The organism is Streptomyces cinereospinus (genome assembly GCF_042430725.1).
Classification (GTDB): Bacteria; Actinomycetota; Actinomycetes; order Streptomycetales; family Streptomycetaceae; genus Streptomyces; species Streptomyces cinereospinus.
Window position 1 is genome coordinate 1 of the sequence record NZ_JBHMCY010000050.1, and the last position, 55825, is coordinate 55825.

The following is a 55825-nucleotide window of genomic DNA, read 5'->3' on the forward strand; positions in this document are numbered from 1 at the left end:
GACCGACGAGCTCAGCAACAAGATCAAGACGACGTGTTAATGATCTGCAAGCCCTAAGGTAGGAAGACGCTGCGTCACCTGCGTCACCAACACCCCGAAACCGGCCCTTGACCTGCCGAAACAGCGGTGACGCAGACAGCCACATCCTGCGTCACCTTGCGTCACCTGCGTCACCCCATGACGCAGGTCTACGTCACCAGTGACACACCCCCACAGTCCTGCGTCACCGAGAAACCACAGGTCAGGCGGCCGAATGACGCAGATGACGCAGGTGACGCAGAAGTCCGCACCTCGGACAGGCACAGCCACCTGAACGCCCTCAACCCATCCCGTTTGCAGGCTCACCTCCAAGAGGAGTTGTGGCATGAACTCCCCCCTGCCCACGAGTCACCAAGCCCTGACCGTCCCGAAGGTTATGAGCGCCCTCCGGATGAGCCGCTTCAAGGTCTACGACCTGATCCGGAGTAAGCGACTTCCGAGTTTCACAGAGGGTTGTTTGCGTCGCGTCCCGGCGGACGCGGTGGCCACGTACATGAAGAACCGTCTTGAGGAGGCCGCCTGATGGCGCGCTAGCGAAACCCAAACGGTGCCGGAAGCATTTGGCAGCGAAAGGACGGCCTTACGAGGGCCGCGTGTACGTTCCTCAGCCGGACGGCACCCGTGCTCGCAAAACGGTCTACGGCAACACTTGGGAGGAGTGCGACGAGAAGCGTCAGGAACTGGTGTGCCGCGCCCGCCAGGGCATCCCGACGCCGACCCGTTCCGCCAAGCTCTCCGAGTGGCTCCCGTACTGGCTGGCGCAATAGATCGAACCGCGCCGCAAGCTGAGCACGTACGACAAGTACGAGATGCATGTGCGCCGCTACTTGGTCCCTCTGCTGGGCACCAAGCGGTTGGAGTCGCTCAGCGTCGCCGACGTGCGCCGCTTCACCACGCGTATGCAGAGCGCCAGCACGGCTGCGACCGCGAAGGAAGCGCACCGCGTGCTCCGCACCGCGCTCACGGCGGCCATGCGCGAAGAACTCATCACGCGGAACGTCGCATCGCTCGTGGAACCGCCCCGAGTGAAGCAACGCGAGATCAGTCCGTGGTCCCTGGAGGAGACGCTGACGTTCCTGGAGGCGGCCCGGCGAGACCCTCTCTACGCCGCGTTCGTCCTGGCTATCGCAATGGGCCTGCGGCGCGGCGAACTGGTGGGCCTGCGCTGGTCGGACGTGGATCTGGACAACCGCGTTTTGCACGTACGCCAGCAGACGCAACGTCGGCGCGGCACGCTGTACGACGACGACCCCAAGAGCCGCCGCCGCCGCGTGGTCCCGATGCCCGCGTTGTGTATCGCCCCACTTCGCTGGCACCGACTGCGGCAACGAGAGGCGTTTGCGCGTACCGGAGTTGAGTAGTCGGAGAAGGGCTACGTGTTCGCCACGCGCAACGGCCGGCCGGTGGAACCTCGGAACGTCTACCGGTCGTTCACGCGTGTGGCCGCTGATGCAGGGTTGCGGGTGGTTCGGCTTCACGATGCTCGGCACGGTTGCGCCACGCTGTTGACGGCAGCCGGGGTTGCGCCCCGCGTCATCATGGAAACCCTTGGGCATAGCCAGATCAGCATCACGATGGACGTCTGCACGCATGTCGTGCATGACACTCAGCGAGAGGCGATTAGCCACATGGATCGGCTTCTTAAGCGGCGTCTGCCTACTTAATTGTCCAGGGTGCGGCTGTTTGTGCCTATGCAGGCACAAACAGCCGCAAATCTCACCGCTACATGTATCCGTCCCTGCCCTGACGCCGACGCTCAAGCAGTGACTCGCGCCTAGCCCGCAGCAAAGTTAGGATAGGGGCACGGAACGTCAAAATAGCCACCAGAGCTACTGCAACACCACCCCATGCCACAAGCTCGCCGCGCAACCAACTCACGCGGTGAGAGACGGTGGTAGTGACATGAATCTGGATCGTCACGGGCCGCGATGTTGCCAGGGCTCGGTTCGACTCTCCTTGGTACGTGGTGATGCGTAGCTTCAACTTGTACTTGCCTGGCTTGCTTGCGCTGACGGCCCACTCCCATTCCGCCCGGTCTGCCGGCTGTGTGACGATCTGCTTAACGCTGGAGTCAAAGAGCGGCCGGATCGCCACCTCATTGCTGGGTGAAGTCAGAGATGCTCCCTCGACACCGCCTACCGGGACGTGGCCGATCTTGCTGTCTTCCGGTGGGGCGGTCGGCGGGCCAGTGGGCCCCTGCCCCTCTTCGTCCATCCACAGCTCCACCCGAATGCTTGTGGACTCTCCCACAGTCATGCTGGCTGAGCCGGGGAAACGAAAGCCCCCTGGCACCAGAGTTTTCCTGTCCTGGCTGACGTCCTCCAGGAAGCTTGTCTGATTCGGAGTCGCAGCCGGTGAACTCTCGGTGGGCTCGGTTGGCTCGTAGGTGGGTGAAGGACTCGGGTGGGGGATAGGAGCGTCATTGCTGTGAAGCGTTCTCACGAGCACCCCCGCTACAACGCACGCGAGGGTCAGTACCCCTAGCAGGCCAGCCGCGAAGCGGCGTCGGCGGTCTCGCCGCTGAGTATCGTCATCGAGGACACGCCAAGCACCTAACTTGCTGTCCCACACCCTCTTCACTGATACCCCCAAGCCACACAGAGACCAGGCACGCTGCTGGCCCGCCCCGGCACTCTCCCCGCGGTTGCCCCTGCCCATTGCCCTTGTAGGCAATCGGAAGCAGGACCGCCTCACAGCCGCAGACCGTGTTGTGAGCGGTGCCGCCCGGACTCCTGGCACCGGTGTGAGGGCGACGGTGCGGGAATGAGTCACCATTGCCGTCAAACGGTGCCGTCAAAAGGCCCCGGACCATGATCGGTCCGGGGCCTTTTGGCTGGTGCCCCCGGCAGGATTCGAACCTGCGACACCCGCTTTAGGAGAGCGGTGCTCTATCCCCTGAGCTACGAAGGCGGGGCTGCCCTGACGTGGGTCAGGGTGTTCGGTCCACAGGGTACCGGATGGTGGGCGGGTGGGGGTGCCGTCCCGGGGTGCGCGGGGATGTTGGAAAGTGGGGGCGGGTGGGCGGCCGGGGGGTTCCGCCTCAGCGGAGTCGGTCCGGGAGCAGGTCGGTCTACCGCGAGGGGGCCCAGTGGACGGTGGGGCTCGGCCGTTACGGTTCCACCTGCTGGCGGGGGTCTCGGGAGCTGCCTCAGCCTCATCGCCCTGGAGCCTGTTCTCCTACCGCGTCACCGGGACCGCCCTCGGGGTCGGCGCGGTGATGGCGCTGCGGCTGCTGGCCGGGTTCCTCGCCGGGGGCGGGACGGTGATCGGCAGGGGGACGCGCCGTGCCCTGATGGTCGGCACCGATCTCGCGCGGGCTGCGCCACGGCGTGGACAACCTCACCGTCTTCGGCGAGGCGCGGCTCGCCGCCGCCGGACTGGCGCCGGAGGAGCGCCGCGCGCCGGACCTCGTACCGGTCGCCGGGATCCTCGACGGCGTGGAGGAGTTCGACGCCGCCTTCTTCGGCATGAGCCCCGAGGAGGCGCGGCTCACCCGCCCCGCGCACCGGCTCTTCCCGATGTGCTGCCACCAGGCCCTGGAGGACGGCGGCTGCGCGGCCACCGAACTCGGCACGCGCGTGGGAGTCGTCGCCGGTTCGGGACGCACCTGCACGACCGTCAGCGGCCGCCCGTGGCCGACGCCGCGCCCGCCGACGCCGCGCCCGCCGACGCCGCGACCGGCATGCAGAGCGCCATCGGACAGCAGCCCGACTCCCTCGCCACCCGCGTCGCCCACCGCCTCGGCCTGACCGGACCCGCCATCGGCATGCGGAAGGCCTGCTCCACCTCGCTCGCCGCCCCGCACCTGGCGGTCCAGTCGCTGCTGACGGCGAGGCCGACCTGGCGCCGGCCGGGGCCGTGGCCGTGCACCTGCCGCAGGAGACCGGCTACCGCAGCCACCCCGGTTCGATCCTGTCGCCCACCGGACGCTGCCGGGCCTTCGACGCGGACGCCGACGGCACGGTCGGCGGCGACGGCGTCGCCGCCGACCTGATCAAGCGGCTCGGCCGGGCGCTGGCCGACGGCGACACGGTCCACGCCGTGATCCTGGGGTCGGCGGTCAACGACGACGGCGCGGGCGGGGCCGCCGGGATCCGCCCCGCGCCGCTGCTCGGCCACAGCGTCGGCGAGTACGCCGTCCTGTACGCGGCCGGCGCCCTGCCCCTGGAGGACGGGCTGCGGCCGACGGCCTGGCGCGGGTACCTGATGCTGACCGCCTGCCCGCCCGGTGGCCTGCTCGCCGTCCGTACCGACCCGGCCACCGCTCGGCGCCTCGCGCGGGCGGCCGGCGCCGAACCGGCCACCGTCAACGGCGGTGGCCGCCCGCCCGGTCAGTGCCGGGTCACCCGGACCGTGTGGTTGCCCTCCAGATCCGCCCCCGCGATCACGATCCGCAGGCCCCGCGTGCGGTCCTCGAAGGACTCCCCGGGGGCGAACGTGGCGTCGGAGAGTTCGGCGTGCACGTTGGGGCTGCGGGTGCAGCCGCCGCTGTCGCGGCGGGCGTCGTACACCCGCACCGGGCCGTGGCCGGTGTCCACGTCCGCGTCGACCTTGTAGATCAGTACCCCCGGCCGGCACACCGCCTCGTCGTTGCCGTCGCGGGTGCGCAGTTCGACGGCGTATCCGGTGCGTCCGTCGAGGGGTATGAAGACGAGCTTGTCACCGCCCGCGCGGGCCAGCGGGGTCAGGGTGTACTCGGTGGTGCCCGGGCCGGCAGCGCAGTGCACCTGGTCCGCGTCCAGCCAGCCCAGCTTCCACTTGTGCCAGCCGAGCAGGTCGTTGTTGGCGCCCCAGTCCTCGCTCATGATGTCCCAGTGCCCGACCGCACCGCCGCCTTCCTGGGTGTAGAGGTCGGGCAGGCCGAAGACGTGGCCGTTCTCGTGCGGCAGGACGCGGTAGCCGGTGCGCGCGTAGGAGCCGGAGCCGTCGTCCTGGCGGGAGTAGACGAAGGAGGCGTTGGCGACGGGCACGCCGTCCGCGGTGGGCGCCTCGTCGTTGCCGGCGAACGTCACCGACAGGACCGTGTCCAGCGCCGACGGGCCCGCGTTCGGCGTCACCAGCACGTTCAGCAGGTCGTACGCGCGGAAGTCGACCTCGGGGTCGGCCGCGGCGACGATGTCCTGCACCAGCCGCCGGTAGCCGGGGTCGAAGGGGGCGCCGCGCTCTATGCCGTACTCCCGGAAGGACTTCGGCATCCGCAGCCAGTCGGTGACCGGGGTCTCCGGGCGGTAGTCCAGGCGGCCGTAGGAGCTGGTGCGGAACCACTCCTGGGTCTGCGGGAAGAACTCGCCGAACCGGTCCAGGGCGTTGCCCCTGCCGGGCGCGTCCGAGAAGTCGACCATCAGGGTGAGGGCGTGGACGGTGCCGGTGGAGCGTGAGTAGCCGAGCGGGGTCGGCAGGCCCTCGGACATCTGCACCTCGGCCCGCCCGTTGATCAGGCAGGGGCTGTGGGTGGAGGAACGGGCCAGGGCGGTGATCGGCCGGGCCCCCGCCGCCGAGCCCACCGTGTGGAGGCCCGTGCCGGCCGAGGTGCTCACCGCGAGGGTCACTGCGGTCACGGCGCCGAGCGCGGCCGCGCGGCGCGGGCGTATCCGACGGCGGGACGGCTGCATGCATGGACCTTTCGCTCCAGGCAGCCGCCGGTCTCCGGCTGCACCCTTTGCATCACCCTGATGCGGGTGCGGCGCGGGCGCGCGCTGGAGCGGACCGATCGTGGGTTCGCGGTGAGTTAGCGCAGGTCAGCAGGGGTGCAACCGAGACGGGGCCACCTTGTGGCGTAGGTCACGTGCATTCTTTCGGCGGACGGGAAATAACCGGGGATCGATTCCCCGTTTGATCCGGCGTAGGAGCGAAACGGGGGATCACTCCCCGGATCGTCCCCCTGTCTCCGCCACGACCCTGGAGTACGCCGTGCAGACCGCCGCCCCCGAAAAACGCAGGGCGACCCGGCCGCGTGCCGACGCCCTGCGCAACCGGGAGCGGATCGTCGCCGCCGCCCGGGAGATGTTCGTCGAGCACGGCCCCGACGTGCCGCTCGACGAGATCGCCCGCCGGGCCGGCGTCGGCAACGCCACGGTGTACCGCAACTTCCCCGACCGCGGCGCGCTGATCCGTGAGGTCGTCTGCTCGGTCATGGACCGCACGGCCCAGGCCGCCGAGCAGGCCCTCGCGGAGAGCGGCGACGCCTTCGCCGCGCTGGAGCGCTTCGTGCACGCCTCCGCCGACGAGCGGGTCAGCGCGCTGTGCCCGATGATCTCCAGCTCCTTCGACGAGCACCACCCCGACCTGCTGGCCGCGCGCCACCGGGCCGAGCGGCTCGTCGAGGAGGTCATGGGGCGTGCCAAGGCGGCCGGACAGCTCCGCACCGACGTGGGGGTCGGCGACCTGATGCTCGTCGTCGCCCAGCTCAGCCGGCCTCCGGCGGGTGCCGCGTGCCTCAGCGCCGACCGCTTCGTGCACCGGCATCTGCAGCTGTTCCTGGACGGCCTGCGGGCACCGGCCCGCTCCGGCCTGCCGGGCACGGCGATGACCTGGGAGGACCTTCGCCCGGCCTGACCTGACCGCCGACCGATCTTCACCGTCGACTGATCTTCACCTTCTCGCCCCTCGTCCGTTCCGTGCAGACATCTCGACGTATTTCCGTTCTGTCCTGAGCTCCACGTACTTACCGTCCCGAAGTACCGAAGTCCCGAAGTGGGTACCTCCATGTCTGAAACAGCCGTCAAGGCTCTCGGCGTCCCCGACGCCAACCGCTGGAAAGCGCTGGTCTTCATCGCGCTCGCCCAGCTGATGGTCGTCCTGGACGGCACCATCGTGAACATCGCGCTGCCCTCCGCCCAGCAGGACCTGGGCATCTCGGACGGCAACCGCCAGTGGGTGGTCACCGCCTACGCCCTCGCCTTCGGCGGCCTGCTGCTGTTCGGCGGCCGGATAGCCGACCTGTGGGGCCGCAAGCGCACGTTCGTCCTCGGCCTGGCCGGCTTCGCCCTCGCCTCCGCGCTGGGCGGCGCGGCCACCAACGAGGCGATGATGTTCGGCTCCCGCGCCCTGCAGGGTGTCTTCGGCGCCCTCCTCGCGCCCGCCGCGCTCTCCCTGCTCGCCGTGATGTTCACCGACGCCAAGGAGCGCGCCAAGGCGTTCGGCATCTACGGCGCCATCGCCGGCGGCGGCGGCGCCATCGGCCTGATCCTCGGCGGTTTCCTCACCGAGTACCTGGACTGGCGCTGGACGTTCTTCGTCAACATCCCGTTCGCGGTGGTCGCCGCGGCCGGTGCCTGGTTCGTCATCCGTGAGCCCGGGGGCGGCCGCAACCGCTCCCCGCTCGACGTCCCCGGCGTCGTCCTGTCCACCCTCGGCCTGGTCGCGCTGGTGTACGGCTTCACCCGGGCCGAGTCCGCGGGCTGGAGCGACTCGGTGACCGTCACCATGTTCGTCGCGTCGGCCGTGCTGCTCGGCACGTTCGTGTTCGTCGAGTCGCGGGTCAAGGCCCCGCTGCTGCCGCTGCGCGTGCTGACCGAGCGCAACCGCGGCGGCGTCTACCTCTCGCTCGGCCTCGCGGTCATCGCGATGTTCGGCCTGTTCCTCTTCCTGACCTACTACCTCCAGGTCGTGAAGGGCTACTCGCCGGTCAAGACGGGCTTCGCCTTCCTGCCGATGATCGCGGGCATGGTCACCGGCTCCACCCAGATCGGCACCCGCCTGATGACCCGGGTCGCCCCGCGCCTGCTGATGGGCCCGGGCTTCCTGGTGGCGGCGCTCGGCATGCTGCTGCTGACCCAGCTGGAGACCGGCTCCTCGTACGCCGCGCTGCTGCTGCCGTCGATGCTGCTGCTCGGCCTCGGCATGGGCACGGCGTTCATGCCGGCGATGTCCCTGTCCACGCAGGGCGTCGAGCCGCGCGACGCCGGTGTCGCCTCCGCGATGGTCAACACCTCGCAGCAGGTGGGCGGCGCGATCGGCACGGCCCTGCTGAACACCGTGGCCGCCTCGGCGACCACCGCGTACATCACCGACCACATCGGCTCGGCGACCTCGCCCGCCCAGGCGCAGCTCGTCCAGCTGGAGGCCATGGTGGAGGGCTACACCAGCGCCATCTGGTTCGCCGTCGGCATCCTGGTGCTCGCCGCGGTGATCGCCGTGACCTTCGTCAACGCCGGCCGCCCGAACATGGGCGTGATCGCCGGCTCGGGCGCGGGCGCCGAGGACGAGGTGCCGGTGCCGGTGGTCGCGCACTGACCTCCTGACGGCGCCCGTCCGGTCCCCCGCTTCGGGCACTTCGTACGGGCACTTCGCAGGGTCTCAGCGAAGCCAGGGCAGGTCCGCCCCGGCCTCGCCGGGCTGGAGTCCCTCGGCGACGATCCGCATGATCTCGCCGAGGGACTTCTGCTGTTCCGGGGTGAGCCGGTCGAACAGCGCCTGCCGTACGGCGGCCACATGACCCGGCGCCGACCGCTCCAGTACCTCCAGCCCCTCCTCCGTGACCACCGCGAACTGGCCGCGTTTGTCCGAGGGGCAGTCCTCGCGGCGCACCCAGCCGTTGCCCTCCAGCCGGGCGACGGCGTGCGAGAGCCGGGAGCGGGTGATCTTGGCGTGCCGCGCCAGCTCGGTCATCCGCAGCCGGCGGCCCGGGGACTCGGCGAGCGCGACGAGCAGGCCGTAGTAGACGTGCGGCATGCCCGCGTCGCGCTGCAACTGGCGGTCCAGATGGTCCTCCAGGAGCGTGGCGGCCTCGATGTACGAGCGCCAGACGCGCTGCTGTTCGTCGGTCAGCCAGGTGTTCATGGGCTCCACTGTAGGGACCGCTTATTGAAGTTTGAACAAAGGGCGCGTAGGGTCGGCCGGAGAAAGATTTAGAGTTCAAGCAACCGGGCCCGCGCCCGGGTCCGGCCGGAGGGAGCCGCGTCATGTCCGCCGCCGCTCAGCAGCGCATGCCCGCCCTGTACCTCAGCCACGGCGCCCCGCCGCTGGCGGACGACCCGGTCTGGACCCGCCAGCTCGCCGCCTGGTCCGCCGCCCTGCCCCGCCCGCGGGCCGTCCTCGTCGTCTCCGCCCACTGGGAGGAGGCCCCGCTCGCCCTCGGCGCCACCCGCACCGTCCCCCTGGTGTACGACTTCTGGGGCTTCCCCGAGCGCTACTACCGCGTCCGCTACGAGGCCCCGGGCGCCCCCGCGCTCGCCGACTCCGTGCGCAAGCTGCTGCGCGCGCCCGGCACACCGGTGCAGGACGTCCCGGAGAGGGGCCTGGACCACGGCGCGTACGTCCCGCTGGTCGAGATGTTCCCCGAGGCGGACGTCCCCGTCCTGCAGATCTCCCTGCCCACCCTCGACCCGGCGGGGCTGATGGAGATCGGCCGCAGGCTGGCCCCGCTGCGTGACGAGGGCGTGCTCATCGTCGGCTCCGGTTTCTTCACCCACAACCTCGCCGCGCTGCGCCACCCCGGCGGGGGAGTGCCGGCCTGGTCGGCCGAGTTCGACGACTGGGGCCGGCGGGCCCTCGCGGCCGGGGACGTGGACGCGCTGCTCGACTTCACCCGCACCTCGCCGGCCGGCCGGCTCGCCCACCCGCGCACCGAGCACTTCGCCCCGCTCTTCGTGACCCTGGGCGCGGCGGACGCGACGGGAGACCTGGCGACGCAGCGGTCGGTGATCGACGGGTTCTGGCTGGGCATGGCGAAGCGCTCGGTGCAGTTCGGCTGAGCGACCGCCGGGCACCCGGTCCCTATTTCAGTTCCTTCTCGTACCAGGCCACGTCCCAGTAGCGGCCGAACTTGCGGCCGACCTCGCGGTACGTGCCGACATACCGGAAGCCGAAGCGCTCGTGCAGTCGCGTGGACGCCTCGTTCGGCTGCGCGATGCCCGCGTAGGCGCGGTGCACGTCCTCCTTGGACAGGGCCGCGAAGAGGGCCTCGTACAGCAGGGTGCCGACACCGCGCCGGCCGGCGTGCGGGGCGACGTAGACCGTCACCTCGACGGAGGTGGAGTACGCGGGCTTGGGGCGGTAGGGGCCGGAGGTGGCGTACCCCAGGATCTGCTGTGTCTCCCCGTCCGTGGCAACCATCAGCCGGTGCGGGCCGTCTTGTGGATGGGAGAGCAGCCACGGGCGGCGCTCCAGTGGAGTGAAGGCGGCCGTGTCGAAGGTGAGGGGCGTCTCGCGGACGTAGTGGTTGTAGAGATCGGTGAGAGCGACGAGATCGCTCTCCAACCCCGGCCTGACCTGCACCTCTGTGGGCCCCGACGGCATGGCGCCTCCTCTGTGGGCTGACAGGGTACTGCATGATCAGAAAAATAGAGGGTTGGGTTGGGAATTCTGTCCTGTTTCCAGTCGTTGTTTCCCACGGATGCAGGGCACCCGAAGCAGGACCGGAGAGGGTGCTGAGTGTCCCAAGGACCACCCGCTGACCTCACCATCGCAAGGGAGCACGCATGGCAACCCGAGCCGTCGCCCGTCGTACGGCCGTCGCCGGGGGTACCGCCCAGGCGTTCGGCACTGGGGGAGAGAACGTCGACGCGACCAGGAGTGTCCGCGCCCATGGCGGCGAGATCGCGGACCGCGATCTGGTCGGCATGTACCTCGACGAGATCGCGCGGACGCCGCTGCTCGACGCCGCCAAGGAGGTCGAGCTGTCCCAGACCATCGAGGCGGGTGTGTTCGCGCGGCAGGTCCTCGACGGGTACGAGGAGTCCCAGGCGGACGCCACCCGTGAGGAGCTCCAGGCCCTGGTCGCCGAGGGGGAGCGGGCCAAGGACGTCTTCATCCGCTCCAACCTCCGCCTGGTCGTCGCGGTGGCCCGCCGCTACCCGCGCAGCGGCCTGCCCCTGCTGGACCTCATCCAGGAGGGCAACGCGGGCCTGGTGCGCGCCGTCGAGAAGTTCGACTACCGCAAGGGCTTCAAGTTCTCGACGTACGCCACCTGGTGGATCCGCCAGGCGATCACCCGCTCCATAGCCGACCAGTCGCGCACCATCCGTCTCCCCGTCCACCTGGTGGAGGAACTGGGCCGGATCCGCCGGGTGCAGCGCGAGTTCAACCGCGACCACGGCCGGGACCCGGAGCCCGCGGAGATCGCCCAGGAGCTCGGCTCCACCCCGGAGCGCGTCAGCGACGTCCTGGACTGGGCGCGCGACCCCGTCTCGCTGAACATGTCGGTGGACGACGAGGGCGAGACCCAGTTCGGCGACCTGCTGGAGGACACCTCGGCGGTCTCCCCCGAGCAGTCCGTGATGACCCTGCTGCGCAGCGAGGAGCTGGACGACCTGATCGGCCGCCTCGACCAGCGCACGGCGTCCATCATCAAGATGCGCTACGGCATCGAGGACGGCCGGGAGCGGACCCTCACCGAGGTCGGCAAGGAGCACGGCCTGACCCGTGAGCGGATCCGCCAGATCGAGAAGCACGCCCTGCTGGAACTGAAGAAGCTGGCACGTCAGACCGGCTTCGACGCCGCGGCGTGAGGGCCGCCGGCCGTGCCGTACGGCGCTCGTTCCGGGGGCGCACGCCGGGGGGCGAAGGCCCGCGCGAACATGGCTGTGTAACGCCGCTTCAAACGGCGTGTCCCGGGAACAAGACTTCCGGGCACGGTAGTTCGGGCCCGAGGGCAAGACCCCCGGGCACCGGCGGCCCCTGCGGCCGCGCAGGTGACCGGCTGCCGCCGCACCACCCACCGAGAGCCACGTCCCGACGCACTCCCCCCGGCGCCGGGACCTCCCCGAGCCGGGCTTCGGCGCCTTCCCCCGGGCGCCGGGGCCCGGCTCTTCCCCGTCGCGGGCTGGTCGTGCGCTGCTGCTCAGGGGGTGCGCTGCCGTGCTCGGGGGCTTCGCCGGCCGGCTCCTCTCGTGGCAGCGGCCGGCTCCTCTCGTGGCCTCGGCCGGCCGGGCACGGCTGAGCGGCGGGGCACCCCGTACCTGAACACCGGGGTGGCCCGCCGGATGGCAGATTGTGCCACATCGGCATAGCCTGCCGACGTGAGCAGCACCACCCCGGCACAGCACCCCCGCCCCTCCTCGGCGTCCTCCCCGTCCCCCTCCCTCACCGAACGGCGCAAGGCGGAGACCCGCATGGAGATCGCCCGCGCGGCGGCGGACCTCTTCGTACGGCACGGACTGCGCGGCACCCGCGCCGAGGACATCGCCCAGGCCGCGGGCATCGCACCGCGCACCTTCTACCGCTACTTCGCCGGCAAGGAGGAGGCCGTCGCCCCCCTCTGCGCGGCCGGCGCCCAGCGCTGGGTGGAGGCGGTCCGCGCGGCCCCGGCCGGCCTGTCCCTCCCCGCGGCGCTGGAGCACGCCGTACGGCACATGCTGACGCCGGGAGCGGGGGTGCCGGCGGCGTCGTGGGAGTGGGTGCGGACGCTGATCCGGCTGTGCGAGTCCAGCCCGGCGCTGCGGAAGGTGTGGGCGGAGGTGTGCCGGGCGTCCGAGGACACGCTGGCGGAGGTACTGGCGGAGCGGGAATCCGCCAGGGGCAGCGGCAGTCACGACAACGTTGCGGGAAGCCCGCCCCCGGGGTCCCGGGCGTCCCGGGCGTCCCGGGAGTCTTGGGAGTTCTCGGAGCCCTCAGAGCCCTCGGAGTTCCGCTTCACCGCCGCCGTCGCGAGCGCGGTCGTGCGGGTGGCCGTCGAGTCCTGGGCGGCGGGCACCGCCCCGGCGACGGGACCGGAGGGACCGGCGGAGCTGGCGCTGCGCAATCTGGAGGCGTTGCGGGCGCTGCGGTGGGGATGAGGCGGCCGGTGACCGCCAGGGGAGTCCGTCGGTGAGCCGGTGGTCCGGGGGGTGAGCTGTCGGGCGTCACGGGGGCGCGCCGACCGGCGTCGGGGCTGTGCGCCGCCCGGTGTCACGGGGGTGATCCGCCCGGTGTCACGGGGGTGATCCGCCCGGTGTCACGGGGGTGATCCGCCCGGCGTCACGGTGGCGATCCGCCCGGCGTCACGGTGGCGATCCGCCCGGCGTCTCACTCCACCGCCCGGGTCAGCCGTCCCCCCAGCTCCCGCACGTACTGAGCGAGCCGGCCCGGCCCGCGCACGCTGAACTCGCACCCCACCAGCGCCAGCCGCACCGCCACCCACTCCAGCGGGTCGCCGGTGGCGCCCCGCACCCGGCACCGGTCCGCGTCGAGCGGTTCGGGCGCCCCCAGCCATCCCCGCAGCCGCGCCGCGACGGCCTCGGCGGGCGCCTCGAACTCGACGGTGACCTCGTACGTCTCCTGCTGCCGCCGGATCGACCGGCGCAGGAACTCCGCAGCGCTCCCCGTGGGCAGCTCCCGGGGCGCGAACCGCGCGCCGGTCGCGAACGGCTCGCTCACCCGGTCGACGCGGAACGTGCGCCAGTCCTCCCGCCCGAGGTCGTAGGCGACGAGGTACCAGCGCCGTCCCGTGGACACCAGCCGGTAGGGCTCGGTCAGGCGCCGCGACGCCTCGCCGTCCCCGGAGCGGTAGGCGAAGCGCAGCTTCTCCCGGCCGGCCACCGCCGACGCCATCACGGTCAGCGTCTCCGGCGCGATGCCGGGGCCGTCCCCGCCGGTCAGTGCCGTGGTCGCGGTCTGCAGGGTGGCCACCCGGTGGCGCAGCCGGCTCGGCAGCACCTGCTCCAGTTTCGCCAGCGCCCGTACGGACGCCTCCTCCACACCCGCCACCGCGTGCCCGGCACCGGCCCGCAGGCCCACCGCGATCGCGACCGCCTCCTCGTCGTCCAGGACGAGCGGCGGCATGGCCTTGCCCGCGACGAGCCGGTAGCCGCCGTCCGAGCCCTTGGACGCCTGCACGGGATAGCCCAGCTCACGCAGCCGGTCCACGTCCCGCCGCACGGTGCGCCGCGAGACCCCGAGCCGCTCGGCGAGCTCGCCGCCGGGCCACTCGCGGGGCGTCTGGAGGAGCGAGAGCAACTGCAGGAGCCGAGCCGGGGTGTCCGTCGTCATGGTCCGAGGATGCCCGAGCCATAGGACAGGAACTGACCTCATGCCCATTCGTGCCGACGATCGCCGCTGGCCGAACCGGCGTTTCCGGACCGTTGATGTTCCCCGGCGAGCGAAACGAGATGTGTTGTTGGGCGCAACGGGCCGAGGCGGTGGGGCGCCGAACCGAGAATGTGCGCTGCGGACCCTCTCCAAGGTCGCAAGCCCGGACTGATCGCCAGTTGGCCGAGATGCCCCCCGAGACGCGGACGCCCGAGCCGGCCGCGCTGCCGGCGGAGCGGCAGCAGCCGGTGGCGGCGGCGCAACACCGTACCCCACCCCACGGCACGCACCACATCCGCAGCCCGTACCCCGCCACCCGGCGCGGCCCGGGACCCGACGGTCCCGGGCCGCGCTGCCGTACCCGTCCGGTGTCGGGGCCTCCCGAAGTGCCGGCCCCCCCGGCAGCGCCCCCCGGGGGTGTCAGGTCCTCCTGGCTCGCGCCCCGTCGCTCACGACAGGTGCGCGGCCCTCCGCTCCATCGCCTCGCGTGCCGCCTCCTCGGTCGTGTAGACCTCGCACATGTGCCGGCCGTCCGGCGTGGCCGTGTGCTCGGCCTCCCACAGGGAGATCTCCCGCCCGTCGCACAGCAGGAACGCGTGCTCGTAGAGCGAGAAGCCCAGCCCGGCGCGCCCGGCCCGGCAGGGGCGCCCGAACGCCTGCGTGATCTGGTGCGCGCACGCCGTGGCGAGCAGCGCCGCCGTCTCCGCGCCGGGCCGGTCCGGGTTCTCCGCGCGGCGCAGCAGCCGGCGGGCGTGGTCCGCCGAGTCGTCCGGCACGTACGCGTGCCGGGGCGCGGGGACCGACGACAGCTCCACCGGCACCGGCAGCTCGAACTCCGGCGGGTCCGGCGGCAGCGCGAGCCGGTCGCCCGCGGTGTGCAACTCCTCCGAGTCGACGTACACCTCGTGCTGCGGGGCACCGCCCGGCGTGGTGTTGTGGACGAGCTCCCAGAGGGTGAGCGCCGAGCCGTCGGCGAGCAGCCAGGTGTGCCGGTGGGTCTCCTGGTGCAGGCCCGCGCTGTGGTGCGCGGAGTGCAGGGAACTGTCGTACGCCAGCGCGCTGTCCAGCCGCCGTATCGTCTCGTCGGGCAGCTCGAACGAGTTCAGGGCGCGTCCGAGCAGTCGCGCGAGGTGCTCCTCCGGAGACTCGGGCGAATCGGATGGTTCGTACGCTGCCGTCTCGTACGGAACGCTCAAGGTTTCTCCCGGCGTTGCTGCATGTCACCTTGTGGGTGCATACCGTAGCCCCTCGGCCGGGCATCATGTCCGGGAACCGAGAAAACGTATGCCGGGAAAACGGCCGGGGCGCGCGAGAAGTTCCCGCGCGACCCGACGACCCGTCAAAAAAGCGCTGGTCGGAGGCGTGTGCGCCGGGTTCGCCGCACCCTGCGCGGGAGGTACCGGGCTCAACGCGCGCCCTGCAACTCCCCGTACAGCTCCGTGTAGGAGGGCCACCCCCCGCCCTCCCCCTCCCCTCCCCCCGCCCCGTCCCCCGCCCTGCCCCCCTTCCCCGCCACGGGCCCGGCCGCCCGCACCGCCCGCACGATCGCGCGCGTGACCACGTCCGCGCCGGCCGCCAGGATGTCGTTCAGCGCCAGCGGCTGCGTGGCGTCCAGCGCGCGCGCCCCGGTGGCCAGCGCGAAGACGGTGTCGCCGTCGTGCAGCAGATGCACCGGCCGCACGGCCCGCGCGATGCCGTCGTGTGCCGTGCCGGCCAGCTTCTGCGCCTGCGCCTTCGACAGGCCGGCGTCGGTGGCGACGACCGCGAGCGTGGTGTTCAGCGGGGGCGGCGCGTTCCTCGCCGCGCTCTCGGCGAGCCGTGCGCGCGCCGCCTCGTGCACCTCCGCCTCCGGGTAGCGCACCCGCCCCTGGAACAACTCCCCGTACAGCACCCCCGTCTCCGGATCCGTCACCGACCCCGCCGCGTTCGCCACCACCAGCGCGGCCACCGTGATCCCCGAGTCCAGGACGGTGCTCGCGGTGCCGACCCCGCCCTTCATCGGCCCGACCGCGGCCCCCGTCCCGGCGCCCACACAGCCCTCCGGCACCGGCGCCCCGATCCCGCTCGCCGCGGCCGCCTCGACCGCCGCCCGGCCCACGGCGGCGTCCGGCCGGGCCCGGAAGTCGCCGCCCCGGCCCAGGTCGAAGACGCACGCGGCGGGCACCACCGGCACGACGTGCGCCGGATCCGGCCCGACGCGCACCCCGCGCCCGCGCTCCTCCAGCCAGGCCATCACCCCGGAGGCCGCGTCGAGCCCGTAGGCGCTGCCGCCGGTCAGCACCACCGCCTCGGCCTTCTGCACCACGTTGCGCGGATCGAGGGCGTCGGTCTCCTTGGTGCCGGGGCCGCCGCCGCGGACGTCCACGGCGGTCACGGCCCCGCCCTCGGGGGCCAGGACGACCGTGGTGCCGGTGAGCCAGCCGTCGCCGGTGCGCGTCGCGTGCCCCACCCGCAGGCCGGTCACGTCCGTCAGAGCATCAACTGTCATGGGGCCAGTCTGCTGCCCCCGGCAGAAGCCTTCCCGGTGCGCGCCGAGGGTGTCAGGCGGTGGGTGCGCCCGTCCGTCCCCGGCGCGCGCGGGCGGCCAGGCGCGCCGTCAGGGTCCCCCCGGCCGCCACCGCCAGCGCCGACACGACCCCGGCGGCGAGGACCGCCCGGTCGCCCAGGAAGGTGCAGCAGATCACCAGCAACGCCGTGGTCGGCAGGACCAGTTGCTGGGCGGTGCCCACCTTGAAGTGACGCGCGTGCAGGGCCCAGACGGTGAGCAGGAACAGGGCCGTCGGCAGGGTCACCGCGGCGGACGCGGCCAGCGTGGAGATGTGCGCCTCGTCGACCGCCTGTTCGACCGCCACCTCCAGGCCCGCGCCGATCGCCGCCGCCGAGGCGAAGATCAGGTAGTGGCCGTAACCCCAGACGAAGGCCTGCCGGTTGGAGCGCAGACGCCCGTGCACCGGCACCGCGAAGTAGATCCACCAGGCGGAGAACACGATGAGCAGTCCGCCCGCCGCGATCGGCAGCAGCGCGCCCAGCGCGTCGTTCTCCTCCACACCCGACTTCACGGCGACCGTGGCCGCGGCGATCGTCTCGCCGAGCACGATGATCGTGAACAGCCCGTACCGCTCGGCGATGTGGTGCGGATGCCATGTGGTCGGCCGGTCCTTCTCCGCGTAGACCGGCACGCACAGTTCGGCGGCCACCATCACCAGGAACAGCCAGGGGCGGGCCGGTTCCGGCAGGAGCACCAGCCCCAGCCAGCCGACCTGGCAGAGCAGCACGCCACCGGCGTAGCGCAGGGCCGTGGTGCGTTCCGCGCCCCGGGCGGACCGCGCGGCGCGCAGCCACTGCGTGGCCATGGCCAGCCGCATCACCACGTATCCCAGCCAGACGACCAGGTAGTCGTGGTCCGCGAAGGCGCGCGAGATCCCGGCGGCGAGCACGAGGACGCCGGCGATCTGCACCAGGGTGACCACGCGGTAGAGGGCGTCGTCGTTGTCGTACGCCGAGGCGAACCAGGTGAAGTTCATCCAGGCCCACCAGATGGCGAAGAACACCATCGCGTAGTTCAGGATGCCCTCGCCGGGGTGTGCCTCCGCGACGGCGTGCACCAGTTGGAGCCCCGCCTGCGCGACCGCCACGACGAAGCACAGGTCGAAGAAGAGCTCCAGGGGGGAGGCGACGCGATGTGCCTCGTCGCGCCCGCGGGCGGTGAGCCGGCGCAGCGGCCTCCGAGGGGCCGGCGCGCCGGACGAGGCGGGCGGCGGGGTCGGACTGGACGTCATGATTCCAAGCACAGCAGATGCCGGCCGGAAAATCTCCGCGAGTACGGACCAACCAGGCATCCCGGCCCGCGCCGGCACCCACCCCGTACCCTGGGGGCATGAGTACCTCCCCCGCTCCCGAGCCGCGCGCGTCCAAGGCCGCGCTGATCTTCGGCGATCCGCTGGACGAGCAGTCCTCGGACGACACGGATCGCGGCTGGGGCGAGCGGCCGGGGACCGGTCGTGACGCGGCCGACGACCTGAAGCGCTTCCTGGACGAGAAGCCGCCCCACCACCTCTGAGCCGCCCGCCCGGCCCGCCGGCCCCGGCGAGCCTCGCCGGCCCCGCGCACCGCCCTGCCCGCCGCCTGGCGCGGCCGGTCCCGCGCCACCGCCCGGTGCGAGCGGGAACCCGCTACCGCCCGGTGCGCCCCGGGTCGCGCTGTCCGCCCTGCGCGACCAGCGCGTCGCGGATCTCCTTGAGCACCTCCAGCTCGGTCACCTCGATGACCTCGTGCGTGCCCTCCCGCGCCTTCCTGCGGGCCTCCTGCCGGGCCAGGTACTTCGCCATCGGCAGCACCATCAGGAAGTAGACCACCGCCGCGGTGATCACGAAACTCAGCGTCGCGCCCGCGACGGAGCCCCACAGGATCATCACCCCGCTGGTGACGCTCCCGTCCGCGCCCACCCGGCACGGCTCCTTCAGGCAGGTGCTGTAGCTGTCGAGGTTCTTGGTGCCGATCGCGCCGACCAGCGGGTTGATGACGCCCTTCACCACCGAGTTGACGATGTTGGTGAAGGCGGCGCCGATGACCACCGCGACTGCCAGATCGACGACGTTCCCCCGCATCAGGAAGGCCTTGAAGCCCTGCAAGACGCCCGGTCCCTTCTGCTCGCTCACCTGGTGGCCTCTCCTCATCGCACGGACAGCTTCTGGAACAGACAGTTCCGCAACCTACGGCAGGACGAGGTGACCGTGTCCAGTCCGGCAGCTCGTCCGGCGGCTCCGGCGACCGGTTCGACAGCATGGCGCGCACCGCGCGCAGGGCTCGCCTCAGCACACCGTCACCGCCAGCCGGGCCGTGGCGCTCGCACCGGCCAGGCGCGCCGCGGTGGCACGCGGGACCGACAGCACCACCAGCGCCCCGCCGACGGCCTCGCCGGCCGGCGGCTCGGGCACCTCGGTCACCAGCGCCCCGCGCGCGACCACCTCGGCCGCACCGCCCGTCACCGACTCCGTGGCGGCGACGACGTCGACCCGGTCGCCGGGGCGCAGCAGCCGCACCGTCGCCGCGTCGGCGATCCGCACGGGCGCGGACACCGGCCGCACGGCCCGGCGCTCCGGCGCCCGGTCCGCCACGGGGTGCCCGCGGGCCCGGTCGCCCGGACGGGTGTCGGCCGGGGCGCGCGGACCGGCCGCCACCAGCGCCACCGCGGTGATCACGAGCGCGGCGGCCAGGGCGCGCCGCCGCTGCCGGACGAACCGGCGCAGCCGGAACCGCCCGCCGCGCACCCGGACCGGCGCGAACAGCGGCACCTGGCAGGTCGGCGGGGCGTCGGTACCGAGCGGGAGCGGGAGCGGAGATCGGGGGCCGGGGAGCGGCTGGGCGGGCGGTACGGAGGACGCAGCGAGGGACACGAGGACCACCACCTGTGACGACGGATCGGTTGCAGCCCACGATGAGGCCGCGCGCCGCCGCCCGCTGACGCCCGTGCACTACCGACGGGTTGTGGACAACTCCCCCACCCGAACGAGACGCTCCGCGACCCCGTCAGCCACCTCGCCAGACTCCCGCGACCACCGCCACGGTCCCGCGATCACCGTCACGACCCCGCGATCACCGCCATGCCACCGGGATCGCGCCACGGCCCCGCGATCCCTCTACGCCACCGCGATCACCGCCACGGTCCCGCGATCACCGCCACGGTCCCGCGATCACCGCCATGCCACCGGGATCGCGCCACGGCCCCGCGATCCCTCTACGCCACCGCGATCACCGCCGCGCCACCGCGACCCCGCTACGGCAGCGCGATCCCCGGATCCATCCCTCCCAGCGCGTTCACGCACAGACAGTCCCGCTCCTCGTTCGCCGGCAGCGCCGCCACCGCGTCGAACAGCACGCCCCGCAGCCGGTCCACGTTCGCGGCGAACACCTGCAGCACCTCGTCGTGCGAGACGCCCTCCCCGGTCTCGGCGCCCGCGTCCAGGTCGGTGACCAGGTTCAGAGAGGTGTAGCAGAGCTCCAGCTCACGAGCGAGCGCCGCCTCGGGGTGGCCGGTCATGCCCACCACCGACCAGCCCTGCGCCCGGTGCCACGACGATTCGGCGCGGGTGGAGAAGCGCGGCCCCTCGATCACCACGAGCGCGCCACCGTCCACCGGCTCCCAGGCCCGGCCGCGCGCGGCCTTCAGCGCCGCCGACCGCCCGGCGGGGCAGTAGGGGTCGGCCAGGGACACGTGCACCACGTTCGGCACGGTGCCGTCGGGCAGCGGCAGTCCGTCGAAGTACGTCGGCACCCGCGACTTCGTACGGTCGACCAGTTGGTCCGGGACGAGCAGCGTGCCCGGCCCGTACTCGGGACGCAGCCCGCCCACCGCGCACGGCCCGAGGACCTGGCGCACGCCGACCGAGCGCAGCGCCCAGAGGTTGGCCCGGTAGTTGATCCGGTGCGGCGGGAGATGATGCCCGCGTCCGTGCCGGGGCAGGAAGGCGACCCGCCGGCCGGCGACCTCGCCGAGGAAGAGGGAGTCGCTGGGGGCCCCGTACGGCGTGTCCACCCGGAGCTCGGTCACGTCGTCGAGGAACGAGTAGAAGCCTGAGCCGCCGATTACACCGATCTCTGCGTTCGCCATGTCCAGCACAGTAGCCGCCGGACGGGCGGCCGCACCGGCCGGTCGGGAAAACACGAAAGCCCCGCCGTCGTACGACGGCGGGGCTTGTCGTGAGTGCGTGTGCCTCAGGCGGCGGTGCTGCTGGACGACGTCCCCGCGCTCGACGTCCCCGCGCTCGACGTCCCCGCGCTCGACGTCTTCGAGTCCGAGGACGAAGACGACGAGGACGAAGACGACGCAGACGACGCAGACGGTGACGAAGACGACGAGCTCGTGGACGCCGGCGAGCTGCTCGACGAGGAGCCGCGGCTGTCGTTGCGGTAGAAACCGGAGCCCTTGAAGACAATGCCGACCGCGGAGAACACCTTCTTCAGGCGGCCCTGGCAGGTGGGGCACTCGGTCAGAGCGTCGTCGGTGAACTTCTGCACCGCCTCGAGGCCCTCGCCGCACTCGGTGCACTGGTACTGGTAGGTGGGCACTGTCTTCCTCCTGGCACTCTCACTCGATGAGTGCTAACGACGGTCCATAGTGACGTATTCCTCGGGATCAGTCCACTGTCACCGGCTCGCGGTGACCGACGCCACGTGCGACGGTCCGGGTCCGGGGCGGGGCGGCCGGCCGCGGCCGCAGCGCGAGCAGGGTCGCCAGCGCCGGTGCCGTGCCCCCGAGCGGCACCAGGAACGCGGCGCCGTCCCACAGGTGGTCCTCCAGCTGCCCGGCGACGGTGACGGCCCCCGCCTGGCCCAGCGCCACCGCGCCGGTCAGCCAGGTGAACGCCTCGGTGCGGGCCCCTGCCGGGACCAGGTCCTCGACCAGCGTGTAGCCGGTGATCAGGGCGGGCGCGACGCACATGCCGACCAGCAGGCCGAGCCCGGCGAGCAGCGGCACCGAGTGCGCGGCCCACAGGCCGGCGGCGGCCAGGACGAGCGCGCCGTAGCCGACGACCAGGCGTCGCTGCGGGGCCGCCTTCCAGGCGACGGCGCCGCACGCGATGCCGGAGAACATGTTGCCGGCGGCGAAGACGCCGTACAGGACGCCGTTCAGGCCGGGCTCGCCGATCGACTCGGTGAAGGCGGCCAGCGCGACCTGCATGCCGCCGAAGACGGAGCCGATGCCGAGGAACGCCACGGCCAGCACCCGCACCCCGGGCACGCGCAGCGCCGAGGCGTGCTTCACGCGCGCGTGCCCGCCGGTGCCGGCCGGCGGCTGCGTGCTCTTGCGCGCGGCGAACAGCAGACCGCCGGCCAGGGTCAGCGCGGCCTCGGTCACCAGGCCCGCCGCCGGGTCCACGGCGGTGCACAGGGCGGTGGCGAGCAGCGGGCCGACGACGAAGGCCAGCTCGTCGGTGACGGACTCGAAGGCCGCCGCCGTGTTCATCAGGGGGGTGCCCCGGAGCTGCACGGCCCAGCGGGCGCGCACCATGGGGCCGATCTGCGGCACCGAGGCTCCCGTGGGGACGGCCGCCGCGAGCAGCGCCCACAGGGGGGCGTCCGCCAGGGCCAGCGCGGTCAGGGCGAGGCCCGCGAGCGCGTGCGCCGGCACGCCCGGGATCAGCACGGCGCGCTGCCCGAAGCGGTCCGCCAGACGGCCGCTCCAGGGCGCGAACAGCGCCATGGAGACGCCGGTGACGGCCGCGGCGGCGCCGGCCGCGGCGTAGGAGCCGGTGGTGTGCCGCACCAGCAGCACGATGGAGATCGTCAGCATCGCGAACGGCTGGCGCGCGGCGAAGCCGGGCAGCAGGAACGTCCAGGCGCCGTGCGTGCGCAGCAGATGCCCGTATCCGGGGCGGGAGGTCTTCGACGAGGTGACCGTGGACGCCACGGCCCTGGCCTTTCTGCCGCCTGGTAGCGCGGCCCGCTCGCGGTGGGCCGGGCGCCGAGAGCTGTCCTCTTGCGCGCACTGCGGTTGATACCGGCGTCCACCGCGTCGAAGGGCTCGTCCGGCCGCCATACGGTCGCGCCAGCTCTGCGTCAGGCAGAGTCGGTTCGATCTGGGTGACGCCCGCATCGTACCGGTCGACGGTCCCGCCTGCCGGTGAAAACGAGCACCATGAGGGCGCCCACCTGCGATTAGGCCGATCCGCTCGTACCGAGCCAGCCGGCCAGCTTGCCGCCGCGGCCGACCGCCCGCAGCCGCCGCTCGGCGGCGTCCCGGACCGGGTCGGTGGCGACCACCAGCAGTTCGTCGCCCCGGCGCAGCACGGTCGTCGGCAGGGGCACGAACGACGTGCCGTCGCGGACCACGAGGGTGACCGCGGACCCGGCCGGCAGCCGCAGCTCGTTGACCTCGACGCCGTGCATCCGCGACCCGCGCGGGATGCTGACGGACAGCAGGTGCCCGCCCAGCCGCTCCAGGGGGGCGGACTCGATGCCGAGGTCGGCGGCCTCGGCGCTGTCGCGCAGGTGCAGCGTGCGGGCCAGCCAGGGCAGCGTCGGGCCCTGGACCAGGGTGTAGACGACGACCAGGACGAAGACGATGTTGAAGATGCGACGGCTGCCGTCCACGCCGCTCACCATGGGGATGGTCGCCAGGATGATGGGCACGGCGCCGCGCAGCCCGGCCCAGGACATCAGCGCCTGCTCCTGCCACGGCACCCGGAACGGCAGCAGGCACAGCACGACGCTCAGCGGCCGCGCCACCATGGTCAGCACCAGCCCGATGAGCAGCGCGGGCAGGATGTCGTCGCCCAGTTCGTGCGGGGTGACGAGCAGGCCGAGCAGGACGAACATGCCGATCTGGGCGATCCAGCCGAGCCCTTCGGCGAAGCCGCGCGTGGCGGGCCAGTGCGCCAGGCGCGCGTTGCCCATCACCATCGAGGCGAGGTAGACGGCGAGGAAGCCGCTGCCGTGGGCCAGCGCGCCCGCCGCGTACGCGGCGACCGCGATCGCCATCACGGCGATCGGATAGAGGCCGGACGCGGGCAGCGCCACGTGCCGCAGCCCCCAGGAGCCCAGCCAGCCCACGGCCAGGCCGATGGCGGCGCCGATCGCGAGTTCCAGCAGGATCTCGCCGACCAGCACGTACCAGTGCTCGACCGGGCCGACCGCGGAGAACGACACCACCAGGATGACCACGGGCGCGTCGTTGAAGCCGGACTCGGCCTCCAGCGTGCCCGTCACGCGCGCGGGCAGCGGGATCTTCCGCAGCACCGAGAAGACCGCCGCAGCGTCGGTGGAGGAGACCACGGCGCCGATGATGAGCGCCTGGCGCCACTCCAGCCCGACCAGGTAGTGCGCCGCCGACGCGGTGATCCCGACGCTCACCGCGACCCCGCCCAGCGCCAGCGCGGTGGCCGCGGGCAGGGCGGGCCTGATCTCCTTCCACTTCGTGCCGAGACCGCCCTCGGCCAGGATCACGACCAGGGCGGCGTACCCGATGACCTGGGTCAGCCCGGCGTCGTCGAAGTGGATGTCGCCGATCCCGTCCTGGCCCATGAGAACGCCGATGCCGAGGTAGACGAGCAGGCTGGGGAGCCCGCTGCGCGAGGAGATCCGGACCGCGGCCACGGCGACGAGCAGGACGAGCGAGCAGACGAGCAGGAGTTCGTTGAGGGCGTGGACAGTCAGCGGCCGATTCCTTCCCTGGTGAAGTTACTTCGTTACCTTACCTAATTCTTGACGATTTCTTGACGCTTGTCCGGGCATGATCGAACGTCCGTCCGCGCTGGTTGCCCACTCCGCGTCAAGTCCCACCGGGCCCTGCGCCTATGGTTGCTCCAGCACTCCAGTACCGCCTGCCGCTCGCGTTAGGACAGCAAGGACAGCGATGCCCCCCAACACCACCGCCTCAACGGGTCAGCAGCCCGGCAAGTCCGGCAGGAAGAAGGGGCGCAAAGCCCGACTGATCGTGCTCGTGCTGGTGCTGGCCGTCCTGGGCGGCATCGCCTTCGGCGCGTACTGGTCCATCAGCACCGTGCGTGCCTCCTTCCCGCAGACCAAGGGCTCGATCACGCTGCCGGGCCTGACCGCACCCGTCGACGTCAAGCGCGACGGCTACGGCATCCCGCAGATCTACGCCTCCTCCGACGAGGACCTGTTCATGGCCCAGGGCTACGTCCAGGCCCAGGACCGGTTCTACGAGATGGACGTCCGCCGGCACATGACCGCGGGACGCCTGTCGGAGATGTTCGGCGAGGGACAGGTCGAGAACGACGAGTTCCTGCGCACGCTGGGCTGGCAGCGCACCGCGCAGAAGGAGTACGACACCGAGCTCTCCGCCGCGACCAAGAAGTACCTCCAGGCGTACGCCGAGGGAGTCAACGCCTACCTGGCGGGCAAGAACGCCGAGGACATCTCCCTGGAGTACGCGGCCTTCGGCCTCAGCAACGACTACAAGCCCCAGAAGTGGACCCCGGTCGACTCGGTGGCGTGGCTGAAGGCGATGGCCTGGGACCTGCGCGGCAACATGCAGGACGAGATCGACCGCGCCCTGATGACCAGCCGCCTCGGCCCGAAGCAGATCGCCGACCTGTACCCGCGCTACCCGTACGACCGCAACCAGGTCGTCGTCCGGCAGGGCCAGTACGACGACCTCACCCAGACCTTCGGCGGCGGCACCGCGGACGACGGCTCGGCGGACGGCACGTCCGCGGACGGGACCTCCTCCGACGGGATCTCCTCGGACGGCACCTCGTCCGACGGGATCTCCTCGGACGGCACCTCGTCCGACGGCATCTCCGACGGCACCTCCACGGGCGACGGGACGGGCTCCACGGACGCCTCGGCGGTCTCCTCCTCGGCGGACTCCTCGGCGCTCCAGAGCCAGCTCACGGGCCTCTACGCCGAGCTGGAGGACCTGCCCGAGGCCGTCGGCGTGAACGGCAACGGCATCGGCTCCAACTCGTGGGTCGTCGGCGGCGCGCACACCATCACCGGCAAGCCGCTGCTCGCCAACGACCCGCACCTGTCGCCCGCGCTGCCGTCCGTCTGGTACCAGATGGGCCTGCACTGCCGCACGGTCTCCGACACGTGCCAGTACGACGTCTCCGGCTACACCTTCGCCGGCATGCCGGGCGTGATAATCGGTCACAACCAGGACATCTCCTGGGGGATGACCAATTCCGGCGTCGATGTCACGGACCTCTACCTGGAGAAGCTCACCGGCGACGGCTACCTCTACGACGGCAAGGTGAAGCCCTTCACCACGTACGAGGAGACGATCGAGGTCGCCGGCGGCGAGTCCAAGAAGATCGTGGTCCGGGAGACCAACAACGGACCGCTGCTGTCCGATCGCGAAGACCAGCTGGTGAAGGTCGGCCGGAAGGCCACCGTCGACACCGCCGCTCCCGACCGCGGCGACGGCTACGGCATCGCCCTGCGCTGGACCGCGCTGGAGCCGGGCACCACCATGGAGGCCGTCTTCGCGCTGAACAAGGCGGCCGGCTGGGAGGACTTCCGCGCCGCGGCGGCCCTGTTCGAGGTGCCCTCGCAGAATCTCGTCTACGCCGACACCGACAACCACATCGGCTACACGCTGCCCGGCAGGATCCCCACGCGCGCGGAGGGCCACGACGGCTCCGTGCCGGCGCCGGGCTGGGACTCCGCGTACAGCTGGACCGGCTACGTCGAGCAGGACGAGCTGCCCTACGAGTACGACCCGCAGCGCGGCTACATCGTCACCGCCAACCAGGCCGTCGTCGGTGAGGACTACCCCTACACGCTGACCACGGACTGGGGCTACGGCGCCCGCAGCCAGCGGATCACCGACCTGATCGAGTCGAAGATCAAGGGCGGCGGCAAGGTCTCCACCGAGGACATGCGGCAGATGCAGACGGACAGCAGCAGCGAGATCGCCAAGCTGCTCGTCCCGCAGCTGCTGAAGATCGACCTCGACGACAGGGACGTGCGCGACGCGCAGAAGCTCCTGGAGGGCTGGGACTACACCCAGGACGCCGACTCGGCGGCCGCCGCCTACTTCAACTCGGTCTGGCGCAACGTCCTGAAGCTGGCGTTCGGCAACAAGCTGCCCAGGGAGCTGCGCGTCAAGGGCCAGTGCCTGTGGGTCGAGCCGGTCGACACCACCGGCCCGGTGGACGACGACCGCCGGGTGCGCGAGTGCGGCGAGCGCGAGGCGGGCCAGGCGCAGCCGGACGGCGGCGACCGCTGGTTCGAGGTGGTGCGCGGCCTGATGGACGACCAGGACAGCGACTGGTGGACGACGCCCAAGTCGGGCACCCGCCCCGGCGCCGACAACCGCGACGAGCTGTTCGAGCGTGCCATGATCGACGCCCGCTGGGAGCTGACCGCCGAGCTCGGCAAGGACATCGACTCCTGGAGCTGGGGCCGGCTGCACCGCCTGTTCCTGGAGAACCAGACGCTCGGCACCAGCGGCCCCGGCTTCCTCCAGTACGTCCTCAACCGCGGCCCCTGGGAGCTCGGCGGCGGCGAGTCGACGGTCAACGCCACCGGGTGGAACGCCGCCGGCGGCTACGACGTCGTCTGGGTGCCGTCGATGCGCATGGTGGTCAACCTCGACGACCTCGACAAGTCGAAGTGGATCAACCTCACCGGCGCCTCCGGGCACGCCTACAACGCCCACTACACCGACCAGACCGACAAGTGGGCCAAGGGCGAGCTGCTGGACTGGTCGTTCACCGAGCAGGCGGTCGACAGGAGCACGAGCGACACACTCGTGCTGAAGCCGTGACCCGCTGACGGCGACACCGTGCCGAAGGGCCCTCCACGCGCGCGTGGAGGGCCCTTCGGCGTTCCCCGGGCCTCAGCTCCCGGAGCCCGCGAAGCGGCGCACCCCGGACGGTGTCACCACCGCCTGCACCGGCCGGTCGTGCGGCTCGGCGGGCACGCGCGCGAGGACCTCCGTGTCGTACAGCAGCACCACGAGCGCGGGGCGGGCCGCCGCGCGCTCCAGCCGCGCCAGGACGCGGTCGTAGGACCCTCCGCCGCGCCCGAGACGCATCCCGCGCGCGTCGACCGCGAGCCCCGGCAGCAGCACGGCGTCGGCGCCGGTCACGGCGTCCGGCCCGAGACGCTCGCCGGCGGGCTCCAAGAGCGCCATCCTCCCCCGGTGTTGCACGCGCACCAGGGAGCCCTCCCCGGTGTAGACGCCCCAGTCGAGGTCGTGGTCGGGCAGGAGCACCGGAAGCAGGACGCGTACGCCCCGCGCGCGCAGCGCGTCGATCAGCGCCACGGTGCCGGGCTCGGCGCCCACCGAGACGTACGCCGCCACCGTGCGCGCGTGCGCCAGCTCGGGGAGTTGGAGCGCCCGTTCCGCGAGCACGGCCGAGGCCTCCTCCACGTCACCTGCGGGCAACCTGTTCCTCATCCCGAGGAGTTCTTGCCGCAACGTCCGCTTGTCAGGCTCGCCCATGTGTCCGAGGTGGCTCATCTGTCGCTCCCGTACCGTCTCGAAGTGCTCATATGAGCATGAACTGACCGGAGCCGCAGATTCTCCGCAAAGCCACCGGATATGGTTGCGGACATGACTCAGGCGCAACCACGGATCAGCAAGGCTGTCATTCCCGCAGCAGGGCTCGGGACCCGGTTCCTGCCGGCCACCAAGGCCACTCCCAAGGAGATGCTGCCGGTCGTGGACAAGCCGGCGATCCAGTACGTGGTCGAGGAGGCCGTCGCGGCCGGTCTCGACGACGTCCTCATGATCACGGGCCGGAACAAGCGCCCCCTCGAGGACCACTTCGACCGCAACTACGAGCTCGAGTCGGCCCTGGACAAGAAGGGCGACGCCGAGCGTCTCGCCAAGGTCCAGGAGTCGAGCGACCTCGCGACCATGCACTACGTGCGCCAGGGCGACCCCAGGGGCCTGGGCCACGCCGTCCTGTGCGCGGCACCCCACGTCGGCGACGAGCCCTTCGCGGTGCTCCTGGGCGACGACCTCATCGACCCGCGCGACCCGCTCCTGCAGCGCATGATCGACGTCCAGGAGCAGCGCGGCGGCAGCGTCGTGGCGCTCATGGAGGTCGAGCCCGAGCAGATCCACCTCTACGGCTGCGCCGCCGTCGAGATGACCGAGGACAGCGACGTCGTCAAGGTCAACGGACTGGTCGAGAAGCCGGACCCGGCGGACGCCCCGTCGAACTACGCCATCATCGGCCGCTACGTCCTCGACCCGGGCATCTTCGGCATACTGCGCACGACCGAGCCCGGGCGCGGCGGCGAGATCCAGCTGACCGACGCGCTGCAGCAGCTCGCGCAGGACGAGAAGGTCGGCGGCCCGGTGCACGGCGTCGTCTTCAAGGGCCGCCGCTATGACACCGGTGACCGTGGCGACTACCTGCGTGCCATTGTCAGACTCGCGTGCGAACGTGAAGACCTGGGCCCGGACTTCCGGACCTGGCTCCGCAGTTACGTCACCGAGGAGATGTAGCCACTTGAGCACCGCCGCGCCCCGCGCCACCGGCCAGGACCACCTCTGGTCGGTGGACGAACACCTGGAGGACATCCTCGACACCGTCCGCCCCCTCGAACCCATCGAGCTGCAACTGCTCGACGCCCAGGGCTGCGTCCTGGTCGACGACGTCACGGTGCCGGTCTCCCTGCCGCCGTTCGACAACAGCTCCATGGACGGGTACGCGGTACGGGTCGCGGACGTCGCGGGCGCGAGCGAGGAGTTCCCGGCCGTCCTGGAGGTCGTCGGGGACGTCGCCGCGGGCCAGGCCGAGCTGGTGCCCGTGGGGCCCGGCCAGGCCGCCCGCATCATGACCGGTGCCCCCCTGCCGCCCGGCGCCGAGACGGTGGTGCCGGTGGAGTGGACCGACGGCGGCCTCGGCGGGGGCCCCGCCACCGGGATGCGGGCCCGCAGCCTCGGACCCGAGGGCGCCGCCGGGCAGGTGCGCGTGCACCGGCCGGCCGAGGCCCGCGCGCACGTGCGCGCCCAGGGCAGCGACGTCAAGGCCGGCGACCGCGCCCTTGCGGCGGGCACCGTCCTCGGCCCGCCGCAGATCGCCCTGCTCGCCGCGATCGGCCGCGGCACGGTCCGGGTCCGCCCGCGCCCGCGGGTGGTGGTGCTCTCCACCGGCAGCGAACTGGTCCAGCCCGGCGAGGGACTGGGCGGCGGCCAGATCTACGACTCCAACAGCTTCGCCCTCACCGCGGCCGCCCGCGACGCCGGCGCCATCGCCTACCGGGTGGGCGCCGTCGCCGACGACGTCGAGACGCTGCGCACCGCCATCGAGGACCAGCTCGTGCGCGCCGACCTGATGGTCACCACCGGAGGCGTGAGCGTCGGGGCGTACGACGTCGTCAAGGAGGCCCTGTCGCACGTCGGCGACGAGGACGAACCGGGCAGCGGCATCGAGTTCCGCCGGCTCGCCATGCAGCCCGGCAAGCCGCAGGGCTTCGGCTCCATCGGCCCCGAGCACACCCCCCTGCTGGCCCTCCCCGGCAACCCGGTGTCGTCGTACGTGTCCTTCGAGCTCTTCGTCCGCCCCGCGATCCGCACCCTGATGGGCCTGGCGGACGTGCACCGGCCGCGCACCCGGGCGACCCTCGCCGCGGACGCGGCGCTGACCTCGCCGAAGGGACGCCGGCAGTTCCTGCGCGGCAGCTACGCCGACGGGCGGGTGACGCCGGTCGGCGGGGCCGGGTCCCACCTGGTCGCCGCCCTGGCCCAGGCCGACGCGCTGATCGTCGTCCCCGAGGACGCGGAGTCCGTCGAGCCGGGCGCCGAGGTCGAGGTGGTCCTGCTCGGCTGAGCCCCGCGGGTTGGGGGTACCGTGTCGCGCACAACAGGCCCGTGCGCCGCACCGCGACGGGCCCGGACCGGGAGCGCCACACCATGACCGTGCCTTCCCGGGGGCAGACCCCCGGATCCCCCGCGCAGGACCGACTGACGCACATCGACGACGCGGGCGCCGCCCGCATGGTCGACGTGTCGGGCAAGGACGTCACCGCGCGCACCGCGCGCGCGAGCGGACGCGTCCTGGTCGCGCCCCGCGTGATCGAGCTGCTGCGCGGCGAGGGGGTCCCCAAGGGCGACGCCCTCGCCACCGCGCGGATCGCGGGGATCATGGGCGCCAAGCGGACCCCGGACCTGATCCCGCTGTGCCACCCGTTGTCGGTGTCGGGTGTGACACTGGACCTGTCGGTCGCGGACGACGCGGTGGAGATCGTCGCCACCGTGAAGACCACGGACCGCACGGGCGTCGAGATGGAGGCGCTCACCGCGGTCTCCGTCGCCGCGCTCACCGTGATCGACATGGTCAAGGCGGTCGACAAGGGAGCGGTCATCACGGACGTGCGGGTGGAGGAGAAGACGGGCGGCACGTCGGGCGACTGGAGCCGGGCATGACGGACGACGCGGCGCTCGGCGGCGCGCCGGCCGCGGCGTACCGCGCGCTGGTGATCACCGCCTCGAACCGGGCCGCCGCCGGGGTCTACGAGGACCGGGGCGGCCCCCTGATCGCGGACGGCCTGAAGGGCTTCGGGTTCGCCGTCGACGGCCCGCGGGTCGTGCCGGACGGGGAGCCCGTCCGGGCCGCGCTGCGGGCGGGCGTGGACGCCGGGTACGACGTGATCGTCACCACGGGCGGCACCGGTGTCTCGCCCACCGACCGCACCCCCGAGGCCACCCGCGCGGTGCTCGACCGCGAGGTGCCGGGCATCGCGGAGGCGATCCGGGCGTACGGCCGGGACAAGGTGCCCACCGCCGCCCTGTCCCGGGGGCTGGCCGGGGTGGCGGGCGGGACGCTGATCGTCAACCTGCCCGGCTCGACCGGCGGCGTACGCGACGGGCTGGCCGTGCTGGAGCCCCTGCTGAGGCACGCCGTCGACCAGATCCGCGGCGGTGACCATCCCGGACCGGGCAGTGGGGGTGCGAGCTGAACAGCGCATCCTGGCCCGTCGAACTGGTGGAGGGCGATGTCGTCCTCCGGCCGATAAAGCTGCGCGACCAGCGGGTCTGGCGCGAGGTGAACCGGCGCAACCGCGACTGGCTGCGCCCCTGGGAGGCGACCATCCCGCCGCCCGCGCCGGGCGGGCCGGTCGCGCACCGGCCGACGTACCGCCAGATGGTCCGCCATCTGCGCGCGGAGGCGAACGCCGGCCGGATGCTGCCGTTCGTCATCGAGTACCAGGGGCGGCTGGTGGGGCAGTTGACGGTCGCCGGGATCACCTGGGGCTCGATGTGCTCGGGCCACGTCGGCTACTGGGTGGACGAGGCGGTGGCCGGCCGGGGTGTGATGCCGACGGCCGTCGCGCTCGCCGTCGACCACTGTTTCCGCACCCTCGGCCTGCACCGCGTCGAGGTCTGCATTCGCCCCGAGAACGGGCCCAGCCGGCGCGTGGTCGAGAAACTCGGATTCCGCGAGGAGGGCCTCAGGCCCCGTTATCTGCACATCGACGGCGCCTGGCGCGACCACCTCGTGTTCGCGCTGACGGCGGAGGAGGTCCGGGACGGGCTGCTGACCCGCTGGCGCCGGACCCGGGCGCGGAACTCCCCGGGGAACGCGCAGGACATGCCGCAGAACGCTCCCGGGAACCCCGCCTGACCGTCCTGCCCGGGACCTGCCGGGCCCCGCCCGGCAGGTAATTGAATAAGTGTTCGAAATTGATCGGCTCGCGACCGATCTGGAACCATTCCCTTCGCGAGCGGGTCGGCCCGCTGCTGATCGCATGGATCACAAAAAAAGCTCGAAATATCAGCCAGATCGTGCGACACACCGGCTCAATTGGCAGATGGCCTCACGCAAACCCCTCTACCGTGTGAGGCGTGAGCAGCAGCGGCCTCATCTACGCAGTCATTGTCGGGGCCTGGGCCGCCTACTTGGTGCCGATGTGGCTCCGTAGGCAGGACGAGCTGAACGAGGCCCGTCCGACGGAACGCTTCAGCACAGCCATCCGGTTGCTGTCCGGACGGGCGGGCATGGAGCGCCGGTACGCCAAGGACCTGCGGGCGCGCTCCGCCGACGAGGAGGAGCCCGGCTTCGACGACCCGGACGCGGTCACCGACTCGGTGGACGTCCGGGCCTTCGCCGTGCCCCCGGCCCGGCCCCGGGCGGAGGGCGTCCTCCAGGCGGCGGCAGCGGGAGCCGGGCCGGTGTCCGGCGCCCGCACGGCCGGCCCCGCCCCGGGCCGGGACGACGCGCCCGCACCCGCGCGCACCCCGGTCCCCCCGGCCCGCCGCGCCCCCGGCGCGGAGGCGGCCGCGGCACGCGCCCGGCGCTCGAAGGTGCTCGCGCGCCGCCGGCGCACCACCATCATGCTCTTCCTCGCCTTCACGCTCGGCACGGTCGTCGCGGCCGTGGGCGGCCTCGCCTTCCTGTGGGCGCCGGGCGTGCCCGCGGTGCTGCTCAGCGGGTACATCGTGTACCTGCGGGCGCAGGAGCGCCGCCGCTTCGCGTACCAGATGGACCGGCGCCGGGCGGAGGACGCGGCGCAGCGGCTGCGGGAGCGGGCGCGGCAGCCGCGCCGCCACGCGGTGGCCGAGGCGGACTCCGACGAGCCCGAGGAGGGCTCCGAGCCGGAGACCGACCCCGGGCTGTCGGCGCTGGCCGCGGACCGGCGGGCACTGGTGGAGCAGACCGACCACGCCGAGTGGGTCGATCAGCAGCGGGAGCGGCAGCGGCGGCCCGGGCGCGGGGAGAGCTGGGAGCCGGTGCCGGTGCCGCTGCCGACGTACGTGACGGCGCCGGTCGCGCCGCGGGCGACGGCGGACGTCGATCTCGGCGCGCTGGACGCGTGGAGTTCGGCGCGGTCCGGTCCGGTGGCCCCGGACCAGGAGGCTGCCGCGGACGTGCGCGAGCCCGGCGCCGGGGCGCCCGCGACCGGCTCCCCGGCCGGCGCGGAGCCGGAGGGGAGCGGGGACGCGGACGGCGCGGCGGAGAAGGCGGACGGCGAGGGACGCGGGGACGCGCGGCGCCGGGCGGCCTCGGCGCGGCGGGCGCGGGAGCGGGGGCGTACGCCGCTGTTCGACCAGTACGAGGACGGGGAGCGGCCGCGGGCGGCCAACGAGTAGCCCGCCGGCCCCGGGCCCGGGACCGGCGGGAACGGATTTCCAAGCACCCCGATCGGGGTGCTAGAGTTTCACTCGTTGCAAGGGCCTGTGGCGCAGTCCGGTAGCGCACCTCGTTCGCATCGAGGGGGTCTGGGGTTCAAATCCCCACAGGTCCACGCAGCTCGAAGCCCCCACCGACCAAGTCAGTGGGGGCTTCGACGTGTTGGCCCGCGGTCACAGGGGCTTGGCGAAGCAGCGGCTCGCCTCGTGGTGGCGGTAGTAGCCGAACTTGGCGCAGGGCTCGTAGCCGCCGGACGTGTAGAGGGCCATGGCCTCCGGCTGCCGGGTGCCGGTCTCCAGGACCATGCGGACCCGGCCGGCGGCGCGGGCGTCGTCCTCCAGCGCGGCGAGCATGCGCCGGGCGAGGCCGCGGCCGCGCAGCTCCCTGATCACGTACATCCGCTTGAGTTCCGCGTCACCGTCCTCGTTGCCCTCGTCGTTCTTCTCCTGGCTGCGCCAGCCGCCGGTCGCGACGGGGCGGTCGGCCTCGTCGTAGGCGATCAGGTACACGCCGTGCGGCGGCCGGAAGTCCGACGCGTCGAGGGCGGTGGCGTCGCCGCCGTCGCCGTAGCGCTCGTGGTACTCGGCCTGGACCTCGTCGTTGAGCTTCACGGCGTCGGGGTGGTCGAAGGGAACAGGGCGTATATGCATGTTGATGACCGTACATCTATGCGGCAGGGAATCCGGACTTCGTCCAGTGTGCCGGTAAGGTGCCCCGGTGCTCACTGTGACCTCTGTGAATGTCAACGGGCTGCGCGCCGCCGCGAAGAAGGGCTTCGTGGAGTGGCTCGCCGGGACCCGGGCCGACGTGCTCTGCCTGCAGGAGGTGCGGGCCGAGCCGCAGCAGCTGCCCGAGCACGTCCGGGCGCCGCAGGGGTGGCACGTGGCGCACGCGCCGGCGGCCGCCAAGGGGCGCGCGGGTGTCTCCCTGTACACGCGGCGCGAACCGGACGCCGTGCGGGTGGGGTTCGGGTCCACCGAGTTCGACGGCAGCGGGCGCTACGTCGAGGCCGACCTGCCCGGGGTGACGATCGCCTCCCTCTACCTCCCGTCCGGCGAGGTCGGCACCGAGCGGCAGGACGAGAAGGTCCGCTTCATGGGCGAGTTCCTCGCCCACCTCAAGGGCCTGCGGGAGCGGGCCGCCGCCGGCGGGCGCGAGGTGCTCGTCTGCGGCGACTGGAACATCGCCCACCGGCAGGCCGACCTGAAGAACTGGCGCGGCAACACCAGGAACTCCGGCTTCCTGCCGGAGGAACGCGCGTGGCTCACCACCGTGTTCGACCCGCAGGCGGGCGGTTACGTGGACGTGGTGCGCGCCCTGCACCCGGACGTCGAGGGGCCGTACACCTGGTGGTCGTACCGGGGGCGGGCGTTCGACAACGACAGCGGATGGCGCATCGACTACCAGGTCGCCACGCCCGGGCTCGCGCGGCGGGCGGTCAAGGCCTGCGTGGAGCGCGCCGCCGGCCACGGCGAGCGGTGGTCGGACCACGCCCCGGTGACGGTGGTCTACGACCGCCACCAGGCCCGGACCTGACGGACCCTTCCCGTCCGGCTCGCGAGACGCCCCTAGGGACCGTCCGGCAGGTCCCGGGGCCGCTCGCGCATCCTGCGGTCCAGTGCCAGCGAGAGTTCGGCGTCCACCACGCTGCGGGCCAGCGGGCGCAGGCGGGGCAGGTCCCGGGCCGAGGCGTGGCGCAGCACCAGGTCGGTGAAGAGGGCGGCCAGGGCGTCGGCGTGCGCGCGGGCCTCCTTCCCCGCCCGGAGCACCTCCGCGAGCGGGACGCCCTCCCGCACCAGCGCCGCCGACACGTCCAGCAGGCGGCGGCTGATGTGCACGGTCTCGTCGCCGTCGGTGCCGAGGTGGCCCAGGTGCAGCGCGGCGGCCAGGTTCTCGGGCGTGACCTCGCCCTCGAAGCGGGCGGCGAGTTCCTCGGGGGTGAGGCGGACCGGCTCCTCCTCGGTGGGGGTGTCGACGCCGAGCAGGTCGGCCACGTCCCGGCCGTGGTCGAAGGCCTCGGCCAGCTCCGCGATGCCGCTCAGGGTGTGGCCGCGCTCCAGCAGCGCGCCGATCGTGCGCAGCCGGGCCAGGTGGTGGTCGTCGTACCAGGCGATCCTGCCCTCCCGGCGGGGTGGCGGGAGCAGCTTGCGCTCGCGGTAGAAGCGCAGGGTGCGCACCGTGATGCCGGCCAGCCGGGCCAGCTCCTCCACGCGGTACTCACGCTTCTCCGTCACGTCCGCACCCTAAGGCGTACCGCCGGTAACTTTCTGTGGACCGGCCCCTACCCATCGGTACGCCGTTACTCTACCCTCCGATTGCGCCAGTGTTCACTGGCGGGGTTGTGGAGTCGCGGAACGGCATGGAGGGCGTCGGTATGGCCGAGCACGAGCATGTACGGGTGGCGGTGGTCGGGTCGGGGTTCGGCGGGCTCGGGGCCGCCGTGCGGCTGCGCCGCGAAGGGATCACCGACTTCGTCGTGCTGGAACGGGCCGGCGGCGTCGGCGGCACCTGGCGGGACAACAGCTATCCCGGATGCGCCTGCGACGTACCGTCCCACCTCTACTCGTTCTCCTTCGCGCCCAATCCCGACTGGCCGCGCACCTTCTCCGGCCAGGAGCACATCCGCGCCTATCTGGAGCGCGTCACGGACCTGTTCGGGCTGCGCCCGCACATCCGCTTCGACTCGGAGGTGAAGCGGATGACCTGGGACGGCGCCGAGCTGCGGTGGGTGATCGAGACCGTCTCCGGCACCCTCACCGCCGACCTCGTGGTCTCCGCCACCGGGCCGCTGTCCGACCCGAAGATCCCCGAGATCCCGGGGCTGGACACCTTCCCCGGCACGGTGTTCCACTCCGCCCGCTGGGACCACGGCCACGATCTGCGCGGCAGGCGGATCGCCATGGTCGGCACCGGCGCGTCCGCCATCCAGATCGTGCCCGCCATCCAGCCCCGGGCCGGCCGGCTGGTGCTCTTCCAGCGCACCCCGCCCTGGGTGATGCCCCGCGTCGACCGCGCCATCACCGGTGCCGAGCGGCGGCTGCACCGGGCGCTGCCGCTGTCGGCCCGGCTGCGCCGCGGACTGCTCTGGGGCGTCCGGGAGTTGCAGGTCCAGGCGTTCACCAAGCACCCCGAGGAGCTGGGCTTCGTCGAGCGGCTGGCCAAGCGGAACATGGCCCGCGCGATCAAGGACCCGGCCCTGCGTGCCAAGCTCACCCCCGACTACCGCATCGGCTGCAAGCGGATCCTGCTGTCCAGCGAGTACTACCCGGCGCTCGCCCGGCCCAACGTGGACGTGGTCGCCGGCGGGCTGCGCGAGGTCCGCGGCTCGACCCTGGTCGCCGCCGACGGCACCGAGGCCGAGGCCGACACGATCGTCTTCGGCACCGGCTTCCACGTCACCGACATGCCGATCGCCGAGCGGGTCGTCGGGGCGGACGGCCGGACGCTCGCGGAGGCCTGGAAGGGCGGTATGGAGGCCCTGCGCGGCGCCTCGGCGGCCGGGTTCCCGAACTTCATGACGGTCATCGGGCCCAACACCGGCCTGGGCAACTCGTCCATGATCCTGATGATCGAGTCCCAGCTGAACTACCTGGCCGACTACGTGCGGCAGTTGGACGTGCTCGGCGGCCGGGCGGCCCTCGACGCGCGCCCCCGCGCCGTCCGCGCCTGGAACGACAGGGTGCAGCAGCGCATGCGGCGCACGGTGTGGAACACCGGCGGGTGCACCAGCTGGTACCTGGACGCCGACGGCCGCAACACCACGGTCTGGCCCGGCACCACGAGCGAGTTCCGGCGCGCGACGCGCCGGGTGGACCTGGCGGAGTACGAGGTGCTGCGCCCCTCGGCGGCCGGAGCCGCCGGCGCGGACCCGCGGGAGGCCACCGTATGAGCCGCCTGCTGCCCGTCGCCTCCGGCCCCTACGCCCCGCCCGCCCCCGCCCGTGAACTGACGGTCACCTCCGCCGACGGCGCCCGCCTGCACGTGGAGGTGCACGGCCCCGAGGGGGCGCCCGCCGTCGTCCTGGTGCACGGCTGGACCTGCTCGACCGCCTTCTGGGCCGCGCAGATCCGCGCCCTCGCCACCGGTCACCGGGTGATCGCCTACGACCAGCGCGGCCACGGGCGCAGTCCCGCGAGCCGCCTGTGCAGCACAAAGGCGCTCGCCGACGACCTGGAAGCGGTGCTCGCCGCGACCCTCGCGGCCGGGGAGCGGGCGGTGGTCGCCGGGCACTCCATGGGCGGCATGACGGTCATGGCGGCGGCCGGGCGGGAACGTTTCCGCGCGCACGCGGCGGCCGTACTGCTGTGCAGCACGGGCAGTTCCCGGCTGATCGCCGAGTCGACCGTGGTGCCGCTGCGCGCGGGCGGGCTGCGCACCTGGCTGACCGGGCGCGTCCTCGCTTCCCGCGCCCCCCTCGGGCCGGTCACGCCCCTGGCGCGCCGGATCCTCAAGTACGCCACCATGGGCGCCGGTTCCGCGCCGCACATGGTGGAGGCGTGCGCGCGGATCGTGCACGCCTGCCCGCGCACCGTGCGCCACACCTGGTCGCAGGTGCTGTGCCTGCTCGATCTCGACCACGGAGTACGGCAGTTGCGGGTGCCGACGGCGGTCGTGGTCGGCACGCAGGACCGGCTCACGCCCCCGGTGCACGCCCGTGCGCTGGCCGCCGCGCTGCCGCACTGCGTCGGGCTCACCGAGCTGCCCGGCCTCGGGCACATGACCCCGGTGGAGGCTCCCGGGCTGGTCACCGGGAAGATACGCGAACTCGTCAGCACGTACGCACCGCAGGAACCGCTCGGGGAGGGCGCATGAGCAGGGTCGGTCTGGAAGGGCAGGTCGCGGTCGTCACCGGCGCCGCCCGGGGCGTCGGGGAACTGCTCGCCCGCAAGCTGTCGGCGCGCGGCGCCAAGGTGGCGCTGGTCGGCCTGGAACCGGACGAGCTCGAGCGGGTCTCCGGCAGGCTGCACAGCGAGAGCGGCCACTGGTACGCCGACGTCACCGACCACGCGGCCATGGCGCGGGTGGCCCAGGAGGTCAAGGAGCGTTTCGGCAAGGTCGACATCGTCGTCGCCAACGCGGGCGTCGCGGCCGGCGGGCCGTTCGCCGACTCCGACGCGGAGGCCTGGCGGCGGGTGATCGAGGTGAACCTCATCGGTTCCGCGGTGACCGCCCGCGCCTTCCTGCCGGCGCTCACCGAGAGCCGGGGCTACCTGCTCCAGGTCGCCTCCCTCGCCGCGATCACGCCGGCGCCGATGATGACCGCGTACTGCGCGTCCAAGTCGGGCGTGGAGGCGTACGCGCACAGTCTGCGCGCCGAGGTCGGCCACCAGGGCGTGCGGGTCGGCGTCGCGTACCTGTCGTGGACCGACACCGACATGGTGCGCGGGGCCGATCAGGACGACGTCATGCGGGAGTTGCGGCAGCGGCTGCCGTGGCCGGCCGGCAAGACGTACCCGCTGGGACCGGCGGTGGACCGGATGGTGGCCGGGATCGAGCGGCGGCGGAGCCACGTGTACGGGCAGTGGTGGCTGCGCGGAATGCAGGGCGTGCGCGGCGGTTTGCCCGCGCTCATCGGGACGGTGGGGCAGCGCGAGATGCGGCGGTTCGCGCCGCGGCTGCGGGGAATGCGGACGGGCCTGGTGGGCGCGGGCGGCGCGGCCGACGAACAGGCCCGTGCTACACAGCGTAGTTGATCGACATGCGCAGCGTGTTCGTGCGTGCAAATCTGGTCGAGGCCCCATCCCTTACCCACAACGGGAGTGAATCTCATGGGCATGAAGGACCAGTTCCAGGACAAGGCCGAGCAACTGCGCCAGCAGGCGAAGGAGCGGCTCGGGCAGGAGCGGGACGAGACGCGCGAGCGCCCCTCGCAGCCGCAGCCGCGTGAGCGCGGCCGCCGCGATCAGGAGACGGACCGGGAGCGGCGCGAGGCCGAGGACCGTTTCGCCGACGACTACGACGCCTGACCCCGTAGCCGGCTTCACCCGGTGACACAGGGCGCCCTTCCTGCCGGAGGGCGCCCTGTGTCCGTGCGCGGCGGGTCACGGCCGTGGCGGCAGCTTCGGCCGGGAGCGGTCCGGTACGTGGCCGTAGTCCGGGGGCGTGGCCGGCGGCCCGGTCTCCAGCAGGTTCAGCGCCAGCCGCACGGCGTCGTCCAGTTGCGCGTAGCGGCCCTCCGCCCAGTCCAGGGGGGTGCGCAGGGCCTCCACGTCGGGGGCGACGCCGTGGTTCTCCACGGACCAGCCGTACGCGTCGAACCAGGCCGCGTTCATCGGCACGGTGATGACGGTGCCGTCGCCGAGGCGGTGGCGCCCGGTCATGCCGACCACGCCGCCCCAGGTCCGCTGGCCGACCACCGGCCCCAGACCGAGCAGTCTGAAGGCGGCCGTGATCATGTCCCCGTCGGAGGACGTGGCCTCGTCCGCCAGCGCCACCACCGGACCGCGCGGCGCGTTCGAGGCGTAGGACACCGGCTGGGCGTCGCGCGTGAGGTCCCAGCCCAGGATCGTGCGGGTCAGCTTCTCGATGACCAGCTCGCTGATGTGGCCGCCCGCGTTGCCGCGCACGTCCACGATGAGCGCCGGCCGGGACACCTCCATGCGCAGGTCGCGGTTGAACTGCGCCCAGCCGGAGCCGCCCATGTCGGGGATGTGCAGGTAGCCGCAGCGGCCGGCGCTCAACTCCCGCACCACGTCCCGGCGTTTGGCCACCCAGTCCTGGTAGCGCAGGGGACGTTCGTCGACGAGCGGCACCACGGCGACCCGCCGGGGCGGCCCGTCGCCCTCGGCCGGCGCGAAGGTCAGCTCCACCGTCGTGCCGCCCGCGCCCGCGAGCAGCGGGTAGGGCCCGGTCACCGGGTCGACCGGGCGGCCGTCCACATGGGTCAGGACGGCGCCCTCGCGGATGCCGGAACCGGCCAGCGGGGAGCGGGCCCGGGAGTCCGAGGAGTCGCCGGGCAGGATGCGCTGGACCGTCCAGCCGCCCTCGCGGTGCACGAAGTTGGCGCCGAGCAGGCCCTGGCGGCGCTGGTAGTGGGGCGGGCCCTCGTTGCGGCGGGCGGCGGTGACGTAGGCGTGCGAGGTGCCCAGTTCGCCCAGCAGTTCGCGCAGCAGGTCGGCGAACTCGTCCGGCGAGGCGACCCGGTCGACCAGCGGCCGGTACTGGCCGAGCACCGCCTCCCAGTCGATCCCGCACATCCCCGGCTCCCAGAAGTAGGCGCGGATCAGCCGGCCCGCCTCCTCGTAGGCCTGCCGCCACTCGGCGCCGGGGTCCACCTCGTGCATGATGCGGCGGACGTCGATCCAGGTCGTCGTGTCGCCGTCGCCCGGCTCGGTGGCGGGCACCGCGCGCAGGTCGCCCTCGTCGACCACGACGAGCCGGGTGCCGTCGCCGCTGACGGTGAACCAGTCCAGGTGCCCGACGAGTTCGGACTTCTTCGCCTTGGTGATGGTGAAGTGCTCCAGGGTGGGGCGGCCGCTGGTGTCGTCCGGGTTGACGAAGGTCTCGCCGAGCGCGCCGGAGATCGGCCAGCGCAGCCAGACCAGCCCGCCGCCCGCCACCGGGGACAGCCCCGAGTACTTGGAGGCCGCGACCGGGAAGGGCGTGACCCGGTTCGCCAGGCCCTCGGCCTCGACGGTGACCGCGCCGCCCTCGCCGCCCTCGGCGACGGCCTCGTCCTCGGCCGGGTCCAGGCCGCCGGCGGCCGGCCGCCCGTCCGGGCTGAGCGCGAACGGCGACGGGGTGGCCGACGACAGCGGGACCAGGTACGGACGGCAGCCCAGCGGGAAGGACAGATCGCCGGTGTGCACGTCGTACACCGGGTCGAAGCCGCGCCAGGAGAGGAACGCGAGATAGCGGCCGTCGCGGGTGAAGACCGGGTTCTCGTCCTCGAAGCGGCCGTTGGTCACGTCGACCACCAGGCGGTCCTTGATCCGGGCCAGCTTGATCTGCCGCAGCGACCGGCCTATGCCGGGGTGCGACCAGGTCAGCCAGGACCCGTCCGGCGAGAAGGCGAGGTCCCGCACCGGCCCGTTGACCGACCGGATCAGCTCGGTCACCTCGCCGTCCGGCTGCTGAGCGCCCTCGGCGGCGGCCGTGTCGTCGGACGCGGTGACGAGCAGCAGCCGCCCGTCGTGCGCGGCGACCGCGAGCAGCCCGCCCGCCGGGTCGCTGACCAGCTCCAGCACCCGGCCCAGCCGCCCTTGGGCCAGCCGCCGCGGGGCACGGTCGCCGCTGGCGCGCGGCAGGTAGGCGATCTCGATCGCGTCCTCGCCCTCCGCGTCCGTGACGTAGGCGACCTGCCCGCCCGAGCCGAGCATCTCCGGCAGCCGGACCCGGACGCCCGGGGTGTCGGTGAGGGTGCGGGCCGGTCCGTCCCGGTGCGTCAGCCAGTACAGGCTGCCGCGCACCACGACCGCGCTCGCGCGTCCCGTCTCGTCCACCGAGAGGGCGTCCACGTGGTGGGCGGCGGGCACCTGGTAGGTACGGCGGCCCGCGCGCGGGCCGTTCAGGCGCACGTCCAGCCGGCGGGGCGCCGAGTCCGCGGCGAGGTCGTCGACCAGCCACAGGTCCCCGCCGCACTGGTACACCACGCGGTTGCCGTCGCTGGCGGCGTGCCGGGCGTAGAAGGCTTCGTGGTCGGTGTGCCGGCGCAGGCCGGAGCCGTCGTGGGCGCACGAGTAGAGGTTGCCGACGCCCTCGTGGTCGGAGAGGAAGGCGATCCGGCCGCCGACGAACATGGGGGAGTGCAGATGGCCGCCGAGGTCGGCGAGCAGCCGCCGGCCGTGCAGCCACAGGCGGCCCGTGGCGCCGCCGCGGTAGCGCTTCCAGGAGGCCGGTTCGTGCGGCGGGGTGCCGGTCAGCAGCAGGGTGCGGCGCTCGCCGTCGAGGTCGGCGACCTGGATGTCCGTGACCGGGCCCCAGGGCAGCTTGCGGCCCGGGGAGCCGTCCGTGGAGACCTTGTACGCCCAGGTGAAGTGCGAGAACGGCTCGCCGTGCGAGGCGACGGCGAGGATGTCACCGTCCGGGGTCCAGCCGCACACCTGGGTGTCCGGGCTGCCCCAGTAGCTGAGCCGGCGGCCGCTGCCGCCCTCCACCGGCACCAGGTACAGCTCCGGCACCAGGCTGCGCCAGCTCGTGCAGGCGATCCGGCGGCCGTCGGGGGAGAAGCGCGGGTGGCCGGCCTTGGTGCGGTCGACGGTGAGCCGCCAGGCGCGGCCCGGGGCGTCGAGCGGGGCGAGCCAGAGATCGTCCTCGGCGACGAAGCACAGCAGGTCACCGTTGAGGTGGGGCAGACGCAGATAGGTCACTCTCCCATGCTTTGCCCGGGGCTGAACAGGAGCAAGTCGTGACAATACCGGCGCGTCGAAGCCCTTCCGCGCGGCGGGCCGCACGTGACGCGGGACACGTACGAAACGGTTTCGTTTCCCACGTGCCTGCGCTATCCTCGCTGTGTACGAAACCGTGTCGTACGGGTACCCGAGCCTGGACGGAAGGGATGAGCAGGATGGCTGAGACCGCGACCGCGCGTCGCAGCCGGATCACGCCCGAGCGTGCGGCCGAGCTGTACGGGGCCGTGCTCGGCCTGCTCCGGGAGGTCGGCTACGACGCCCTCACCATGGACGCCGTGGCAGCCCGTACGAAGTCCAGCAAGGCGACGCTCTACCGCCAGTGGGGCGGCAAGGCCGAGCTGGTGGCCAGAGCCATCCGGCACGGCAAGCCGGGCAGTGTCGCCGATGTCGACACCGGGTCGCTGCGGGGTGACTTCCACGCCCTGATGGACCGTGAGGACGACTGCGCCATGGAGCAGAACGCCGCGCTGATGCGCGGTCTGGCCATGGCCGCGCACACCAACCCGGACCTGCTGCAGGCGTTCAAGGAGCTCCTCGTGGAGCCGGAGGCGGGGGAGTTCCGCAAGCTGATCCAGCGGGCCGTCGACCGGGGTGAGGTCCGGGCGGACAACCCGGCGCTCGACTACGTCCCGCACATGATGCTCGGCGCGTTCGCCATCCGCACCATGATCGACGACCTGCCTCCGACGAAGGACTTCCTCATCTCGTACATCGACGCCGTGGTCCTCCCCGCCCTCGGCGTGCGCACCACCTGAGACCCCGCTCAGCCAGTACCAGCACCTGACGCGAACCGCTCACGTCGTCGGGCCGGTCGCCCCTGCCTCCCCGCCGGGTGATCACCTTGCCCCGCACCACCCCAACGACCTGACCGGGAGTACGCCCTCGTGGCCACGTTCCTCTACAAACTCGGCCGGCTCGCCTTCCGGCGCCGCCATGTCGTCGCCCTGATATGGGTGGCGCTGCTGACCCTCGCCGGTGTCGGCGCGGCCAGCGCGCCCGCCCCCGGCACCACGTCCTTCTCGATCCCCGGCACCGAGGCCCAGAAGGCCTTCGACCTGCTGGAAGAACGATTCCCCGGGATGAGCGCCGACGGCGCGACCGCCCGGGTCGTCTTCAAGGCGCCGGCCGGCGAGAAGATGACCGACCCGGGCCACAAGGCGGCCGTCCAGGAGACCGTCCGGGAGCTGTCCGACGGTTCCGAGGTCACCGCCGTCACCGACCCCTACACCGCCAGGTCCGTCAGCCGGGACGGCACGGTCGCCTACGCGCAGGTCACCTACGAGGTCTCCGGCATGGAGCTGGCGGACGAGACGCGCGAGGCCCTGGAGGGGGCCGCGCAGGACGCGCGGGACTCCGGGCTGACCGTGGAGATCGGCGGTGACGCCCTCCAGGCCACGCCCGAGACCGGGACCACGGAGATCATCGGTATCGCGGTCGCGGCGGTGGTCCTCGTCATCACCTTCGGCTCGCTGCTCGCGGCCGGACTGCCGCTGCTGACGGCGATCGTCGGCGTCGGCATCGGCGTCGCCTCGATCATGGCCCTGGCGAGCACGCTGGACCTGGGTTCGACCACGTCGACGCTGGCCAGCATGATCGGCCTGGCGGTCGGCATCGACTACGCGCTGTTCATCGTCTCCCGCTACCGGGCGGAACTCGCCGAGGGCCGCGAGCGCGAGGAGGCGGCCGGCCGGGCCGTCGGCACGGCCGGCTCGGCGGTGGTCTTCGCGGGCCTCACGGTCGTGATCGCGCTGGTCGGCCTCTCGGTCGTGAACATCCCGATGCTGACGAAGATGGGTGTCGCGGCGGCGGGCACGGTGGCGGTCGCGGTCCTGATCGCGCTGACGATGATCCCGGCGCTGCTCGGCTACGCGGGCCGCAGGGTCCGTCCGGCGGGCGAGAAGAGCAAGTGGCTGGGCGGCACGCGGAGCAGGGACCGGGGGCGCCCGAACATGGGCACGCGCTGGGCGAGCTTCGTGGTGCGCCGGCCGGTCGCCGTCCTGCTGCTGGGCGTGGTCGGCCTCGGCGCCGCGGCCGTCCCGGCGGCCTCGCTCGAACTGGGCCTGCCCGACGACGGCTCCCAGCCGACGTCGACGACCCAGCGCCGGGCCTACGACCTGCTCTCCGAGGGCTTCGGCCCGGGCTTCAACGGCCCGCTGATGGTCGTGGTCGACGCCAAGGCGAGCGCCGACCCGCAGGCCGCGTTCGACGCGGTGGCCGACGGGATCAAGGGCCTGGAGAACGTCGTGACGGTGACCCCGCCGGCGCCCAACAAGGCCGGCGACACCGCGACGATCACCGTGATCCCCGACGCCAAGCCGTCGTCGGTGACCACCGAGGACCTGGTGCACGCCATCCGGGACACGGGCGCGGAGGTCAGGGCCGACACGGACGCGGAGGTGCTGGTCACCGGCGCGACGGCGATGAACATCGACGTGTCGCAGAAGCTGAACGACGCGCTGGTCCCGTACCTGGTCCTGGTGGTGGGCCTGGCGTTCCTGCTCCTCATCGTGGTCTTCCGCTCGATCCTGGTCCCGCTGAAGGCGGCCCTCGGCTTCCTGCTCAGCGTGCTGGCGGCGCTCGGGGCCGTGGTGGCGGTCTTCCAGTGGGGCTGGTTCGCCGGCCTGCTGGGCGTGGAGGAGACCGGTCCGGTCATGTCGATGATGCCGATCTTCATGGTCGGTGTGGTCTTCGGCCTGGCGATGGACTACGAGGTGTTCCTCGTGACCCGCATGCGGGAGGCGTACGTCCACGGGGAGAAGCCGAGCCAGGCGGTGGTGACCGGCTTCCGGTACGGCGCCCGGGTGGTCACGGCGGCGGCGGTGATCATGATGGCGGTCTTCGCGGGCTTCATCGGCTCCAGCGAGGCGATGGTCAAGATGATCGGCTTCGGCCTGGCGATCGCGGTCTTCTTCGACGCCTTCGTCGTCCGGATGGCGATCGTCCCGGCGGTCCTGGCGCTGCTCGGCAGGAAGGCCTGGTGGCTGCCGAGGTGGCTGGACCGGGTCCTGCCCAACGTGGACGTCGAGGGCGAGGGGCTGCGGACCGACGCGGACCGCGGCGACGAGGACCGGGAGCTGGTCCGCGCGTGACGCGGCCGACGGCTCCCTGACAGCGGGCCGGTGAGGGCACCGTGGGGACGGGGCTCGCCCTCACCGGCCCCCCTTCGTCGGGGACCGGGACCCCGGCACTCAGTCGGAGAGGTGCGTCAGGAAGTGCGACCAGGCCCCGGGAGCGACGGTGACGTGCGCGGCGCCGGGGGTCTTGGAGTCGCGTATGTGGATGATGCGGGGCGTGGTGGCCACTTCGACGCAGTCACCGGGCTCATTGCTGCTGCTGTAGCTGCTCTTGAACCAGTGGAACTCCGTTGCGCTCATAGTTCTCCCACCCTGCGCTCGATGAAAGCCAGCGACTCCCGTGGCGTGAGAGCCTGCGCGCGGATGATCCCATACCGCAGCTCAAGGATGCGAAGCTCCCTGAGGTGGGAGACCGGACGGCCGTTGAACGCGCCTTCGGAACGCCCGACGGCTGTGCCGTCGGTGAACTTCAGCACCTCGATCAAGCCGCTTCGTCGGGGACCGGGACTCCGGCACTCAGTCGGAAAGGTGCGTCAGGAAGTGCGACCAGGCCCCGGGAGCGACGGTGACGTGCGCGGCGCCGGGGGTCTTGGAGTCGCGTATGTGGATGATGCGGGGCGTGGTGGCCACTTCGACGCAGTCACCGGGCTCGCTACTGCTGCTGTAGCTGCTCTTGAACCAGTAAAGTTCCGGCGTGCTCATAGTCTCCCCAGCGCATGCTCGACAAAGGCCAGCGACTCTCTCGGCGTGAGAGCCTGCGCGCGGATCATCCCATAGCGCATCTCGAGTACTCGGAGATCCCTCGGATGTGAGACCGGACGACCGTTGAACGCACCGTCGGATCGCCCGATCGCGGTACCGTCGGTGAACTTCAGCACTTCGATCAGACCCAGCATTCCCGCGTGGTCCTCGCGATCGGTCGGCATCACTTGCATCGACACGTTGCGCGACTGACCGACCCCCAGAAGGTGTTCGAGCTGTCGGCGCAACACCATCTTGCCCCCGATCGGACGCTCGAGCGTCACCTGTTCCTGGACAAAGCTGAGCACCGGGGCAGGGTGCCGCTCGAAGACGGACTTACGCGCCATGCGTGCGGCGGTCTCCCGCTCTACCTGGTCCGGTGGAAGTGCCGGAAGCGATGTCTCGAACAACGCCTTGGCGTACTCCGGCGTCTGCAACAAGCCGTGGATGTTGTGATTGCTGTACAGCAGTATCTCTGCTGCCCGTGACTCCATCTCCGCCAGCTGCCGGACCTTCTGCGGATAACGCGCCCTGCGCATGTCCTCCATGAACGCCCTGAGATGCCCCTGCGCGTTCAGTAACTGGTCGGCCCGGTCGAGGAACTCCGGTCGGGGAATCCGCGCGCCGCGTTCGATCTTGCGGACCATGTCCTCGCCGTACCCCATGGTTTCACCCAGGTCGGACGCCCGCATGCCCGCCGCCTCCCGGCAGACCTTGACCAGGCGACCCACCGCCTGCACCACCGGCTCGATGTCATCCCCGGGTTCGACGTCCCAACCCGCCTCGTCCACGTCCCACCTCCACCGCGCTGCCTTACCCGTACAACGCCCGAGACACCCGAGACAGCGCAGGACAGAGTCAGGACAGTCACCGTACGCACAGGCGTTGTCACCCCTCCACGCAAGCAGCTTCGGCCACGCTCGGTGACATGAACCGCGAGATCACCGCCCCTGAAAACCACCTTGCTCCCCCCATCCGCAACTTCACCGTCCTGCTGTCCCCCACGCCACGCGGAGCCCGTCTCGCCCGCCTCCTGGGCAGGGAACAACTCCGCTCCTGGGGACTTCCGTTGCACCCGGCGGAGCACGTCCTCGCCGAACTGGCCACCAACGCCGCGACCCACGGGCGGGTCCCCGGCCGCGACTTCCGCCTGACCCTCCACGTCGTCGCCGGCACCCTCCGCATCGAGGTCACGGACACCAGGGGCGACCGGCTGCCGCGGCTCACCCATGCCGCCCCGCATGCCGACTCCGGCCGCGGGCTCCTCCTCGTCGACGCGCTCGCGGACCGCTGGGGGGTGGCGCCGGGACCGTACCCGCGCAAGACCGTCTGGGCGGAACTGACCGCCGCCCACGGGCCGTCGAACCGGACGGCGGGTCAGTAGATCACGACCCTCCAGCGCTCGACCCACAGCAGCCGGCCGCCGCCCCTGACGTCCACCTGGACGCGGGCGCCCGCCACCTGCCGGACGCTTCCGTAGAGCGTGGTGTCCGGCAGGTCCACCCCGATGATGTCGTGCACCTCAAGGTCGTCCTCGACCGGGCGGGACCAGGTGTGTCCACAGCGGCCGCAGCGGTGGCCGACGGCGCCGCGCCCCCCGGCGGACACCGGGCTCCCCGTCCGCACCTCCTCGACGTAGCGGTCGGGGCACGGGTCGGCGGTCTGTGTGCCGGTCACTCGGGACATCACCCGATCCTGCGGCAGGGCAGGGAGCCACCGCACGTGCGTGCGGCGCGGGGGCGTGCGCGTCTCGGGGCGTGTCGTCGCCGCGGGGCGGGTGGTGGGGGACGGCGCGATACCGGGCTGAGCCGAAGGTCCCGGTCAGGCCGCCGTGAGCCGGCCCGGCACCGGGTCCCGGGGCGCCGGGCGCGTGATGCCCGACAGATCGTGGGCCGCGACGCTGTTGCGGTCCGTCACCGCCTGGCCCAGCGCGTGGTGCGGCCACAGGCCGCCCGCGATCCGGCGGCCGCGCTCCACCCAGGCGCGGGCCGACGGATCCCGGGGCGCATCGTGGTTGAGGGCGTAGCCGGCCGTGTGCAGGCGCAGCAGGCTGAACCCTTTCGGGTAGTCCTTCACCGCGCTGACCTCCTGGAACGTCACGTGCGGCGCCTCGTTGAGGACCGTGCGCTTGGTGCGGTGGGTGTGGCCGGCGTGGTGCAGGAAGACGCCCCGTGCCGCCGCGTAGGCCGCCAGGACCGCGCGGGCCTGCCCGCGGCTCATGCGCTGGCGGCGCTCACCGGGAACAGGGAGTGCCGCACCGTCAGCGGATGGTGGCCGAAGACGAGCGTCGGCTGTTCCCGCGCCGCCCGCAGCCGCGCCCGCAGCCACGCCAGCTGCTCCGCCCCCATCCCGCCCGCGTCCGCGCCGGTGCCCGCCTTCTCGTAGGTGTCGAGGCCGATGATCCGCAGGCCGCCCACGTCATGGGCGAAGTACGTGCCGTCGCCGGGGCCGTCGGGAAAGGCCCGGTGGAAGGTGTCGCCCTCCGGCCCCGCCCGGTCGTGGTTGCCCCGTACGGCGAAGTAGTCGTGTCCGTGGACACCGAAGCCGTCCATGACGTGCCTGGCCGCCGCCAGGTCCCGCGGCGCGCCGCCCGCCGAGACGTCCCCGGCCACCAGCAGCAGGTCCGCTCCGCGCCGCCGGGCCTCCGCGACCACGGCCCGGCCCGTGATCTCCGGGTACGGGGACCGGCCCGGCGCCTGGGACACGCGCCGTAGCAGGGGGAGGCCCGCCACGAGGCCCGCCGTCGTCTCGCCCAGGTGCAGGTCGTTGCAGAGGGCGATCGACAGCAGGTGGCGGCCCGGCGGGGGCTGGGGGGTGGTGAAGGAGTACGGACCCGCGGGGGTGCCCAGGCCGTACGGCGAGGTGCCCACCGCGTTGCCGCCGGTCAGGTGCAGGGGAGTGGCGGCGGCCACGCCCCGGGAACGGGCCTGGTAGGAGTACGTCTGGCCGGGCTCCAGGCCCGTCAGCTCGACCTGGTGGTGCGCGGTCGGGCCGGGCTCGCCGGCGACCCGGTTCAGGCGCGCCGGGTGGGTGCCGTACACCACCTCGCCGTCGGTGGGTGCCGGGACCATCTGGCCGAGCCCGTCGTCGGTGCCGGGGACGCCCGTGAACCAGGTGACCACGGCGTGGTCCTCGGCCAGCGTGACCAGTTCCAGCTGGACGGCGGCGACAGGGCCGCAGTGCCGGGTGCGCAGGCCGTGCAGGACGACCGGGGCGAGCCGGGCGGCGGAGCGCGCGACGTGGTGGGGAGCGGGCAGCGCGGCCAGGGCGGCCAGGGCGGCGAGGGCGACGCGGGCGGCCTGGGCGGCGGGCGGGCAACAGCGCATGCCGCCTTCGTGCCCGGCCGTGGTGAACGGCGGCCGTGGCCGCGGCGGCGTACCCCGGTCCGGAACACGACAACAGCGACGGGAACGCGACAAGTCGGGCATCCGAGGAGCACCCTGGAAACAGTCCTGGAGACAGGTGGTCCTGGATTCCGGTGGTCCGGAGGTGATCATCATGATGCACACCACTGTGGGATGGCATGTCGAGCTCGAGTTCCAGGAGGACGAGACGCACACCAAGGCGGCGGCGCTGGTGCGCTTGCCCGACGGGTCCGAGGTGCGGGCCCACGGACACGCGAGCCGGCACCGCACCGACGCCAATCAGCCGCGGGTCGGCGAGGAGATCGCCGGGGCGCGGGCGCTGAACGAACTCGCCATGCGCCTGCTGACCAAGGCGCACGACGAGATCGACTCGGCGTCGGGGCGCACGTCGCACCCGATCCACGTCTGACCGGCGTCCCGCGCGGCCCGGCCGCCAGGGGCGTGGCGGCGCCCGGAGCGGGTTGACTTCCGCGAAGGGGGGCTGTCACGCTCTTGGCGGCGGTTGATGTGTGCCTCCGTGCGCCCCCTGGGCAGGCCGGAGCCTCCCGCCGACTGAACAGTTCTCCTTTTCCCTGCGTTCCGCCTCATGCCGTCGACACCGCGCGGCAGGCCCTCCGGCCTGCCGCGCGGTGTTTTTCTCGTGCCGTGCGAAGGAGAGATCCGTGACCATCCCCACCCACCGCCCGTCCGAGGAGACGGTGCCCGCCCGGACCGGGCGGGCACCGTCGCTCGCCGGGCTGCCGTCGCTGACGGGGCTCCGGTTCTACGCGGCGCTGGCCGTGTTCCTGTACCACGTCACCAGCCCGCAGCTCAGCCCCTTCAGCGGGCAGACCGCGCAGGACGCGGCCCGGCTGTTCGGCATCGCGGGCGGGCTCGGGGTGTCGTTCTTCTTCATCCTCAGCGGGTTCATCCTGACCTGGTCGGCCCGCCCCACGGACACCCCCGGCCGGTTCATGCGCCGCCGCCTGGTCAAGCTGTACCCCAACCACCTGGTGACCTTCGCGGTCTCGCTGGTGGTCTTCGCCGGCGCGGCCACCACCGCCTGGCAGCACTGGCTGCCCAGCCTGCTGCTGGTGCAGACCTGGTCCTGGGACCCGGCGGTGTCCTTCAGCGTCAACGCGCCGAGCTGGTCACTCGGGTGCGAGCTGCTGTTCTACCTGTGCTTCCCGCTGCTGCACCGCGCCGTGCGGGCGATCTCCCCGGCGCGCCTGTGGGCGTGGGCGGCCGCCGCCGCGGCCGCCGTCGTCGCCGTGCCGGCGTTCGCGTACGCCGTACTGCCCGGCGAGGCGCGCCTCCCTGGCTGGCAGGTCAGCGAGGTGCAGAACTGGTTCGTGTACCAGCTGCCGCCGGTGCGGATGCTGGAGTTCGTGCTCGGCATCCTGCTCGCCCGGATCGTGCTGACCGACCGGTGGGTGGGCGTGCGGCTGTGGCAGGCGGTGCTGCTGTGCGGCGTCGCCTACGCCGTGGCGCTCGACGTGCCCTACCTGTACGCCCTCTCCGCGGTCTGGGTCGTCCCGCTCGGTCTGCTGATCCCGGCCGCCGCGGTCGCCGACGTGCGCGGGCGGCGCTCGCCGTTCCGGGGGCGGGTGATGAGGTGGCTCGGCGAGGTGTCGTTCGCGTTCTACCTGCTCCAGGCCACGGTGCTGATCGGCGGCGGCGAGTACCTCGCCGGGCACGCCCCCTACAGCTTCGCCGAGGCGGCCGGGCTGTGCCTGCTGGCCTGGGTGATCACGACCGTCCTCGCGTACCTGCTGTACGCGCTGGTGGAACGGCCGGCGATGAAGCACCTGAGCCGGCCCCGCCGCGGCGGGGCGGAGACGGCGGCCCCCACCGGGCGGACGACCGGCGTCCGTTGACATCACAAGCGTGCACATGTCACGCTTCCCCACGGAATTACCTGCCCTGAAAAGGCAGGAAAAAGGCGACATCCACCGGCTGCGACCGGGTCCTGGATGTCGCCTTTTTCCATGCCGCCAACCCCTCACCGAGGATGTGTGGACATGCCCGAGAACATGACCCCCGACCAGATCCCGCACGCCGCGCGCATCATGGACTACTTCCTGGGAGGCTCCGAGAACCTTCCGGTGGACCGCGCCGCGGCGGACGGCATCGTGAAGCTGCTGCCCGGCGGCCCGCTCGGGGCGCGCGCCAACCGGCGCTTCCTCAACCGGGCGGTGCGCACCGCCACCCGGCGCGGCATCGGCCAGTTCCTGGACATCGGCAGCGGCATCCCGGCCGCCGCGGCCACGCACGAGGTCGCGCCCGGGGCCAAGGTCGTCTACGTCGACAACGACCCGGTCGTCGGCGACATCGCCCGCCGGATCCTGGGCGGCTTGGAGGACGGCCGCACCGCGTTCGTCGACGCGGACTTCCGCGACCCGGAGGCGGTGCTGTCCGCCCCGGCGGCCAAGGAACTGCTGGACTTCTCCCAGCCGGTGGCGGTGCTGTTCGGCGCGCTGCTGCACTTCGTCGTCGACGCCGAGGACCCGTACGGCACCGTCGAGCGGTACAAGGAGGCGCTGGCCCCCGGCAGCCTCGTCATCCTCACCCACTCCAGCCCCGACTACGTCTCCGCGCCGGTGCGGGCCGCGGTCGACGAGCTGTACACGAACCTGCGGGTGGACCTTGCCTCGCGCTCCCGCGCGGAGATCACCCGGTTCGTCGACACGGAGGGCTGGACGGTCCTCGCCCCGGGCGTGGTGTCCGTCAACGAGTGGGAGACCGAGGAGGAGCGGGCCGACGACGCGGACTACCAGACCAACCGCGAGGACACGGCCGGTTTCGCCGCCGTCGCCGTGAAGGACTGACGCACCGGCGAGGGGCCGGTCCCGCCCGTCGCGGGCCGGCCCCTCGTGCCCCGGGCCGAAGCACGTGTGAGGGTTCGGCATCTTTTTGTTCACCTGACACTGGGCTTGCTTTCCCCTGCGGTGCCGGGGCGTATGAAGGAACCCATACGGGAGGTGTGACGGGGGTTGCTTCGAGGGGCGGTCGGATGGCAGGCAAACAGAAACGCTCGGAGCGGACCGTCGAACGGCTGGTGACCGCCGCGGCCGAGCGGTTCGCGCAGCACGGCTACGTGCGCGCCACGCTCGCCGACATCAGCGGCCACGCCGGGGTGACCAAGGGGGCGCTGTTCTTCCACTTCTCCACCAAGGAGGAGGTCGCCATGGCCGTGCAGGAGCGCGGCCGGGAGGTCATGGAGCGCGCGGTGATCCATCTGCAGGCGGCCGGCGGGACGTACCTGCAACTGGTCGTCGACCTGACCTTCGTGCTCGGGCGGCTGCTGCGCGAGGACGTGTTCGTGCGGGCGTCGGTGCGGATCGCGCGCGAGCGGGAACCGGGGGACGGCGACGGCCTCGTGACCGGGCGCGGGGTGCCCGACGACGAGGGCACCCCCGACTTCTACGGGCAGTGGCTGGGCCGGCTGGGCGGGCTGCTGGACGAGGCCCGCCGCGCCGGCGAACTCGGTGGCTCCGTCGCGCAGTCGTCCGCGCGGACGCCGGTGGCGGCCGCCGTCTCGGGGCTGGAGACGCTGACCTGGCTGGGCGTGCCGGCCGACGAGTGCGAGACCTGGCTGGCCGACCTGTGGGAACTGACCCTGCCCGCGCTGGCCTCGGAGCACGGGCTGCGGGCGGTGCGGACCACGGCCCCGTCCGTGCGGTGAGGCGCCGGACCGGGCGCGGCCGGCACCCGGCGGGACCCGGCCCGGCCCGCGCGCCGGGTCCCGCCGCGGCCCGGGGCGGCGTTGCCGGCCCGCCCGCGCCTCCTCGCGGGCGCCCGCCCCCGTGGGCCGGTCAGGCGGTGCGGACCGCCGGCTCGTCGCTGAGCGGCGGAAGCCCCAGCTCCGCGCGGCACTTGGGGGAGCCGGCCGGTTCGAACTGGGCCCGGCGGTCCGGCGGGACGACGCCCGGCAGCACGTAGCGGAACATGTCGGAGACCCGGTCGTGCACGTCACCGCGGCCGGTGCGGACGTACGACGTCAGCTGCAGTCCGGTGAACGAGCCGCACAGGTAGGTCGCCAGGTCGGTGACGTTGATCTCCGGGTAGATGTCGCCGCGCCCCTGGGCGGGCGCCAGGCAGTCCCGCACGATGCTGATCCACGAGTTGTAGGGCGTGGGGTCGGGGTCGACGAACGAACCGAACTCCACCACCAGGCGTATACCGGCCCGCAGCCGCACGTCGGTGCGCAGACCGTGCGCCATCCGGTGCGCCATGTCGATCGTCGTCTGCACGCCCGGCATCAGCTCCCCGGCGGTCAGATCGGTGGACTCGAACTGTTCGTCGACCAGCGTGCGGGCGAGCGCCTCCTTGGAGGAGAAGTGAAAGTAGAGGGCGCCCTTGGTGACGCCCGCCTGCTGAGCGACGTCGCTCAGGCTGGTGCCGCCGAAGCCGGTGGCGTCGAAGGCCGCCGCCGCTCCGTCGAGGATTGCCTGTCGGGTGATCTCGGCCCGTTCCTGCCTGGCCCTGGCCACGTGCCTACCTCCTGTCCGTCGACGGGCCGGCCGCGGTCGCCCGGCCCGTCGATCCACCACGAGTCCCCCTGGTAAAAGACTGCCATGTCTGAGAGAAAAAAAACCAGTCAGCTAGTACGCTTACGCCAGCGGCGTTGCCATGCACGACGGCGGCCCATGTACGCCCTGTCCTGTTCCGCTCACGGAAGGCCGCGTTCCTTCCGCGCCTCAGGAGGCACATGATGAGTCCACTTGTGCAAGCCGACCGACTGGAATTTTCTACCCGCGAAAACGAGGAGGTCGACCTCTTTGAGCGCACGGTGCCGCGCTGGCTGGTGCACCGCACGGCGGTCTCGGAGGTCCTCATCACGGGGGTCCGGCCGCACAGACGGGACGTGTACCGCGTAGGGGCCCAGTGGGCGCGCGGGCACAGTTACTACGGCCCGGTCGCGGGCCGCTGGCACGACCCCATGCTGCTCGGAGAATCGATACGGCAGTCCGGGCTGCTCCTGGCCCACCAGGCGCTCGGTATCCCGCAGGGCCAGCGGTTCGTCACCCGGACCACCTCCTTCGAGATCACCGAGGAGGGCGCCCGCCTGGCCGGGGGCCCGGCCAACGTGGTGCTGGAGGTGACGCTCCGGGACATCCGCTGTCGCCGGGAGCACGTCGTGTCCTTCGCCTGCGACGTCCTCGCCTACCGGGGCGGCACGCTCATCGGCCACGGGTACGCCGCCACCGACTGCGTGGCCCCGGCGGTGTACCGCAGACTGCGCGGCGAGCGGGCCGAGGCCCGCCCGTCGTGCACCGTCGTCCCGGCCGCCGAGCCGGGACTGGTGGGGCGCGGCAGGGAGTTCGACGTCGTACTGGGCGTGCCGGACGGGGAGGCCGGCAACGACCAGGGCGTGCACCTGCTGCGCGTCGACGCCACTCACCCGGTGCTGTTCGACCACCCGGTGGACCATGTGCCGGGCATGCTCGTCATGGAGGCCGCCCGGCAGGCGGCGCTGGCCCGCCTCGGGCTGCCGCACGGCCTGCTGGTCGGGTGCGAAGCCTCGTTCCACCGGTACGTCGAGCTGGACGTGCCCTGCGTGGTGTCGGCCTCCGAGCCGACCGTCGGCGAACTGGGCCGGCGCGGCCTGACCGTGGAGTTCCGTCAGGGGGGTGCGCTGGCCGGCGCCTGCGCGGTCACGATCCTGGACGCCGGGACACCGCGCGCCTGAACCATCTCACCGGCCCCCTTCCCGCAGCGGCGGGGAGGGGGCGTTGCCGTGGCGTCCGCGGGAGCGGGTGCGGGAGCCGGTG

At 72.6% G+C, this 55825-nt stretch carries 52 protein-coding genes, 2 tRNA genes and 3 pseudogenes; 31 read left to right on the plus strand and 26 right to left on the minus strand.

Features of this window, described 5'->3' with window-relative positions; all coding sequences use genetic code 11:
• The first annotated feature begins 364 nt into the window (after window positions 1-364).
• Together ACFF45_RS23620 and ACFF45_RS23625 are read left to right on the plus strand one after the other, a co-directional pair.
• Window positions 365-562, plus strand: coding sequence for a helix-turn-helix domain-containing protein (locus ACFF45_RS23620; protein WP_381348447.1), 198 nt, complete (start codon window positions 365-367; stop codon window positions 560-562).
• A gap of 35 nt (window positions 563-597) precedes the next feature.
• Window positions 598-1703 (plus strand): annotated as a pseudogene (locus ACFF45_RS23625) (tyrosine-type recombinase/integrase).
• A 1170-nt stretch (window positions 1704-2873) separates the two neighbouring features.
• On the opposite strand, the gene ACFF45_RS23630 reads toward ACFF45_RS23625, so the two are convergent.
• Window positions 2874-2949: transfer RNA gene (locus ACFF45_RS23630), tRNA-Arg, on the minus strand.
• A gap of 419 nt (window positions 2950-3368) precedes the next feature.
• Between ACFF45_RS23630 and ACFF45_RS23635 the strand changes: the two genes are divergently transcribed.
• Both ACFF45_RS23635 and ACFF45_RS23640 read left to right on the plus strand, forming a co-directional pair.
• Window positions 3369-3788, plus strand: coding sequence for a beta-ketoacyl synthase N-terminal-like domain-containing protein (locus tag ACFF45_RS23635; protein ID WP_381348448.1), 420 nt, complete (start codon window positions 3369-3371; stop codon window positions 3786-3788).
• Window positions 3722-4248 (plus strand): annotated as a pseudogene (locus ACFF45_RS23640) (beta-ketoacyl synthase N-terminal-like domain-containing protein); the annotation flags it as partial. The gene ACFF45_RS23635 and the pseudogene ACFF45_RS23640, both read left to right, overlap by 67 nt.
• 122 nt (window positions 4249-4370) lie before the next feature.
• Here the strand turns inward: ACFF45_RS23640 and ACFF45_RS23645 are convergent.
• Window positions 4371-5651, minus strand: coding sequence for a M6 family metalloprotease domain-containing protein (locus ACFF45_RS23645; protein ID WP_381348449.1), 1281 nt, complete (start codon window positions 5649-5651; stop codon window positions 4371-4373).
• A gap of 298 nt (window positions 5652-5949) precedes the next feature.
• Between ACFF45_RS23645 and ACFF45_RS23650 the strand changes: the two genes are divergently transcribed.
• Both ACFF45_RS23650 and ACFF45_RS23655 read left to right on the plus strand, forming a co-directional pair.
• The gene (locus ACFF45_RS23650) at window positions 5950-6594 is read left to right on the plus strand and encodes a TetR/AcrR family transcriptional regulator (RefSeq protein WP_381348450.1); all 645 of its coding nucleotides are present in this window, start codon (window positions 5950-5952) and stop codon (window positions 6592-6594) included.
• 150 nt (window positions 6595-6744) lie between these two features.
• Window positions 6745-8274: an MFS transporter gene (locus tag ACFF45_RS23655; protein WP_381348451.1), complete on the plus strand. Its 1530-nt coding sequence runs from the start codon at window positions 6745-6747 to the stop codon at window positions 8272-8274.
• A gap of 63 nt (window positions 8275-8337) precedes the next feature.
• On the opposite strand, the gene ACFF45_RS23660 is transcribed toward ACFF45_RS23655, so the two are convergent.
• Entirely contained in the window at window positions 8338-8820 is a 483-nt protein-coding gene (locus ACFF45_RS23660; protein ID WP_381348452.1) for a MarR family winged helix-turn-helix transcriptional regulator, read from the minus strand.
• A 122-nt stretch (window positions 8821-8942) separates the two neighbouring features.
• Here ACFF45_RS23660 and ACFF45_RS23665 point away from each other — a divergent pair, with 122 nt between their 5' ends.
• A complete protein-coding gene (locus ACFF45_RS23665) occupies window positions 8943-9734 on the plus strand; it encodes a dioxygenase family protein (RefSeq protein WP_381348453.1) in 792 nt (263 codons plus the stop codon).
• 22 nt (window positions 9735-9756) lie between these two features.
• Here ACFF45_RS23665 and ACFF45_RS23670 read toward each other — a convergent pair whose 3' ends face one another.
• Entirely contained in the window at window positions 9757-10278 is a 522-nt protein-coding gene (locus tag ACFF45_RS23670; protein WP_381348454.1) for a GNAT family N-acetyltransferase, read from the minus strand.
• 182 nt (window positions 10279-10460) lie between these two features.
• Between ACFF45_RS23670 and ACFF45_RS23675 the strand changes: the two genes are divergently transcribed.
• On the plus strand, window positions 10461-11489 hold the full coding sequence (locus ACFF45_RS23675; protein WP_381348455.1) for a sigma-70 family RNA polymerase sigma factor: 1029 nt from the start codon (window positions 10461-10463) through the stop codon (window positions 11487-11489).
• Between the two features lie 510 nt (window positions 11490-11999).
• A complete protein-coding gene (locus ACFF45_RS23680) occupies window positions 12000-12755 on the plus strand; it encodes a TetR/AcrR family transcriptional regulator (RefSeq protein WP_381348456.1) in 756 nt (251 codons plus the stop codon).
• A 229-nt stretch (window positions 12756-12984) separates the two neighbouring features.
• On the opposite strand, the gene ACFF45_RS23685 is transcribed toward ACFF45_RS23680, so the two are convergent.
• The 4 genes from ACFF45_RS23685 to ACFF45_RS23700 all read right to left on the minus strand — a co-directional run bounded on the left by ACFF45_RS23685 (window position 12985) and on the right by ACFF45_RS23700 (window position 17765).
• Complete coding sequence (locus ACFF45_RS23685; protein WP_381348457.1) at window positions 12985-13947, minus strand: helix-turn-helix transcriptional regulator; 963 nt, start codon at window positions 13945-13947, stop codon at window positions 12985-12987.
• Window positions 13948-14435: 488 nt separating this feature from the next.
• Window positions 14436-15182: a DUF6227 family protein gene (locus ACFF45_RS23690; protein WP_381348458.1), complete on the minus strand. Its 747-nt coding sequence runs from the start codon at window positions 15180-15182 to the stop codon at window positions 14436-14438.
• Window positions 15183-15391: 209 nt separating this feature from the next.
• Window positions 15392-16474 carry a P1 family peptidase gene (locus tag ACFF45_RS23695; RefSeq protein WP_381348459.1) on the minus strand — a complete coding sequence of 361 codons (1083 nt, stop codon included), beginning with the start codon at window positions 16472-16474 and terminating at the stop codon, window positions 15392-15394.
• 52 nt (window positions 16475-16526) lie between these two features.
• Window positions 16527-17765, minus strand: coding sequence for a low temperature requirement protein A (locus ACFF45_RS23700; RefSeq protein WP_381348460.1), 1239 nt, complete (start codon window positions 17763-17765; stop codon window positions 16527-16529).
• A gap of 98 nt (window positions 17766-17863) precedes the next feature.
• Here ACFF45_RS23700 and ACFF45_RS23705 point away from each other — a divergent pair, with 98 nt between their 5' ends.
• Window positions 17864-18046: a hypothetical protein gene (locus ACFF45_RS23705; protein WP_381348461.1), complete on the plus strand. Its 183-nt coding sequence runs from the start codon at window positions 17864-17866 to the stop codon at window positions 18044-18046.
• A 112-nt stretch (window positions 18047-18158) separates the two neighbouring features.
• Here ACFF45_RS23705 and mscL read toward each other — a convergent pair whose 3' ends face one another.
• From mscL to ACFF45_RS23735, 6 genes are all read right to left on the minus strand, one after another.
• Entirely contained in the window at window positions 18159-18644 is a 486-nt protein-coding gene (gene mscL / locus ACFF45_RS23710) for a large conductance mechanosensitive channel protein MscL (protein WP_381348462.1), read from the minus strand.
• A gap of 153 nt (window positions 18645-18797) precedes the next feature.
• The gene (locus ACFF45_RS23715) at window positions 18798-19382 is read right to left on the minus strand and encodes a hypothetical protein (protein ID WP_381348463.1); all 585 of its coding nucleotides are present in this window, start codon (window positions 19380-19382) and stop codon (window positions 18798-18800) included.
• Between the two features lie 380 nt (window positions 19383-19762).
• Window positions 19763-20596 (minus strand): S-methyl-5'-thioadenosine phosphorylase, encoded by an 834-nt coding sequence (locus ACFF45_RS23720; RefSeq protein ID WP_381348464.1) that lies wholly within the window; start codon window positions 20594-20596, stop codon window positions 19763-19765.
• Window positions 20597-20700: 104 nt separating this feature from the next.
• Window positions 20701-21054: an FmdB family zinc ribbon protein gene (locus tag ACFF45_RS23725; RefSeq protein WP_381348465.1), complete on the minus strand. Its 354-nt coding sequence runs from the start codon at window positions 21052-21054 to the stop codon at window positions 20701-20703.
• A 67-nt stretch (window positions 21055-21121) separates the two neighbouring features.
• Window positions 21122-22396 carry an MFS transporter gene (locus ACFF45_RS23730; protein ID WP_381348466.1) on the minus strand — a complete coding sequence of 425 codons (1275 nt, stop codon included), beginning with the start codon at window positions 22394-22396 and terminating at the stop codon, window positions 21122-21124.
• A 248-nt stretch (window positions 22397-22644) separates the two neighbouring features.
• Window positions 22645-24141, minus strand: coding sequence for a potassium/proton antiporter (locus ACFF45_RS23735; protein WP_381348498.1), 1497 nt, complete (start codon window positions 24139-24141; stop codon window positions 22645-22647).
• 199 nt (window positions 24142-24340) lie between these two features.
• Between ACFF45_RS23735 and ACFF45_RS23740 the strand changes: the two genes are divergently transcribed.
• On the plus strand, window positions 24341-27220 hold the full coding sequence (locus ACFF45_RS23740; RefSeq protein WP_381348467.1) for a penicillin acylase family protein: 2880 nt from the start codon (window positions 24341-24343) through the stop codon (window positions 27218-27220).
• Window positions 27221-27292: 72 nt separating this feature from the next.
• On the opposite strand, the gene ACFF45_RS23745 is transcribed toward ACFF45_RS23740, so the two are convergent.
• Window positions 27293-27919 carry a 5-formyltetrahydrofolate cyclo-ligase gene (locus ACFF45_RS23745; protein WP_381348468.1) on the minus strand — a complete coding sequence of 209 codons (627 nt, stop codon included), beginning with the start codon at window positions 27917-27919 and terminating at the stop codon, window positions 27293-27295.
• Window positions 27920-28012: 93 nt separating this feature from the next.
• Here ACFF45_RS23745 and galU point away from each other — a divergent pair, with 93 nt between their 5' ends.
• The 7 genes from galU (at window position 28013) to ACFF45_RS23780 (ending at window position 33657) form a co-directional block, all read left to right on the plus strand.
• Complete coding sequence (gene galU, locus ACFF45_RS23750) at window positions 28013-28915, plus strand: UTP--glucose-1-phosphate uridylyltransferase GalU (RefSeq protein ID WP_381348469.1); 903 nt, start codon at window positions 28013-28015, stop codon at window positions 28913-28915.
• A 4-nt stretch (window positions 28916-28919) separates the two neighbouring features.
• Window positions 28920-30242 (plus strand): molybdotransferase-like divisome protein Glp, encoded by a 1323-nt coding sequence (gene glp, locus ACFF45_RS23755; RefSeq protein WP_381348470.1) that lies wholly within the window; start codon window positions 28920-28922, stop codon window positions 30240-30242.
• An 83-nt stretch (window positions 30243-30325) separates the two neighbouring features.
• Window positions 30326-30838 (plus strand): cyclic pyranopterin monophosphate synthase MoaC, encoded by a 513-nt coding sequence (gene moaC / locus ACFF45_RS23760; protein WP_381348471.1) that lies wholly within the window; start codon window positions 30326-30328, stop codon window positions 30836-30838.
• A complete protein-coding gene (locus tag ACFF45_RS23765; RefSeq protein WP_381348472.1) occupies window positions 30835-31371 on the plus strand; it encodes a MogA/MoaB family molybdenum cofactor biosynthesis protein in 537 nt (178 codons plus the stop codon). The genes moaC and ACFF45_RS23765 overlap by 4 nt, the downstream gene beginning before the upstream one ends.
• 26 nt (window positions 31372-31397) lie before the next feature.
• On the plus strand, window positions 31398-32036 hold the full coding sequence (locus tag ACFF45_RS23770) for a GNAT family N-acetyltransferase (protein ID WP_381348473.1): 639 nt from the start codon (window positions 31398-31400) through the stop codon (window positions 32034-32036).
• Window positions 32037-32257: 221 nt separating this feature from the next.
• Window positions 32258-33502: a divisome protein SepX/GlpR gene (gene sepX, locus ACFF45_RS23775; RefSeq protein WP_381348474.1), complete on the plus strand. Its 1245-nt coding sequence runs from the start codon at window positions 32258-32260 to the stop codon at window positions 33500-33502.
• An 81-nt stretch (window positions 33503-33583) separates the two neighbouring features.
• A tRNA-Ala gene (locus ACFF45_RS23780) sits at window positions 33584-33657 on the plus strand.
• 58 nt (window positions 33658-33715) lie between these two features.
• On the opposite strand, the gene ACFF45_RS23785 is transcribed toward ACFF45_RS23780, so the two are convergent.
• Complete coding sequence (locus ACFF45_RS23785; protein ID WP_381348475.1) at window positions 33716-34192, minus strand: GNAT family N-acetyltransferase; 477 nt, start codon at window positions 34190-34192, stop codon at window positions 33716-33718.
• Between the two features lie 67 nt (window positions 34193-34259).
• Between ACFF45_RS23785 and ACFF45_RS23790 the strand changes: the two genes are divergently transcribed.
• Window positions 34260-35078, plus strand: coding sequence for an exodeoxyribonuclease III (locus ACFF45_RS23790; protein ID WP_381348476.1), 819 nt, complete (start codon window positions 34260-34262; stop codon window positions 35076-35078).
• Window positions 35079-35110: 32 nt separating this feature from the next.
• Here ACFF45_RS23790 and ACFF45_RS23795 read toward each other — a convergent pair whose 3' ends face one another.
• Window positions 35111-35776 carry a MerR family transcriptional regulator gene (locus ACFF45_RS23795; protein ID WP_381348477.1) on the minus strand — a complete coding sequence of 222 codons (666 nt, stop codon included), beginning with the start codon at window positions 35774-35776 and terminating at the stop codon, window positions 35111-35113.
• Window positions 35777-35916: 140 nt separating this feature from the next.
• Here ACFF45_RS23795 and ACFF45_RS23800 point away from each other — a divergent pair, with 140 nt between their 5' ends.
• The 4 genes from ACFF45_RS23800 to ACFF45_RS23815 all read left to right on the plus strand — a co-directional run bounded on the left by ACFF45_RS23800 (window position 35917) and on the right by ACFF45_RS23815 (window position 39508).
• The gene (locus tag ACFF45_RS23800; RefSeq protein WP_381348478.1) at window positions 35917-37431 is read left to right on the plus strand and encodes a flavin-containing monooxygenase; all 1515 of its coding nucleotides are present in this window, start codon (window positions 35917-35919) and stop codon (window positions 37429-37431) included.
• Entirely contained in the window at window positions 37428-38354 is a 927-nt protein-coding gene (locus tag ACFF45_RS23805; protein WP_381348479.1) for an alpha/beta fold hydrolase, read from the plus strand. Before ACFF45_RS23800 ends, ACFF45_RS23805 begins: the two co-directional genes overlap by 4 nt.
• The gene (locus tag ACFF45_RS23810; RefSeq protein WP_381348480.1) at window positions 38351-39235 is read left to right on the plus strand and encodes an SDR family oxidoreductase; all 885 of its coding nucleotides are present in this window, start codon (window positions 38351-38353) and stop codon (window positions 39233-39235) included. The genes ACFF45_RS23805 and ACFF45_RS23810 overlap by 4 nt, the downstream gene beginning before the upstream one ends.
• A gap of 75 nt (window positions 39236-39310) precedes the next feature.
• Complete coding sequence (locus ACFF45_RS23815) at window positions 39311-39508, plus strand: hypothetical protein (RefSeq protein WP_381348481.1); 198 nt, start codon at window positions 39311-39313, stop codon at window positions 39506-39508.
• A gap of 75 nt (window positions 39509-39583) precedes the next feature.
• Here ACFF45_RS23815 and ACFF45_RS23820 read toward each other — a convergent pair whose 3' ends face one another.
• Window positions 39584-42850, minus strand: a complete 3267-nt coding sequence (locus ACFF45_RS23820; RefSeq protein ID WP_381348482.1) for a S41 family peptidase — start codon at window positions 42848-42850, stop codon at window positions 39584-39586.
• Window positions 42851-43047: 197 nt separating this feature from the next.
• Here ACFF45_RS23820 and ACFF45_RS23825 point away from each other — a divergent pair, with 197 nt between their 5' ends.
• Window positions 43048-43647 carry a TetR/AcrR family transcriptional regulator gene (locus ACFF45_RS23825; RefSeq protein WP_381348483.1) on the plus strand — a complete coding sequence of 200 codons (600 nt, stop codon included), beginning with the start codon at window positions 43048-43050 and terminating at the stop codon, window positions 43645-43647.
• A gap of 129 nt (window positions 43648-43776) precedes the next feature.
• On the plus strand, window positions 43777-45981 hold the full coding sequence (locus tag ACFF45_RS23830; protein WP_381348484.1) for an MMPL family transporter: 2205 nt from the start codon (window positions 43777-43779) through the stop codon (window positions 45979-45981).
• 99 nt (window positions 45982-46080) lie between these two features.
• Here the strand turns inward: ACFF45_RS23830 and ACFF45_RS23835 are convergent, their stop codons facing one another.
• The 4 genes and pseudogenes from ACFF45_RS23835 to ACFF45_RS23850 form a co-directional block, all read right to left on the minus strand.
• Window positions 46081-46266, minus strand: a complete 186-nt coding sequence (locus tag ACFF45_RS23835) for a DUF397 domain-containing protein (RefSeq protein WP_381348485.1) — start codon at window positions 46264-46266, stop codon at window positions 46081-46083.
• A pseudogene (locus ACFF45_RS23840) lies at window positions 46263-46475 on the minus strand (transcriptional regulator); the annotation flags it as partial. The pseudogene ACFF45_RS23840 and the gene ACFF45_RS23835, both read right to left, overlap by 4 nt.
• Window positions 46476-46482: 7 nt before the next feature.
• On the minus strand, window positions 46483-46668 hold the full coding sequence (locus ACFF45_RS23845; protein ID WP_381348486.1) for a DUF397 domain-containing protein: 186 nt from the start codon (window positions 46666-46668) through the stop codon (window positions 46483-46485).
• Window positions 46665-47498, minus strand: a complete 834-nt coding sequence (locus tag ACFF45_RS23850; RefSeq protein WP_381348487.1) for a helix-turn-helix domain-containing protein — start codon at window positions 47496-47498, stop codon at window positions 46665-46667. The genes ACFF45_RS23845 and ACFF45_RS23850 overlap by 4 nt, the downstream gene beginning before the upstream one ends.
• A gap of 137 nt (window positions 47499-47635) precedes the next feature.
• Between ACFF45_RS23850 and ACFF45_RS23855 the strand changes: the two genes are divergently transcribed.
• Complete coding sequence (locus ACFF45_RS23855; protein ID WP_381348488.1) at window positions 47636-48091, plus strand: ATP-binding protein; 456 nt, start codon at window positions 47636-47638, stop codon at window positions 48089-48091.
• Here ACFF45_RS23855 and ACFF45_RS23860 read toward each other — a convergent pair.
• The 3 genes from ACFF45_RS23860 to ACFF45_RS23870 form a co-directional block, all read right to left on the minus strand.
• Window positions 48085-48393 carry a hypothetical protein gene (locus ACFF45_RS23860; RefSeq protein ID WP_381348489.1) on the minus strand — a complete coding sequence of 103 codons (309 nt, stop codon included), beginning with the start codon at window positions 48391-48393 and terminating at the stop codon, window positions 48085-48087. The genes ACFF45_RS23855 and ACFF45_RS23860 overlap by 7 nt on opposite strands.
• Before the next feature lie 135 nt (window positions 48394-48528).
• Window positions 48529-48927, minus strand: coding sequence for a hypothetical protein (locus ACFF45_RS23865; RefSeq protein ID WP_381348490.1), 399 nt, complete (start codon window positions 48925-48927; stop codon window positions 48529-48531).
• Complete coding sequence (locus ACFF45_RS23870; protein ID WP_381348491.1) at window positions 48924-50033, minus strand: purple acid phosphatase family protein; 1110 nt, start codon at window positions 50031-50033, stop codon at window positions 48924-48926. The genes ACFF45_RS23865 and ACFF45_RS23870 overlap by 4 nt, the downstream gene beginning before the upstream one ends.
• Before the next feature lie 172 nt (window positions 50034-50205).
• Between ACFF45_RS23870 and ACFF45_RS23875 the strand changes: the two genes are divergently transcribed.
• The 4 genes from ACFF45_RS23875 to ACFF45_RS23890 all read left to right on the plus strand — a co-directional run bounded on the left by ACFF45_RS23875 (window position 50206) and on the right by ACFF45_RS23890 (window position 53736).
• Complete coding sequence (locus ACFF45_RS23875; RefSeq protein WP_381348492.1) at window positions 50206-50481, plus strand: DUF1876 domain-containing protein; 276 nt, start codon at window positions 50206-50208, stop codon at window positions 50479-50481.
• A gap of 253 nt (window positions 50482-50734) precedes the next feature.
• Window positions 50735-51928: an acyltransferase family protein gene (locus ACFF45_RS23880; protein ID WP_381348493.1), complete on the plus strand. Its 1194-nt coding sequence runs from the start codon at window positions 50735-50737 to the stop codon at window positions 51926-51928.
• 144 nt (window positions 51929-52072) lie between these two features.
• On the plus strand, window positions 52073-52879 hold the full coding sequence (locus ACFF45_RS23885; protein WP_381348494.1) for an SAM-dependent methyltransferase: 807 nt from the start codon (window positions 52073-52075) through the stop codon (window positions 52877-52879).
• A gap of 185 nt (window positions 52880-53064) precedes the next feature.
• On the plus strand, window positions 53065-53736 hold the full coding sequence (locus ACFF45_RS23890) for a ScbR family autoregulator-binding transcription factor (protein WP_381348495.1): 672 nt from the start codon (window positions 53065-53067) through the stop codon (window positions 53734-53736).
• A gap of 130 nt (window positions 53737-53866) precedes the next feature.
• Here ACFF45_RS23890 and ACFF45_RS23895 read toward each other — a convergent pair whose 3' ends face one another.
• The gene (locus tag ACFF45_RS23895) at window positions 53867-54544 is read right to left on the minus strand and encodes a ScbR family autoregulator-binding transcription factor (protein WP_381348496.1); all 678 of its coding nucleotides are present in this window, start codon (window positions 54542-54544) and stop codon (window positions 53867-53869) included.
• A 233-nt stretch (window positions 54545-54777) separates the two neighbouring features.
• Here ACFF45_RS23895 and ACFF45_RS23900 point away from each other — a divergent pair, with 233 nt between their 5' ends.
• A complete protein-coding gene (locus ACFF45_RS23900) occupies window positions 54778-55743 on the plus strand; it encodes a ScbA/BarX family gamma-butyrolactone biosynthesis protein (RefSeq protein ID WP_381348497.1) in 966 nt (321 codons plus the stop codon).
• Window positions 55744-55825: the final 82 nt, after the last annotated feature.

What these genes read in the sequence shown, in the direction of transcription:
- ACFF45_RS23885 (WP_381348494.1), top strand. Translation starts at nt 52,073, where the DNA reads ATGCCCGAGAACATGACCCCCGACCAGATCCCGCACGCCGCGCGCATC.
- ACFF45_RS23810 (WP_381348480.1), top strand. Translation starts at nt 38,351, where the DNA reads ATGAGCAGGGTCGGTCTGGAAGGGCAGGTCGCGGTCGTCACCGGCGCC.
- ACFF45_RS23800 (WP_381348478.1), top strand. Translation starts at nt 35,917, where the DNA reads ATGGCCGAGCACGAGCATGTACGGGTGGCGGTGGTCGGGTCGGGGTTC.
- ACFF45_RS23815 (WP_381348481.1), top strand. Translation starts at nt 39,311, where the DNA reads ATGGGCATGAAGGACCAGTTCCAGGACAAGGCCGAGCAACTGCGCCAG.
- ACFF45_RS23655 (WP_381348451.1), top strand. Translation starts at nt 6,745, where the DNA reads ATGTCTGAAACAGCCGTCAAGGCTCTCGGCGTCCCCGACGCCAACCGC.
- ACFF45_RS23740 (WP_381348467.1), top strand. Translation starts at nt 24,341, where the DNA reads ATGCCCCCCAACACCACCGCCTCAACGGGTCAGCAGCCCGGCAAGTCC.
- ACFF45_RS23665 (WP_381348453.1), top strand. Translation starts at nt 8,943, where the DNA reads ATGTCCGCCGCCGCTCAGCAGCGCATGCCCGCCCTGTACCTCAGCCAC.
- ACFF45_RS23890 (WP_381348495.1), top strand. Translation starts at nt 53,065, where the DNA reads ATGGCAGGCAAACAGAAACGCTCGGAGCGGACCGTCGAACGGCTGGTG.
- ACFF45_RS23720 (WP_381348464.1), bottom strand. Translation starts at nt 20,596, where the DNA reads ATGGCGAACGCAGAGATCGGTGTAATCGGCGGCTCAGGCTTCTACTCG.
- ACFF45_RS23805 (WP_381348479.1), top strand. Translation starts at nt 37,428, where the DNA reads ATGAGCCGCCTGCTGCCCGTCGCCTCCGGCCCCTACGCCCCGCCCGCC.
- ACFF45_RS23845 (WP_381348486.1), bottom strand. Translation starts at nt 46,668, where the DNA reads ATGAGCACGCCGGAACTTTACTGGTTCAAGAGCAGCTACAGCAGCAGT.
- ACFF45_RS23865 (WP_381348490.1), bottom strand. Translation starts at nt 48,927, where the DNA reads ATGAGCCGCGGGCAGGCCCGCGCGGTCCTGGCGGCCTACGCGGCGGCA.
- ACFF45_RS23860 (WP_381348489.1), bottom strand. Translation starts at nt 48,393, where the DNA reads ATGTCCCGAGTGACCGGCACACAGACCGCCGACCCGTGCCCCGACCGC.
- ACFF45_RS23825 (WP_381348483.1), top strand. Translation starts at nt 43,048, where the DNA reads ATGGCTGAGACCGCGACCGCGCGTCGCAGCCGGATCACGCCCGAGCGT.
- ACFF45_RS23620 (WP_381348447.1), top strand. Translation starts at nt 365, where the DNA reads ATGAACTCCCCCCTGCCCACGAGTCACCAAGCCCTGACCGTCCCGAAG.
- ACFF45_RS23745 (WP_381348468.1), bottom strand. Translation starts at nt 27,919, where the DNA reads ATGAGCCACCTCGGACACATGGGCGAGCCTGACAAGCGGACGTTGCGG.
- ACFF45_RS23875 (WP_381348492.1), top strand. Translation starts at nt 50,206, where the DNA reads ATGATGCACACCACTGTGGGATGGCATGTCGAGCTCGAGTTCCAGGAG.
- ACFF45_RS23870 (WP_381348491.1), bottom strand. Translation starts at nt 50,033, where the DNA reads ATGCGCTGTTGCCCGCCCGCCGCCCAGGCCGCCCGCGTCGCCCTCGCC.
- ACFF45_RS23835 (WP_381348485.1), bottom strand. Translation starts at nt 46,266, where the DNA reads ATGAGCGCAACGGAGTTCCACTGGTTCAAGAGCAGCTACAGCAGCAGC.
- galU (WP_381348469.1), top strand. Translation starts at nt 28,013, where the DNA reads ATGACTCAGGCGCAACCACGGATCAGCAAGGCTGTCATTCCCGCAGCA.
- ACFF45_RS23855 (WP_381348488.1), top strand. Translation starts at nt 47,636, where the DNA reads ATGAACCGCGAGATCACCGCCCCTGAAAACCACCTTGCTCCCCCCATC.
- ACFF45_RS23675 (WP_381348455.1), top strand. Translation starts at nt 10,461, where the DNA reads ATGGCAACCCGAGCCGTCGCCCGTCGTACGGCCGTCGCCGGGGGTACC.
- ACFF45_RS23785 (WP_381348475.1), bottom strand. Translation starts at nt 34,192, where the DNA reads ATGCATATACGCCCTGTTCCCTTCGACCACCCCGACGCCGTGAAGCTC.
- ACFF45_RS23700 (WP_381348460.1), bottom strand. Translation starts at nt 17,765, where the DNA reads ATGACGTCCAGTCCGACCCCGCCGCCCGCCTCGTCCGGCGCGCCGGCC.
- ACFF45_RS23705 (WP_381348461.1), top strand. Translation starts at nt 17,864, where the DNA reads ATGAGTACCTCCCCCGCTCCCGAGCCGCGCGCGTCCAAGGCCGCGCTG.
- ACFF45_RS23685 (WP_381348457.1), bottom strand. Translation starts at nt 13,947, where the DNA reads ATGACGACGGACACCCCGGCTCGGCTCCTGCAGTTGCTCTCGCTCCTC.
- ACFF45_RS23670 (WP_381348454.1), bottom strand. Translation starts at nt 10,278, where the DNA reads ATGCCGTCGGGGCCCACAGAGGTGCAGGTCAGGCCGGGGTTGGAGAGC.
- ACFF45_RS23660 (WP_381348452.1), bottom strand. Translation starts at nt 8,820, where the DNA reads ATGAACACCTGGCTGACCGACGAACAGCAGCGCGTCTGGCGCTCGTAC.
- ACFF45_RS23765 (WP_381348472.1), top strand. Translation starts at nt 30,835, where the DNA reads ATGACGGACGACGCGGCGCTCGGCGGCGCGCCGGCCGCGGCGTACCGC.
- moaC (WP_381348471.1), top strand. Translation starts at nt 30,326, where the DNA reads ATGACCGTGCCTTCCCGGGGGCAGACCCCCGGATCCCCCGCGCAGGAC.
- ACFF45_RS23695 (WP_381348459.1), bottom strand. Translation starts at nt 16,474, where the DNA reads ATGACAGTTGATGCTCTGACGGACGTGACCGGCCTGCGGGTGGGGCAC.
- ACFF45_RS23645 (WP_381348449.1), bottom strand. Translation starts at nt 5,651, where the DNA reads ATGCAGCCGTCCCGCCGTCGGATACGCCCGCGCCGCGCGGCCGCGCTC.